The following is a 55,152-nucleotide window of genomic DNA, read 5'->3' as shown; positions in this document are numbered from 1 at the left end:
GCCTCAGGGCCGATGATGATGAGGTCCGGCATGAGTTGCAGGGCCAGTTCCTGGACTGCCTTGAGGTCGGTCGGGTCAAGCTCGAAGCACGGACCGATCTTGTCCATGCCGGGATTACCCGGTGCAGAGTAAACTTCGTCGACCAGCGGGGACTGTGCGATTTTCCAGGCCAGCGCATGCTCACGCCCGCCAGAACCAAAAATGAGAATTTTCATGAGCTGCGTGATGGACTTGGCCGAGAGCTTGATCAAGCCCTCAAATGAACCGCCACCGCCCGGGACAGGCCAAATATGCCCCCAGGCGGCTAGAGAGCAGTGGAAAAGGCTGGCAAATTCACTTGATGATGCCGTGTCAGGCAAGGCAGGGTACGCTTATGGCGAACATACCTCCCAAACGCCGAGCGCCGAAGGACCTGAGCGGTCTGTGGACGGGCTATTATGCCTATGATCTGACAGATGATGCAGTCATGTTCACCGCATGGCTGAAGGAAGAGAATGGCCGTGTCATTGGCTCGATCCTCGAGGAGAACCTGAGTGCCGACGGCCCAGACGCAGAGTATGAGGCCCGTGTGACCGGCTTCCGCCACGGGCTCGACGTCCGCTTCACCAAGATTGCCCTCGATGAAGATACCGGAGAGCCCCTGCTTTTACGCTATCATGGCGATACTGACGCTGAGTGCTGCCTGATAAGCGGTGTGTGGTTCTTCGATGATCCATCAGACTGGACTGGCACATTCATGATGACGCGTATCTCAGGTGAGATGAAAGCAGCTGTCACAGTCCGCGCCGCCCATGATACGGGCGATCGTAGCAGCGACGAGGGATAGTCGCCGTGGCTGAGGATAACGCTTCCAATGTCACTGAATTCACGGTTTCCGAACTTGCCGCAAATCTGAAGCGAACCGTTGAATCCGCCTTTGACCATGTCCGCGTGCGCGGTGAACTTGGCCGCGTTACCATCGCCCGCTCTGGTCACATGTATGCTGACATCAAGGACGAGAAGGCCGTCCTGAATACAGTGATGTGGAAAGGCTCGGTCTCACGCCTGCCTTTCAAACCTGAAGAGGGCCTTGAAGTCGTCGCCGAAGGGCGGATGTCGACCTATCCGGGCCGTTCGAATTACCAGCTCATCGCTGACTTCATGCGCCCGGCAGGCGCTGGCGCGCTGATGGCGCTGCTTGAGGAACGCAAGAAGAAGTTCGCAGCCGAGGGCCTGTTCGATCCGGCCCACAAGAAGCGCCTGCCCTATCTGCCGCGGACTGTCGGCGTCGTGACCAGCCCGACTGGCGCTGTCATCCGTGACATCATTCACCGCATCCGGGAACGTTTCCCGGCCCGCGTCATTCTGTGGCCTGCGCTCGTCCAGGGCGACCGGGCCGCTGCCCAGATCGAAGCAGGCATCCGGGGCTTTAACGCCATGGCCGGTGAGGCGCGGCCTGATGTCCTCATCGTCGGACGCGGTGGCGGCTCTATCGAGGATCTCTGGCCATTCAATGAGGAAAACGTTGTAAGGGCCGCTTTTGAAAGCGAAATTCCGCTCATCTCTGCGGTTGGCCACGAGACCGACACCACACTTATCGACTTCGTGTCCGATGCCCGCGCGCCCACACCTACCGGGGCGGCCGAAATCGCTGTTCCCGTGCGGGCCGATCTCATTCTGGCACTGGAAGAGCGCGGCCAAAGCCTGAAATCCGCACTCGCCCGCAGGGTCCACCATGATAAGGACCGGCTACGGGCGTCAAGGCTACCGCGCCTCGAAACGCTGATTGCTCAGAAGCGCCAGACTGTCGACTATCTGGAAGCCGGGTTACGTTCAGGCCTTTCCAGCGCGATCAAATCAAAGCAGATCGACCTGACCCGTACAGGCGCACGACTAAGACCTGAGCCGCTCAAGATTGAAGCACGCCGCAATCGTCAGAAACTCGGCGAGACCGCCATGCGCGCCCGCCCGGCACTCAAGCGCATCATAGAGGAAGACCGCACCGCTCTCGCCGCACAGGCGAAACTTCTGGAAACCCTCTCCTATCAGGCAACTCTCGACCGTGGCTTCGCTATCGTGAAAGACGGCAAGGGCCGCGTTCTCAAGGACGCTTCCGCTGCCAGCGCGGGCGACATGCTCGAGATTTCGCTCTCCAGAGGCAGGCTTGACGCAGAGGTGGCCGCATCCGGGAAAACCGGCCCCCAACCCGTGAAGCCAGGCGCACAGCCGGCCAAGGCGAAGAAACCGCCAAAACCCGACTCACCGCCACAGGGTGATCTTTTCTAGACCCGGAAGTACACCGCCACCGTACCGCTCTCACACCATCCTCACACCACGGATTCTGCCCGTTTGGAGCGTTTTATCCCGGGGATGTTTCCAGTCTGCTCCAACAAAAAACGGCGCACACCCATCAGGGCATGCGCCGTTGCAAATAGTCCGGTTTGTTTAGTGCCTAGAGCTGGCCAAGCATATAGTCCGCGCTGGAGACCTTGAACTCCCCGCCATCTTCGACATTGAGCTGCTCGACGACACCGTCTTTCACCAGCATGGAATAGCGCTTCGAGCGTTCGCCCATACCAAAGCTGCTGCCATCCATTTCAAGGCCGAGCGCCTTTGCGAAGTCACCGTTGCCATCAGCAAGCATACGCACCTTGTCACCTGTTCCGGCATGATCGCCCCAGGCATTCATGACGAACACATCGTTCACCGAGGTACAGACGATGTCATCTACGCCCTTGCCATGCAGCGCCTCAGACTTCTCGACAAAGCCCGGCAGATGCTTGACCGAACAGGTCGGTGTGAAGGCACCGGGAACAGCGAACAGGGCAACAGTCTTGCCTTTGAAAATGTCATCAGTCTTGCGCGGTTCCGGGCCATTGTCCGTCATTTCCATGAAAACTGCTTCAGGCAGCTTTTCACCAGCTTTGATTGTCATTGATTTCTCCTTTGAGACTGACAGCCATTTAGGGCCGTGCTCCGACAGGATCAATGAAAGCTTGATAATCTCTTGTGCGTGAGTCAGCCTCGCTCGACAGGAAGGGTTTCCATCGATGTTAACGGACCTCACCGGAAAGCTTCTGATCGCAATGCCGGGGATTGGCGACAACCGGTTTTCCCGCTCGCTTGTGCTCGTATGCGCCCATGAAGCTGACTATGCCATGGGCATCGCCCTAAATAAGCCAATGGATGACCTTACCCTGCCACAACTGCTGACCCAGTTGGGAATCGAGCAGGATATCCAGGTTCCGGAGAATGCCATTCTCAGTGGCGGCCCTGTTGGCACAGACCGTGGATTCGTCGTCCACACGGGTGATTTCCACTCCGACGGGGCGACCATGGACATCGGGCACGATTGCTGCCTGACAGCGACCCGCGATATCCTTGTTGCGATTGCCTCCGGCGAACCACCTCGCGAATCGATAATGGCCCTCGGTTATTCCGGCTGGGATGCCGGACAGCTCGAGTATGAGATCGCCGAAAATGCCTGGATCATCGGTGAGGCCATCCCGGATCTGGTCTACGGATCAGAGCATGACAGCAAATGGAGCCGCGCGCTTGAACTGCTTGGTATAGATGCCTCACGCCTTCACGCCGGAGGGGGCTCGGCCTAGTCAGCCGATTGCAGAAGTATGCCGGCCTCTTCCGCAGACACCGGATGCGAAAACGCAAACCCCTGCGCATAGTGAAAGCCGAGTGTGCGCAGCAGGCCTACCTGATCAAGGCTTTCAATTCCTTCGGCAGTAGCTGACATCTTCAACCGGGACGCCAGAAGCGTCACTGCCTCGAGGACGATCCTCACTTTTTCGGAATCGAGCTGCATCGTGAGCTCAGGATCAATCTTCAGCCCATCAGCCGGCAAGGCAGCCAGCCACGAAAACGATGAATGCCCTGTACCGAAATCATCGAGGATAACCCCTGCCCCGGCTTCCTTGATCGCTGTTGTTACATGTAGCGCCTGTTCGGCATCACGCAGGGCGGCTTGCTCTGTGAGCTCAATCCTGAGCTGCCCCCGCGCGAAGCCGTGTTGCGCGACCAGGCCGGCAACGAGCTCCGTTAATCCTTCACGGGCCAGATCACGCCCTGTCAGGTTCACGTTCACAAAGAGATCTTTTCCACGGTCTGTTTTACGCCAGCTTGCGAGCGCCTCGCTTGCTAACACCAGCATATCAGGCGCGAGTGTATCATCAGCCACTCCCATACCGCCTGAGTGTGCTGCTGGAGGGGCACCTCCCCAGCGCGCAAGTGCTTCGAACCCCGCAATGCCTCCGCTTGAAAGCGATATGATTGGCTGGAAAACAGCATTCAGACCGGTATCGGCGCTTTCCGGGCCTGTCACCATTCCATGATCTCCCCTGACAAGTTCACCCGAGGCAACACCATTCACATCAATCTGGCCTAGAAGGCTCAGGGCGATACCATTGCTAAGACCTATCGCGCACTGGATGCTCCCGGACTCGCCGTCCTGCAAGACCAGAGCCCTCTCGAGACGGCTACGGCTAAACCCATCCAGCATGAGCCCGAGCGATTTGAGAGACCAGTTGCCACTAATATCGCCGAGGTGTGCATCGGCGTCCGGCTCTATCCTGAGCCGCTGCGTGTCTGAGTTCCACCACCATTGGCCGACTCTCGGCCCGGATTCGCCATGCATTCGGGCGAGACTAATCGCTAAGACCTTGTCTGACGAGAGCGTTATGTACGCTGGCGGCTCAATATGTAATCCCGCACCGCTGCAACATCGGCGGTAGCATGGTCATAGACTTCCGTACGTGCCGCCACGGCCTTGGCCCGCTCCGGCAGATCCGGTGTCTGGCCAATCGCTTCGTGTACAGTTTCCGGAAACTTGGCAGGATGTGCCGTGGCAAGAACTACCGAAACCTGATCTTCCCTGGCCAGCCGCCGCGCCACGGCGGTACCAACAGCTGTGTGCGGGCAAATCTCCCAGCCCGTTTCGGCATATACCCGCTTCATTTCCTCAAGCGTCGACGTATTCGTTACCGTCTGGGCCGATAGTCCCATACAACCAAGCGGCCCTTTTATCCGTTCTGGTAATTCAACATCGCCGCTCTGGGCAAACTGCTCATACAACTGACGGACCATATCGGGGTCCCGTCCGGATGCTTCGAAGGCCAGCCGTTCAAAGTTGCTGGGAACGGAAATATCCATAGCCGGGCTCGGCGTGGAGACCGCATCTGCGCGACGCATGTATCCGTCCTGAAGCAGCACACGCAGGGCATCATTTTCATTGACCGCACAGACGGCCTCAAACCCGGCTAGCAGGCCACAGCGCGCAGCAACATAGCCCGCAAGCGCGTCGCCCATATTCCCGCTCGGCACGATAAAACGAAGCGCCCTGTCAGCCCCCAGCGCCGTCTGGGCCGTTGCGTAATAGACCGCCTGTGCAGCGATACGGGCCCAGTTGATAGAATTCACACCGGAAAGGCCCGACGTCGTCACGAACTCACGGTCGGCAAAGAGTTGTTTGACGATGGACTGGCAGCTGTCGAAATTCTGATCAATAGCCAGATTATGGACATTGTCAGCGCCCGTTGTTGTCATGAAAAGACGCTGGACTGGCGAAATTCGCTCGAATGGATGGAGAATGAACAAATCAACATTGGTGGACCCGGCAAAAGCGGCAGCCGCCGCGCCACCAGTGTCGCCCGATGTCGCGCATGTCACGCTCATCCGCTCTCCGCGGCTTTCGAGAGCCACGTCAAACAGCTGGGCGATAAGCTGCATCGCGACATCCTTGAACGCCAGTGTCGGCCCGTGATGCAACTCCATCAAATAGGCGTTCGGTCCTGTCTGGACGAGCGGCGCAACAGACTGGTGTGCAAAACCTGCATAAGCCCGCTTGCAAATCTCCTGCAATGTCGCCGGGGGGATCTCGTCACCAGCAAACGCCCCCAGAACGCGCGCAGCCACATCAGCATAAGCCTCATGCACGCCCGCTGGTTCGATCCGTGGCCATGTTTCAGGCACGTACAGCCCCCCATCAGGGGCAAGCCCCGAGAGGCAGGCCTCGATAAAACCGACCGGTGCAGCCTGGCCGCGTGTGGAAATGAAATTCATGACTTATCCCCTGAAACGAAGCCTGCCCCTGGCATGATGGAAAGCGGCGTATATCGCGATAAGCGCGATGGCCAGCCCCCACCAGGTAAGCGCGTAGCCAAAATGGCGTTGGGGCGGCAACGGGTCACGCACCTCAGCTGTTGCATACGGATTCTCGGCCTGTCGTGTGCGTGTGAGATCGGAGGCGAGCCTCAGCGTGATCGTGTCCGGCTCGACCACCTGCGCTGGCTGTGCCTCATAGCCGAGATTAGCCAGCATCGCGGCGCTGTCATAGCGATACCAGATATTTTCCGACGGCTGATTGGTTCCACCAAACCCTTGCTCGCTCGCCGGTCGCATGAAGACATTGGAGCGGCGTTCAAAAGCGCCCGTATCAGCAATCGCGAGCGGAACTGGCTGTGTGCCCGAGATGGCGTCCCAGAGCACGAGCACGATAGGGCCCTGTCCATCTATACGGCCTGGCACATAACGCCGCCAGACCGCCTCACCATCAACAATACCGTAGACCTGCTGGGCCATGCCGGCATTCGATGTGTCAATCTCAACCGCGACGTCTCTGAACTGGGTGGGGACAGTCTTTTCCTGACCAAGCTTTTCTTCATAGCGGCCATACTGCCAGTTACCGAGCCAGATCAGGATACCAAGACTGATGATGGCCAGGACGGTCATCACGGGCAATGGGCGAAAGGTCATTTACCGTCTCCCTCTGAACCGGCCCATGTCGCCTCTTCGGCCCGGTTCTTCCATTGCAGGGCAAACATCAAGGCTTTGAACGGGCGCAGCAGCAACATCGCCAGCACGATGATCACTGGGGTCCAGAGGAATGAATGCACCCAGAACGGCGGTGAGAACAGGGCCTGTACGAGAAGAACCGGTGGCATCATGATAATGCCCAGCAGGAACATAACGAAAAAGGCCGGCCCATCGCCCGAGTCCGCTTTGGAGAAATCAGCACCGCAAGCAGAGCATTGCGGGGCGAGACCTAGCCAGCTCCTGAAAACTGGCCCCTCCCCGCAGGCCGGGCAACGACAGCGTAACCCGACCGAAATGGGAGAGACCTCACGCGCCACCCGTGCCTAGTGTCCCATGACGAGGTATGGGATGACATAGACGAAGGCGAACAGGAACAGCCACACGACGTCAACGAAGTGCCAGTACCAAGCTGCAAACTCGAAACCGAGATGCTTCTTGGCTGACATCCCGCCCTGCATCATCCGCACCAGACAGACAGTCAGGAAAATCGTCCCGATCACGACGTGCGCACCATGGAAGCCTGTCGCCATGAAGAAGGCCGAGCCATAGATCGTGCCGTCATAAGAGAAACCAGCGTGGGCATACTCGAGCACCTGGAGGCCAGTAAAACATACGCCCAGAATGATTGTGATCGCCAGCATGCTGATGGCTGTACGGCGGTTGTCGTGCTGTAGCGCATGGTGTGCGGCTGTCACCGTCGTGCCCGAGAGAAGCAGGATCAGTGTGTTCATCAGCGGCAGGTGGAATGGATCAAAGACTTCAACACCTTGTGGCGGCCACTGGCCACCCACAGCCTGAAGAGCTTCGGCGTAGAGCGGGTTACTGGCATCGAAAGTGTCACCGACACGCGCCCCCTGGAAGATGGTGAACTCGAAGAAGCTCCAGAACCAGGCGACGAAGAACATGACCTCCGAAGCAATGAACAGGATCATGCCGTAACGCAGGCCGATCTGGACAACCGGTGTGTGATCGCCACCTCGGCTTTCCTTGATGACTTCACGCCACCAGCCGACCATCACATAGATGATCCCTGCAAAGCCCAGCGCGAGCAGCCACCAGGTCCCGGCCTCCATGCCGAACATGCCCTTCATGTAGGTCACGCCGCCAAGCGCCATCACGACCATCGCCATCGAACCGATGAGCGGCCATGGTGACGGATTCACAAGGTGGTAGTCGTGTTTCACTTCATCATGAGCCATGGCCCTGAGTCCCTCGAATGTTCCAGTTTCCGGCGCCTTTTAGCCTGCGCCCCGTTAGAGTCGCAACAGCTCAATTGAGCGCAGCCGAATTCGCCGCACCCTCAAAGCTGTCAGTCTGATAGTATGTGTACGACAAGGTGATTGTGCGTACATCATCCATATTGCTTTCATCATCCAGCGTTGGATCGATAAAGAAAACCACAGGAAGTTTCTTTGTCGCCCCTGCCTTGATGACCCTTTCCTCGAAGCAGAAGCATTCGAGTTTGTTGTAGTAAAGCCCGGCCTTGTGTGGCGTCACATTGTAGGACGCCATCAGGCTGATGTCCTGCTCAGATGTGTTCGTAACCTCAAAGAAAGCCAGACCATGCTCGCCGAGCTTCACGTCCATCGACGTCTGTAGCGGGCGGAACATGATAGGCGCGTCCATGACATTCGAATCAAAGCGTACCGTCATCTTGCGGTCGGTGATGTTTTCCGGGGCCTGTTTTGCGATCTGTGTAGTTCCGCCAAAGCCGGTCACACGGCAAAAGGTGTCGTAGAGCGGCTTGGACGCAAAGGCGAGCCCGAGCATTCCAAGAGCAGCAACAATGGAAATCAACAGCAGTCTGGTATTGCTCATTACATCCGCTCCGGAACGGCTCCGCCGCTCAGTTTGATAATCGTCGTCAGTATGACGAGTACGACGAAAGCCACGAGCGCAAGGGCCAGCCAGACATTCCGGCGTTTCTGCGCCTTGCGGGCAGCTGTCGTGTCCTCTTCGGACAAGGGTGTTGGACGTTCTTCGCTCATACCAGCCCCGGCACAGGCAGGTAGGCACCAAAGCCGTGCTCCACGATCAGGACGGCAAATAGCAGGAAGAGATAGAGGATTGAGAACGCAAAAAGCCCTTTGGCCCGTTTGAGACTCGCACCCGACGCGCCGGCGTCGCCTGCGTCACTTCTCCAGACCCGGTAAGCCAGCATCAGGAATGCAGCACCAAGTCCTGTGGCGGCCACACCGTAAACAAGACCTGCAAGCCCGGTGAAGACCGGCAGCACACCAAGCGGTGCCAGCAACACCGTGTAAGCGAGGATCTGGTTGCGTGTCGCTTTTGCACCATGCGTGACCGGCAACATCGGAACATTCGCCTTCTCGTATTCCTTGTGGGCGAGAAGCGACAGCGCCCAGAAATGCGGCGGCGTCCAGAAGAAAATAATTGCAAAGAGAAGCCAAGCGTCCAGCGGCACATTGCCGGTAACAGCGGCCCAACCGATGACAGGCGGGAACGCCCCTGCTGCACCACCGATTACAATATTCTGTGGCGTGCGGCGCTTGAGAAGCATGGTGTAGAACCAGCCATAATAGGCAATCGAGAGCGCAAGCAGACCCGCTGCAAGGACATTCGATGCCAGCCACATGAGAAGCACAGAAACGCCAGACATGATCAGTCCCATCGCCAGGGCTTCTTCCCGCGGAACAGCGCCTGAAGGGATGGGCCGTGTCGAGGTACGCTTCATGAGCGCATCAATGTCAGCATCATACCACATGTTTATTGCGCCAGCCGCACCCGAGCCGAGGGCCACAGAAAGGGTCGCGATCGCTGCCATGACAGGATTGATCGCAACACCGGCAACACTCTGTGCAGAGACGAGACCAGCAAAAGCCGTGAATACGACCAGCATCATGATGCGCGGCTTCATCAGCTGCACATAGTCACCTGCTGTGGCGGGCTGCGGTCTGGTCTGCATCATGTCTACTGTGTCAGTCGACGACATTTTCGTCTCCGGCTTGTGGAGCGGAAACGGCCCTCCGCGTTCCTCACGCAAAGGGCCGCCCCGAAATTATCTCCCGTCCAGCGCCCCTAGTGATGGGTCTCCGGCTTGACTTCCGGCAGCTCGTTGAACTGGTGGAACGGCGGCGGTGAAGGCAGGGTCCACTCGAGCGTGGTGGCCCCTTCGCCCCACGGGTTGGCAACAGCCTTGCGGCGGCGGACAGCGGCTTCAATCAGGCCAACGAAGAAGATCAGCGTTGCAACAAGAGTAACCGCGTAACCCATCGAGGACCAGAAGTGCCATGTGGAGAAGCCGTCCGCATAGTCGATATAACGACGCGGCATGCCATTCAGCCCGAGGAAGTGCTGCGGGAAGAAGAGCAGGTTGGAGCCGACGAACATCGTCCAGAAGTGCGCATAACCGATCGTCTTGTTGTACTTCACGCCGAACATCTTCTCGAACCAGTAATACCAGCCGGCAAACAGGCCGAAGACGGCACCAAGCGAGAGCACGTAGTGGAAGTGCGCAACGACGTAGTAAGTGTCATGCAGGACGTGGTCGATACCGGCATTGGCGAGCACAACGCCCGTCACACCGCCAACGGTGAACAGGAAGATGAAGCCAATGGCCCAGACCATGGGAACTTCGAAGTCGATCGAGCCACCCCACATGGTCGCGATCCAGGAGAAGATCTTGATACCAGTCGGGACCGCAATGACCATGGTCGCAGCGACGAAGTAAGCCTTCATGTCAGAAGGCATGCCGACGGTGTACATGTGGTGCGCCCACACGATGAAGCCGATCGCACCAATCGAAACCATCGCATAAGCCATACCGAGATAGCCGAATACGGGCTTCTTCGAGAAGGTCGACACGATGTGCGAGATGATACCGAAGGCCGGCAGGATCATGATGTAGACTTCGGGATGACCGAAGAACCAGAACAGGTGCTGGAACATGATCGGGTCGCCACCGCCGGACGGGTCAAAGAACTGCGACCCGAAATTCCGGTCGGTCAGCAGCATCGTCAGCGCACCAGCGAGAACCGGCAGCGCGAGAAGAAGCAGGACGGCCGTCACGAGCATCGACCAGGCAAAGAGCGGCATCTTGTGCAGCGTCATGCCAGGTGCACGCATGTTCAGGATGGTCACGATGAAGTTGATTGCCCCGAGGATGGACGCAATACCAGCTGTATGCAGCGACAGGATCAGGAGATCCATGGAGGGACCAGGGTGCCCCGTTGCGCTGGACAATGGCGGATAGAGCACCCAGCCACCACCAAAGCCGAGGAACTCACCCGTGCCCGGAATGAGCATCGAGGTGCAGGCCATGATAAAGGCAGCCACCGTGAGCCAGAACGAAATGTTGTTCATGCGCGGGAAGGCCATGTCCGGCGCGCCAATCATTAGCGGCACGAACCAGTTGCCAAAACCACCAATCAACGCGGGCATGACCATGAAGAAGATCATGATCAGGCCATGATACGTGATCACGACATTGTAGAAGTGCTTGGCGTGCTCAATGGCCTGGTCACCTGAGTAACCAAAAAATTCCATCAGTCCGGTCAGAGGACCGATACCCGGCTGGGCAAGTTCGAGACGAATAATGCCCGAAAGGGTATAACCGATGATACCCGCGACAAGCGCAAATACGAGGTAGAGCGTCCCGATATCCTTGTGGTTCGTCGACAGGAACCAGCGGACAAAGAAACCCGGCTTGTGATCATGAGCATGATCGTCGTGGGCGGTTGAGACTTGATCCATAGCCATTACAGAAAATCCTCTGACTAACTATTGGGCCTGGGCGAGGCGCGTTTCCGCGTCCGTCGGCACATCGGTTGAAGCGGTCTGGGCTTGAGCGGAAGGCAGCCCATCGAAAGCGGCCTCGAATTCACCAGCTTTCATGGATTCAATCCAGCTATTGTACTGGTCCGGGCTAACGACACGCACTTCGATCGGCATGAAAGCATGATCCTTGCCGCAAAGCTCGGAACACTGCCCGTAATACGTCCCCTCTTCCTCGACGAGGAACCAGCCTTCATTGAGGCGCCCGGGCACAGCGTCGGTCTTCACACCGAAAGCCGGGACGGTCCATGAATGGATAACGTCTGAAGCAGCCGTCTGATAGCGAACATAGCGATTGGCTGGAATCACAAGCGGAAAGTCTGCAGCAAGGTTCTTGGGCAGGCTAGCGAAATCATCGCGTCCGGTCGCATCAACGTAGCTTTGCTCATCGCCGGAGAGCTGGCGATGGATCGGGTTGGATACAAACTCGACCGGATACCCGCCATCATCAAGCTCATCGGGATAAGAATAGGTCCAGTTCCACTGGTTGCCCTGCGCCTTGATGGTGATCCAGCCTTCAGCTGCAGCCTCAGGATATGTATTCGGATTGTCATCACTCGACTCGGCAATGACCTCCAGATCGGGCTGGTTCTCCTGATAGAACAGGTTCGAGAAGGACGGCCCGGCAATCGCCACCAGAATGAGAACCGGGACGACAGTCCAGACAATCTCAACCAGTGTATTATGGCTGAACTTGCGCGGCACCGGGTTTGAACGGCGGCTATAGCGCACACAGGCCCAGATGATCAGGGCAAGCACAAACAGCGTGATCAGCGTGATGATGATCATCAGGTATGTATGAAAGCCATGCAGGCGTTCCATGATACGGGTCGCTGCCGGTTGGAAATTCAATGCGCCTGCTTCAGGTTGGGCCGCATATGCGACAGCACTGAATGGCGTAAGTGTAAGTAGAGCGATAAGGAAACGCACGACCCGACTCCCTAGGTAATGTTTCGAGCTTTGCCATAACTACACTCTTACGAGGCGTCCACCCAAGCGATCAGTGATATCAAATTTGTCGCAGTCCATTCGCCAAGCCCCTGAAACAGGTTATACTCTCTCATAACATGCCCCTCAGGAGACCTGTAATGTATCGCTCCATCGCTCTGACTATCGCTGCTTCGCTGGCCGCCGGTGCGGCATCTGCCCAGGTATTCGTTATCGGTGAAGGGCTGGCACGGGACTGTTTCGACCTCGCAAAAAGTGACAATTATTTCTTCCGGACTGCCGAGCAGACATGCAGCCGGGCCCTTCAGGAAGAACCCCTGACACGGCCGAATCGCGCAGCGACTTATGTAAATCGTGGCGTCATCCGCATGCGTGAGGGCAATTATGAAGATGCCCTGCAGGATTATGGCCGGGCCACGGAGATACAGCCCGAACTCGGCGCAGCTTACCTGAATGAAGGCGCAACCTATATCTATCAAAAGGATTTCGACGCCGCTCTCACTCCGCTGAACAAGGCGATCGAATATGATTCAGCCGAGATATTCGCCGCCTATTACAACCGCGCCATCGCTCGTGAAAACACAGGCGATGTTCAGGGCGCATATTTTGATTTCCAGAAAGCGCTTGAGCTCAAGCCTGGCTGGGAACTCGCTGAACGCCAGCTGAAGCGCTTCACGGTCCGCGACGAAACTGAGGGCTGATCGCGCCTTGCGTGTCTGACCGCCAGGCCCCATTGTCAGGGCATGCTTGAAAACGACCTCCCCTTTGACCGCAACGAAGCCACGTCTATCCTGGCTGACGCATGTAACGGTGCTGATGATGGCGACATATATGTCCAGCGAGCCCGTTCGGAACAATTCCTGCTCGATGATGGCCGGCTGAAATCGGCAGCCTTTGACACCAGCCAGGGTTTTGGCCTTCGCGTTGTGGCGGGGGAAGCCAGCGGCAACGCTCACGCCGGTGAGCTCTCCCTGGACGCAATCCGCCGCGCTGCCTCAACAGCCGCCGCAGCGAAGCGGGGTTATAGCGGGAAACTCGATGTCAGCCCGCAACCCACAAACCGTCGGCTATATGCACCGGTTGACCCGACAGAAGCACCCGGTTTCGGCGTCAAGACAGAGCTGCTTGCCGAGATCGATGCCTGGGTCAGGGCAAAGGATCCACGCGTTGTACAGGTCTCTGTGTCCCTGGCTGGCAGCCATGAGGAGATTGATGTTCTGCGGCCTGCTGGTGAGACATTCCATGATGTCCGCCCACTGGTGCGCCTGAACGTTTCTGTCACGCTTGAACAGGACGGACGCCGGGAAAGCGCTTCTGCAGGCGCGGGTGGCCGCGCGGTCTATGATGAATGGATCGCCCCGTCGCGCTGGAAGGGCCTTGCTGAGCGCGCGATTCGCAAGGCGGAAATCAATCTGGAATCGATTCCCGCTCCCGCAGGGGAAATGGAAGTCGTACTTGGGCCGGGCTGGCCTGCCGTACTCTTGCATGAAGCCGTCGGGCATGGGCTGGAAGGCGATTTCAATCGCAAGCAGACCAGTGTCTATGCCGGGCGCATCGGCGAGCAGGTCGCGGCCAAGGGTGTAACCGTAATTGACGACGGAACTATCGACGCGCGGCGTGGCTCGCTTTCCTTCGATGATGAAGGTACGCCAACACAGCGGAACGTCCTGATCGAGGACGGCATCCTGAAAGGTTATATGCAGGACCGCCAGAACGCTCGCCTTATGGGCATGGCGCCGACCGGCAATGGACGCCGCGAATCATATGATTCAGGTATCATGCCGCGCATGACAAACACGGTAATGCTGGGCGGCAAGGACGATCCGGAAGAGATTGTGAAGTCCATGAAGCGTGGTGTCTGGGCCGTCGATTTTGGCGGTGGACAGGTCGATATTACATCGGGGAATTTCGTCTTCCAGTGTACCGAGGCTTATCTGGTCGAGAACGGCGAGATTGTTGCGCCGGTGAAGAATGCCACTCTCATCGGCCACGGCCCGACGGTTCTCAACAAAGTCTCGATGATCGGCAACGACTTCAAGATGGATGATGGTGTCGGCACTTGCGGCAAGGCTGGCCAAACTGTTCCAGTCGGTGTCGGCCAGCCGACACTAAAGGTCGATGCATTGACCGTTGGCGGGGCGGGTTAAGGCTGTCTGCTTTTCCCTGACGGGGCGATGCTCTACAATGCTATGACAGCAACAAAGGGGCCACCCTATGAATTTGTCTGTCACCGCCATGGTCGCGATTGGCCTTGCTTCCACTCCGGTAGTCTCTGCATGTGCGGAGTCCGAGCCGACTGAGCAAAGCGCTATGTCCGCAACGAGTCTGGCGCCCGAGGTTTCGCCCAGCGAAGCGCAAAACTTGCAGGACAAGGGGGCGCTACTCATCGATGTGCGTACGCCCGAAGAGTGGGAACAGACCGGGATACCTGCCGATGCCCATACTATCACGCTTCAGGATGCGGACTTTCTCAAGCAGGTCGAGAGGCTGACAGGTGGTGACAAGGATCAACCTGTCGCCTTCATCTGCCGGTCCGGCAACCGCTCGGCCAAGGCGCGCGACCGTCTGGTTCAAGAAGGCTATACGAATGTAACCAGCGTTGCCGGTGGTGTTGCAGGCGAAGAGGGCTGGATCGCGGAAGATCTGCCGGTCAGGGAATATCCCTGACCGGTAGCCTTTATTCTGCTCAGTCTATATTCCGTTCCAGCGTCGCGCCTGCCGGATCAACTTCACTACGCTTTTCCTTGATACCGTTGCTGCCTTCCGCATGACGCGTGAGCTTACGCAGCCACGGGCTGGCAACAAGCAGGATTAACCCGAGGCCTACCGCGGCGCTGCCAAGCTGGAGGTAAACGGCGTTATAAGCTTCAAGACTTTCTTCCGGCGGCGCACCTTCGGGTACCTGTGTCGCCTGCGCGATCCCGGCCGCAATAACGTTGGCGTATGATGAAGCCAAGAACCAATAGCCCATCATGAAGCCGACGATCTGTTTGGCCGAAAGTTTGGTCACGGCAGACAGGCCAACCGGTGAGAGGAAAATCTCGCCCGTGGTGTGCAGCAGGTACATCAGCATGATGAACAGGACCGATATCCTCAGCGCACCGCTCGCATCCGGCACGGCGGTCTGGATACCAAGGTTCAGTACGAAGAAACCAGCACCGATCTGGATCATGGCAAGACCGAACTTGATAAAGCTGTTCGGTTCAACGCCCTTGTTGCCCAGCCATGTCCACAGCACCGCAATCAACGGCGCGAAGTACATGATGTATAGCGGATTGGCCGATTGCAGGACTGGTGCCGGGAATGGCGAGCCCATGACCTGATTATCAACGTGTGCCGCAGCAAACAGGTTGAGCGATGTCGGCCCCTGGTCGAACAGCGCCCAGAAGAGCACTGAGGAAACCGTCAGAATAAGAAGCCCGATCATCGCATTGCGCGTATCGCTTTCCAGCTTGGTGAGCATGTAAATGATGATGCCAAGCGTGACGATGGCGAAAACGCCATGCATGGCCAGTGTCATGATACTCGCGATCTGGAGCAGGAAGAAAGCCGCCACGGCGAAACCGAGCCCTGCGGCATAGACCAGCCATTCACGGTTCAGCCCAGCGAAGACGGGTGTTTTCAGGTCAACATCCGCAGGCGGCTCAGCACGTCCCTCCAGCCAGCTCTGGCCGAAGACGAAGACGATGAGGCCTGCCAGCATACCAACAGCAGCAAGGCCGAACCCTGCCCACCAGCCAAACTGCGCAGCAGCGAGGGCGCAGAAAATACCCGACAGGAATGAGCCGAGGTTGATACCCATATAATATAGCGTGAAGCCAGAGTCGCGGCGACGGTCCCCTTGGTCATAGAGTGCGCCAACACAGGTCGAGATGTTCGGCTTCAGGAAACCGACCCCTGCAACGATCAGCGCAAGCGCGGCAAAGAGGATTGTTGCGAAGAAGGGATTGCGTTCTTCATCCAGCGTACCGGTCAGCGTGGTTTCCTGACCGTCCTGTGTGAAAGTGACGCGACGTTCGGGCGAGCCTTCTTCCGGCTGCACGAAATTGTCGATGAAGACTTCCTCTCCATCAATGACGATATAACGGTCGCGGGCTTCGCTATATTCTGGCCGTTCAAGTTCATACACAGTACCATCTACAGTCAGCGTTTCCTCGGCAGCCGGCCCGTGAAGCCCCATAAGGCCATGCCCCGCAACCAGCAGGATCGCCCCGAACGTCACGGCTTTCCTGAAACCGATATACCTGTCTGCGAGCCACCCGCCGAGAAGCGGACCGAGATACACTAGTGCGACATAGGCTCCATAGAGCGTTAGCGAGAAACTGCTCTCGAACAGGAAATGCCAGGTCAGATAAAAGATAAGAAGGGCCCGCATCCCGTAATAGGAAAAGCGCTCCCACATCTCGGCGAAGAAAAGAATGTAAAGACCCTTGGGGTGCTTCCTTAACTGCCACATCGTGAAAAGAATTGGCGGCAACGCCGCGATGATGGCGAAAAGTACAATACCCATATGTTTCTTCCCTGAACCTTGTTCGGCGCGAGTCGCGCTTTATCCGCGCACACTATGACCATGCGTGAGGACGGGGCTCAAGCAAAGATGTGCCATTTCTTCAGGGAACGGCGCAAAATACGCCCTAGTAGGCGAGTGTTTCGAAGGCTGGCTCGACCCGCCGGCCCCACTCTCCATGATAAAGCTCCAGAAGGCGGTCCGCAGGGGTCAGACCGCTGGTCGCGATTTCGTCGAGCTCCGAAAGAAAGCCTGACTCGTCATCGCCAGCGGTATTGAACTTGCTGCGCGCTTTTAACCCCTGCCGGCTGATTGCAAGGGCGTCGAGGGCAATGTCCCGGAGCGAGCGTCCGCCAGGCACCGGTGTCTTGAGCCCAAGTGTGCCAACCGACTGGCGCACAGCCTCGCGTTGAGGCGCAGTCCAGTCCTTCACAAGATCCCAGGCAGCATCGAGCGCGGCATCGTCATAAAGGATGCCCGTCCAGAAGGCGGAAAAAGCGCAAAGCCGGCTCCAAGGTCCGGAGTCAGAGCCACGCATCTCGAGGAACCGCTTGAGCCGGACTTCAGGAAAAATTGTTGAGAGATGGTCTACGAAGTCGTCAATCGCAGGCTTTTCGCCCGGCAGGATTTCCAGCTTGCCGTCCAGAAAGTCCCGGAAGCTCAGGCCTGCCGCATTAAGATACTGGTTCTTGCCCCGGCGAACGAAATACATCGGCACATCAAGCGCGTAATCGACATAGCGTTCGAAACCTGCGCCGTCCTCGAACATGAAGGGCAGCATGCCGGAACGGTCCGGGTCAGTATCAGTCCACACATGCGAGCGATAGGACAGGAAGCCATTCGTGCGCCCTTCAGTGAAGGGCGAATTGGCGAACAATGCAGTCCCGACAGGCTGGAGCGCCAGCGACACACGGAACTTCTTCACCATGTCGGCCTCGGACGAGAAATCCATATTCGCCTGAACCGTGCAGGTGCGGAACATCATTTCCCGGCCAAGCCGGCCCACCTCAAGCATGTAATCCCGCATGATCTTGTAGCGGCCCTTTGGCATGATGGGCGTCTCGTCCATGCTCCAGAGGGGCGAGGCGCCCATGCCGAGGAAACCAATCCCAAGCGGGTCTGCAATCTCGCGAACCTCACGCAAATGATCGCCGACCTCGTTGCAGGTCTGATGGATATGTTCCAGCGGCGCGCCGGAAAGCTCGAACTGGCCGCCAGGTTCGAGGCTGACACTCGCTCCGTCTTTCTGGAGCCCGATCAGCTTGCCATCCTCGACAATAGGATCCCATCCAAACCGGTCGCGCAGGCCTTCAAGCATGGCGAGCACAGATACGTTGCCCTCATAGGGAAGCGGGCGCAGGCCATCGCGGATAAAGCCGAACTTCTCGTGTTCTGTCCCGATCCGCCAGTCCGCCTTCGGCGTGTTTCCGCTTTCCATCCACTCGACCATATCGGCCTTGGACTCGATACGCGGAGCGGATTCGTCGATTTCTGAGGTGGGGGTGGTCATGCTGGACCCATCCTTCAGCTACTGGCCTTTTCTGCCAGATAGGGATGTTCGCTCCAGTCGCCAACCGAAGATTGCCAGAGCGTGAGTGCGGAGACGACAGCAGTCTCTGCCCGCAAGATGCGGGGGCCGAGTGTGACAGGCACCACAAAGTCCAGTGATCTCAGCTTCTGGCGTTCAGCTGGAGAGAAGCCGCCTTCAGGCCCGATCAGCAGGCCAGCCGCGATAGAACCGGCACCTGCCAACACGTCGGCCATAGGCGCTGCGTCGCCAGCTTCGTCGCAATAATAGAGCGGAATGGCTGGGTCCCATCTTTCCAGGGACTCGAAGAAGGACACATCATCGGCAACTGTTGGAATGTCCATACGCTCTGTCTGTTCAGCCGCTTCAATCACAACTGCCTGCAACCTGTCACTTCGCACCCGGCTTGCCTGGGTCCGTTCGGTCATGACCGGTTGGATGCGGCGAACGCCGAGTTCACACGCTTTCTCGACGACAAAGTCAGTACGGGTCTTTTTCAGAGGGGCAAACAATAGCGTCAGGTCTGGAGTAGCGACCTGCTTGCGGGTCTGCTCATCCGCAACAATGGAGACCTTTTTCGAGCTCTCCTGGCGAAGGTGTCCGTGCCATTCACCATCGCGTCCATTGAAGACGCGCACAGGGGCCCCACTCTCCAGGCGCATGACGCGGGTGAGGTATTTTCCCTGTTTCTCATCGAGCAGAACAGGCTGTCCTGCTACGAGGTCATGGGTCACGAATAGGCGCGGTACGGAACTCATCGCGCCCATATAGGCTTCACTGATGTAAGAGTTAACCCGCAAGAAGAGACAAGTTCATGAGCGTTCAGTCCGTAAACCCTGCCACCGAAGACGTCATCGAGACCTTTGAGCCTCACAGCGATGTCGATATAGACCACGCGCTGGCCGCAGCTGAAGAGCGGTTTAACATCTGGCGTCTGACCAGCTTCAAGGAGCGCGCAGGGCTGCTTGAGAAGGCTGCTGAGGTTCTTGAAGAGCGCAAGGATGAGCTGGCCCGTCACATGACGCTGGAAATGGGCAAACCACTGACACAGGCCGTTGGTGAGGTGCAAAAATGCGCCTGGGTCTGCCGCCATTATGCAGAGCATGGCGAGAAGTACCTGGCGGATGAACCCATCAAGACCGATTCAAGCCACGCCTATGTGCGCCACCTGCCGCTTGGCCCCGTACTTGCCGTCATGCCCTGGAATTTCCCCTTCTGGCAGGTCTTTCGTTTTGCAGCCCCTGCGCTCATGGCCGGTAATGTGGCATTATTGAAGCATGCCTCGAACGTATGGCGCTGCGCACTCGATATCGAGGATGTCCTGCGCGAAGCGGGCTTCCCCAACGGGTGTTTCCAGACCTTGCTGGTCGGTTCTGAAAAAGTGGAACGCATCCTAAGTGACCGCCGTGTGAAAGCTGCGACCCTCACCGGCTCAGGCCCTGCCGGCAGCGCTGTCGCTGCCACGGCTGGCGAACATATCAAGCCGACCGTACTGGAGCTGGGAGGAACAGACGCCTTTATCGTAATGCCCTCAGCCGATCTCGAGGCGTCGGTTGAAACCGCGATAGACGGACGCACGCAGAATAGCGGTCAGTCCTGCATCGCGGCAAAACGTTTCTTTGTTCATGAAGACATTTACGATGATTTCAGGGAGAAATTCATTGAAGGCATGAAAGCCCTGACAGTCGGAAACCCGCTAGAAGAGGGTACCAATATCGGTCCCCTTGCCATGAAAGCCATACGTGACGACCTCAGGGAGCAGGTAGACAAATCCATCAAGTCTGGCGGGGAAGCCCTGCTCGAAACTCCCACGCTTCCGGAAAAGGGCTGGTGGGCCCATCCGCAAATTGTTGAAGGTGCCCCGGACGAAGCTCCAGCTGCATGCGAGGAAATGTTCGGGCCTGTCGCCTCACTATGGAAAGTGCCGACACTGGCGCATGCCATAGACCGTGCCAATCAAAGCAAATTCGGGCTTGGCTCTGCGATTTTTACGCAGGACAGATCCGATATTGAGGAAGCCATCCGCAATCTCGAAGCCGGTTCAACCTTTGTAAATTCCAAGGTTGCGAGTGATCCGCGCTTGCCCTTTGGCGGCATCAAGCAGTCGGGTTACGGCCGCGAACTGGCCGCCGATGGCATACGCGCCTTCGTCAATCGCAAGACGGTCTCTATCGCCTGAGCGGAAAATTTGTCTATACGGGGCATATGACAGGTTCCAAGGACGATTCCGGGCCCACTTCGGCCCATGACATCAGTTATGAGGAGACGTCTCGATCCGGTGGTTCGGCGCCGGCTGACAGCGCCCTGCCCGGCTGGCTCATATCGCTGCCGGACATGTTCCGCCCGTACGCAGCGTTGGCCCGGCTCGACAGGCCGATTGGTACGTGGCTGGTCCTCCTGCCAACACTGGCCTCGCTCGCCTACACACGCATCTCGACAGGTTTTCTGTGGATCGACCTTTGGTGGCAGCTTCTGTTCGTCATCGGCGCTGTGACCATGCGGGGAGCTGCTTGCACATGGAACGATATAACTGACCGGGATTTCGATGCGGAAGTCGCCCGCACGGCCCTTCGTCCACTACCTTCTGGCGACGTCTCGGTCCGGGCGGCCTATATATTTCTTGGGCTACAGGTGTTCATTGGATTCCTGGCCTGGCTCGCGCTGCCGCTGGACGCCAAGATCGTTGCCCTTCTCGCGATCCCCCTGATCCTGGCTTACCCTTTCATGAAGCGGATCACATGGTGGCCACAAGCCTGGCTCGGCGCGACGATTAACTGGGGTGTGCTGGTCGCGGCCGCGACAGCCACACATGTTTCTTTCGGAACATTGCTGCTCTTCCTCGGCTTTGCTGCTTGGACTATTGCCTATGACACAATCTATGCCACGCAGGATGAGGAAGATGACGCTCTCATCGGCGTGAAATCCACTGCACGCCTCATGGGAGAGCGCGTCATCATTGGCGCTTTCTGCTTCTTTCTGATCGCAGGAGCCTTCTTCGCGGCGGCATCAGCCGCAACGGGGGCAAGCCGGATTGGCGCGCTAACAGTCATCGCCTTCCTCGCCCATGCGATCTGGCAGATAAATATGCTCCACAAGGATCGCGGAAATGCGCTTATGGCATTCAAGTCCAATGCATGGGCGGCATTGATTCTGGTCGCCGGGTTTACGATTGCCGCGCTCGTATAGACTGATGGAAAGCCCTTGGCTGACGTAGCGCTAATCAGCTATCTTGATTATATGCCCGTAGCACAACGCATAAGACCGCTCGATCTCTTCACACGCGAAGAGTGGGCGCATGTCAGCCGCCGTTCCAACTTCCTCGGAACAGGGACAGTCGTCCATGCATGGGCCGTGATCGCAATCGCCATGGGCTTGTCTATCTGGCAACCCTGGCTTGCCGTCATTGCCGTGCCCATCATCGGCGCGAGGCAGCTTGGCCTCGCAATCCTCATGCATGAAGCTGCACATGGCGGACTGCATTCAAACGGCAAGATCAATGATTTTCTGGGCCAATGGATCTGCGCTGCGCCGGTTGGAGCCCACTTGCGCAATTATCGTGGCTATCACCTGACGCATCACAAGTATGCCCAGCAGCCGGAAGACCCTGACCTTGCCCTCTCAGCCCCCTTTCCGGTCACGCGTACATCTCTCAAACGCAAGATTATCCGGGACCTGACCGGCCAGACTTTCTTCAAGCAACGCCGCAACCAATTTGCTAACGCTCTTGGGATTGGCATTCGCAAGACCAGGGGCGCAGAGAACCGGGCGCAAAGCGCACGTGAGGCTGTCCTGCCGTTCGTCCTCATCAATCTCGCCATGCTGGCCGGGCTGACGCTGGCTGGTTACTGGTGGGCGTACTTTGTCCTCTGGCTGTTACCGCTGGCGACCTGGAACCAGATGGTCACCCGCCTTCGTAATATCGCCGAACATGCTGTTGTGCCGGACCATGACGACCCCATGCGGCACGCTCGCACGACGCGGGCAAGCTGGTGGGAGCGCGCCCTGATCGCACCCTACTGGGTGAACTATCACTGCGAACACCACATGTTCATGCACCTGCCCTGCTATCGCCTGCCACGAGCCCATAACTTGCTCGAGAAGAAGGGCATCACGGCCCGCATGGAGGTCAAGCAAGGCTACTGGGGCGTCTTGAAAGAGGCCTCCTCAAAACCGTTAAAGCCTGCCACGGAAACCGCATGAGCGCACGCAACGTCCTCGGCACCGAACTCACCCCCTGCGGATATGATCCGAAAACCGGGTTCTACCGTGATGGCTGTTGCAATACCGGGCCGGAAGACAGGGGCAATCACACGGTGTGCGCAATCGTAACGACGGAGTTCCTCGCGATCAGCAAATCACGTGGAAATGACCTGTCCTCTCCGGTTCCTGCATTCGGCTTTCCCGGCCTAAAACCGGGTGACCGCTGGTGCCTCTGCGCGGCACGGTGGGAAGAGGCCAGGAAAGTCGGCCTGGCCCCGAAGGTCGACCTTGAGGCCACGCACGAGCGCGCGCTTGAAGCGACTAATCTTGTCGACCTCAAGGCCTATTCGTTAAACCCGATCCAGTAACCCTCGTCCAAGCGGGAGATTTGCCAATGACCAAACTCACCATCGAAATGGTGTCTGACATCGTCTGTCCGTGGTGCTGGCTGGGCCTGCGGCGCATTCAGGGCGCTATCGCCCTCGTACCGGATGTTGAGGTTGAGCTGTTGTTCCGCCCCTTCGAACTCGACGCCAGCATTCCGGAAGGCGGGGTGAACTATCGCGACTACATGGCGAAAAAATTCGGCCCCGAAACCGAGGACAATCGCTGGCAAGCCATGCGCGAGGCGCTGGAACAGTATGGCCGCGAGGAAGACATCCCGTACCGTTTCAGCGAAATAAAGCATCGCCCCAATAGTTTTGACGCTCACAGGCTGGTGCGTTGGGCGCAGGGCCAGGAAAAAGGGGCCGAAGCAAAGGAAGCCCTTTTCCGTGCCTATTTCCACGATATCCGCGATATTGGCGATCACGAGGTTCTGGCTGACATAGGCGCGGAAATCGGGCTGGAACGTGACATCGTCGAGAAACTGCTCGCCTCGGATGCGGACGTCGAGGCCACACGCGAAGAAGCCAACAAGTTCCGGGAAATGGGTGTGAATGGCGTGCCGACCTATATCGCCATGCGCCGTATCGCTGTACAGGGGGCTGAGTCTTCAGAGAAACTCGCCAAGTTCATTCAGGCCTCAGCCCAGCAAATGCCGCAGCAGCGTAGCTACGGCTAGGCTCAGCTGAGCTGGAGCTCGACAAGACGCTTGTAGGCCCCACCAGCCTCCATGAGCTCGCTGTGGCTGCCCTTCTCGACGGCCTTACCATCCTCGATCACGACAATCCGGTCTGCATTGCGCACAGTCGAAAGACGATGCGCGATAATCAGTGTGGTGCGGTCTTTCGCGAAATCAGAAAGCGCGGTCTGCACCTTGGCCTCGCTTTCCGCGTCCAATGCCGAGGTTGCTTCGTCCAGCAGCAGGACCGGGGCCGACCTGAGGATGGCTCGAGCAATTGCTATACGCTGGCGCTGTCCGCCGGAGAGGTTTCGCCCCATTTCGCCTGCAGGGGAATCGTAACCATCTGGCAAAGCCATAATGAATTCATGCGCATTCGCTGCTTCAGCCGCAGCTTTTATCTCCTCACGCGTTGCCCCCATGCGGCCCAACGCGATGTTGGCGGCAACCGTGTCATCGAAAAGGAGGGCTTCCTGAGCTACAAGTGCCGTGGATCCTCTTAAGCTCGCGCCGGTAAAGGACCGGATGTCCGCACCGTCAATCTCAACAGCTCCAGAAAATGGATCATAAAGGCGCAGCAGTAGGTTGAAAATAGTTGATTTTCCCGCCCCAGACGGACCCACGAGCGCAATCGTCTCACCAGGCGTGGCGGAGAAATTCAGCCCCTTCAGTGCAGGCGACCCATCCGGATAGACAAAATGAACATCCCGAAAGTCGATCGCGCCGCGTGCATCTTTCAAAACCTTAGCGTCCTGTCGGTCAGTTATCGTCGGCTCTGAATCGAGAATTTCGAATACGCGGTCGCCGGCTGCTCCGCCTTCCTGGGCAACGGCATTCAGGGTACCGAGCGCGCGCAGCTCTGGCGCGGCGACAGCAACTGCCCCGATCACACCAACGAAATTACCAAGGGAAGTGTCACCTTCGGCAATACGCCAAGCGGTGAGACCGAGAATACCGACAAGCGCAAGCCCACCTGTAATCTCCAGAATCGGATCGACGGCGGCTTTGTCTGTCAGCACTTTCAGGAACAGACGCGAGCGCTCCACAAAGCCCCTTTTGGCGCGAGCCTTCTGGTAATCCTCCAGCCCATATGCCTTGACGACACGTGCGGACTGGAAGCTTTCGGACAGGAGCGAGGTCACTTCACCGATCTGTTTCTGCGCCGCCTTAGAGCGTTTCCGCACGCGGTTGCCCAGTCCGATGACCGGGCCGAAGGCTATGGGGTAGAGCACGACGAGAACCAGCGTCAGCTTCCAGTCCATGATCAGCATGGTGAAGAGCACGCCAATCACGGTGAGGACGCCCTTTGTAAGGTTGTTCGCAAGCCGCAAACCTGCATCACGCAGTGCATTCACGTCGTTGATGAAACGCGAGACGAAGCCCCCAGACCGGTCTGCCGCGAGCCGGGCAAAATCACCATCGGTCAGGGAATCGAACTGATCTTTCTGGATATCGACGATGGCCCTCTGGACACCCGTATTGTTGGCCAGTGTCATACCATACAGCGAAAGGGCCCTGATGGCCGACGCCGCGCCAATAATTCCAATCAACCACCACAGATAGCCTGGCACAGCCGTCTCAGCCGGTGACGCGAGCGTTTCAAGCCCTTCAACGATCAGCTTGAGCAGATAACCGTAGGAAGCAGCTGCCACAGAGGTCACAGCGGCACAGCCAGTTCCAATAGCAAACCATCTCCAGTGCGGGACAAACCGCTCCCGGATCAGCCGCCAGAGGCTGTGGGCGCCTTCCGGCGCTTGCCCGTGATCAGACGTGATGATGAGACCCCGTTTCAGGATCCAGAAGCCTGTGAGCATGAAGGATGAAATACCGCATCTCAGCGTTATCGACGGTCCGCTGGGCAGCATCCTTCCAGGCGTCATAGGCTGCCCGGTAATTCGGGAAGGCCCCTACAAAGTCGATTTTCGAGAGGTCCTCGAATTCCACGCCACGGACATCCTTGAGTTCACCCCCAATAACGAGGTGCAGCAATTGTTTCGCGTCCGGCATATCCGCCATGGGCTTTTGCTCCGTAATCTCTGTCTTGTCGTAAGGCCTGACTGTCCAGTTCGGATCAGGCAGCCGGACCCCTTTGACGCGCTCAATTAACAGAGGATGCAGGGCCTTTCCAGCCGCAACAAGGCTCCTCTGTGCAGGTTCGCTGCGATTGAAAGTAAAGGGTTCACCGAGATGCGTCGAGGCTATACCGCCAGCCTCACTTACAATCACCTCGCCTGCTGCAAGATCCCAGTCTGATTTACGCCACAGGGCCAGCGTCGCATCCCACTGCCCGCTTGCCACCCAGCACATCCTGAGAAGCGTGGCATTCGGCTTGGGCCGGGCGAGCTCCATGTCAGGCCAACGCACCTGCCATGCCGGATGATTCAGCATAGATTTCGATGCAATCATCCGGCAACCCTCTTCCTTGTTGCAGGTGCTGACCGTAATCCTTTCTCCATTCAGCCAAGCCCCTTGCCCGCGTTCGGCAACATAGGTTTCACCTAGTGCCGGCGCATGGACGACGCCGGCCACAGCCTGTCCATATTCAATGACCGCAAGAGCTATGCACCAGTAGGGCTGCCCAGCCATGAAGGCACGCGTTCCATCAATCGGATCGACGCACCAGATCAGCTTCTGGAGGTGGGTTCGCCGCGACAGGGCTGTTTCCTCGGACAGCCAGCCATAATCCGGATACGCCTCCGATAGCCGGTCCCAGACGAGACGGTTCACCTCCAGGTCTGCTTCCGTGACGGGATGGCCGGGCGCTTTCTCCCACGAAGAAACGCTACCCTTTTCGAAATAGCTCAGAGCAAGGCTGCCCGCTTCAACAGCAACTTTCCGGAGAAGGAGTGTCCGGTCGGAAAAGCCGTGTTCAATTGCCGGCAATCGACATGTCCTCGATCAGCAAACTCGGCGCGTTCCGGGCGCCGCGAAATTCAAGATCAGATGCCGGAACGAGCCTTGCGAACATCGCTTGCAGATCTCCGGCGATCGTGACCTCTGAAACAGGATACTGTACTTCACCATTCTCGAACCAGAAACCTGCGACACCTACAGAATAGTCACCCGTGTTTGGGTTGATCGACGGGCCGAACATATCTGTGACGAGTAGTCCCTTGCCTGCCTGTTTCATGAGTTCTTCAGGCGTCGCACGACCAGCTTCAACATGGACGTTAGATGTGCCGACTCCCGGTGGATTGCCGAAGCCGCCGCTCGCGAACCCATTCGGCTCCAGTCCGAGCTGCTTTGCAGATGCGGTATTGAGCAACCATCCGCCAAGAACCCCATCCTTGATCAGGTGCTTGCGCGCAACCGGCAAGCCCTCGCCATCATGGTTGCGGCAACCAAGCGCTTTCTCCAGGAACGGGTCATCAATGATATTGATACCGTTTGCGAAAACCTTCTCGTTCATACGGTCTTTCAGGAAACTCACACCGCGCGCCACAGACGGGCCAGAGATCGCGCCCAGGAAGGCACCTAACAAACTGGAGGAGACGCGCTTGTCGTAAATGACAGCGGCTTTCTGGGTCCTGACCTTTTGCGGCCCTAGCCGGGCTACAGCCCTTTCACCGGCTGTTCGCCCGATTTCATCCGGTGACGGCCTGTGCGCCATCTTGCGTACATTCCAGCTGTCATAGTCACGCTCCATGGCACCATCGCGTTCAGCAACGGCTGCTATACCAAGTCCCGTCGAGCCACCGGATAGGTAGGAAGAAAAACCATTGCTTGCAGCAACCCAGCGCTCAGTCCGGCTCCACCCGTTTCCACATCCCGCAATAGTCTTTACTTCGCTCACACCGAGCGCGGCAGACTCTGCAGCAATGGCATCAGCTTCAAGACGCTCCAGTGGAATCTCGCCATCGCCCTCAAGATCAAGGACCGGCGGGTCTTTCGCAAGTAAGCTGGAGGAGGCTAGACCAGCATATTTATCCTCGGGAACGGCCTTTGCCATGGCCAGGCATCTCTCTGCCATGGTGCTGAGCGCTTCGTCTGACAGATCAGAGCCGGAAACATGCGCCTGACGGTTCCCGAAAAGCACACGCAGCGACACCCCCTGCGATTCCGACCGCTCGACATTCTCGAGCTTTCCATCTCGCACTTCGACACTGACGCCTTCTGAGACACCAAGACTACAATCTACATCACTCGCCCCCTCCTTGAGGCAGCGGTCTATGAGCTTGTCGAGAATGTCCGAAGGCGGTGTCTTGAAATCACTTGTCATGACCGTGCACGTAGCCTCTGGCTGGCATCGCAGCAACGGCAAAGATGTACTCTCCGGAAAGCTACCCGCCCAGAAGTGTATCTACTCATCGCTTCATCCAGTTGATGCAAGCTCTTCGCCAAGACGCGAGATCTCCTTTATCAGCAGATCGATATCGGACACGCGCGTGCGGTGATTTGTAATGTTCACACGAATAGCAAGATGGCCACTTATCCGGGTCGTCGACGGTGCCGCCAGGCCACTTTCCTGCAGACGTATGACAATTTCAGCATTCAGCTGGTCCAGATCGGTATCAGCCAGATCAGCAGCTGGCCTGTACCGGAAACAGCAGATGCACGTCTCGACGGGTGCAAGTCGTTCAAGGTTTTCTGTCTGATCAACCAGCTTCGCCAGGTAAGCGGCATGCCGGCAGTTTTCTGTCACTGCCGCTCCCAGCCTGTCCGGGCCGTGCTCCAGCAGTTGTGCCCAGACCTTGAGCGCCCGGAAGCCACGCGAAAGCTCAGGCCCGTAGTCGACCGGCCAGGGCTGTCCTGCCGCAAGCCCCCTTTCCGTGCGCTGAAGGTAATCAGGCCGATCAGAGAATGCCTGACGATGCAGGTCCCCGTCCCGGATCAGCACGAAACCGGCATCATAATTGACGTGCATCCATTTATGGAAATCGAAGGCAATCGAACTGGCCAGTTCGAGGCCTGCCAGACGCGGACGCAAGTGCTCACTCAGGATGCCGCTTGCACCAAATGCAGCATCAACGTGCATCCAGAGGTCATGCTGCTGCGCCACTTCGTGAATCTCGGCCAGCGGCTCTATGGCACCCGTATTTACGGTGCCTGCGGTGGCGACAACAGCGAAAGGCGTGAAGCCTTTGGCAAGGTCCTTCCCTATCGCCACCTCAAGCGCATCAGCGCGCATCCGCAAAGTGTCGTCGACTGGGACTTTGCGCAAGGCTTCGGTCCCAAGCCCCAGCATGTCGAATGCGCGGCCAACACAGGCATGGGCCTGCTCGGACGTATAAGCGACGAGGCCCTGCCCCACCCCTGCCTGGCGGGACTTGAACGACAGAGCAGCATCGCGCGCAGTCTTGAGAGCAATGATGGTGGCCATGGACGTGCCCGAAACGACAAGGCCGCTCGCGCTTTCAGGAAAGCCGAACAGCCTGCGCACCCAGTCTACGAGCTGGCGCTCTACTTGAATGGCGGCATGGTCGCGCCCGCCACAATTGGCGTTCACCGCTGCGGCCACCATGTCTGCAATGATACCGGAGGGTGTGCCAGACCCGTGTACCCAGCCGAAAAAGCGCGGATGCGTGTTGCCAACGCCATATGGCATGAGTGCCGCCATAGCTTCATCAGCCGCCTTGGGACCGACGCCACCTGGTTCGAGAGGAGCTTTCAGCTTTTTCACCAAAGCATCAGGCACCGGAGTCCAGACACGACCTTCATTCGCCTGTTCCATCTTATCTATAGCCCTGTCGAGCATGGCGTGTGCCCGCTCGCGGAATGCAGTCCAGTCCGTAGGATCCAGGGTCGTGGGAGAAACGCTCTCTTGTTTGTTTTGGTTTGTCATAATGCCTGTCTGCCGGGCTTTGAGGGAAAGGAAAAGCGCCGCCGCCGCGTAAAACCCTCAACAGGGCCTGAAACCTTATACTTGACCCATCAGCATGCGGGGCGCACATCGCCTGCCATGAGCATTAAACCGATCCATATCATTGGCGGCGGCATGGCCGGATCCGAAGCCGCCTGGCAGGCGGCCGAAATGGGCGTGCCCGTCATCCTTCACGAGATGCGCGGAACACGCGGCACAGAGGCGCACCAGACTGACAAGCTTGCCGAGCTGGTCTGTTCAAACTCTTTCCGCTCGGATGATCACACCTCGAATGCCGTCGGCGTCCTGCATGAAGAGATGCGCCGGGCAAACGGCCTCATCATCACCAAGGGTGGCAAGCACCAGGTCCCGGCTGGTAGCGCGCTCGCCGTTGATCGGGAGGGTTTTGCCGAGGATGTCACGGCAACGCTCGAGGCTCACCCGAATGTCACCATCGTGCGCGAAGAGATTGAAGGCATTCCGCCCGAAGAGTGGGACAGCGTCATTATCGCCACCGGCCCGCTGACCTCGATGAATCTTGCCGATGCGATCCGCGCGCATACTGGCGAAGAAGACCTTGCTTTCTTCGATGCAATCGCGCCGATTGTGTATTTCGACAGTATCGACATGGAGAAAGCCTGGCGCCAGAGCCGCTATGACAAACCCGGACCGGGTGGCGATACAGCGGCCTACATAAATTGCGGCATGAATGAAGCCGAATACAACGCCTTTATTGATGCCCTGACGGGCGGCGACACGACCGAGTTCAAGGATTGGGAAAAGGACACCCCCTATTTTGAGGGCTGCCTGCCGATTGAAGTCATGGCAGAACGCGGACGTGAGACGTTGCGCTTTGGACCGATGAAGCCAGTTGGCCTCACCAATCCACACAAGCCAGATGAGAAACCGCATGCCGTGGTGCAGCTGCGTCAGGACAATGCGCTTGGAACGCTGTGGAACATCGTCGGTTTCCAGACGAAGCTGAAATACGGCGCACAGGCCGACATCTTCCGGATGATCCCGGGGCTGGAGAACGCTCAGTTCGCGCGGCTTGGCGGCATCCACCGCAACACCTTCCTGAACTCGCCGAAACTGCTGGATGCGCAGCTGCGGATGAAGTCGATGCCGCGCCTGCGCTTTGCCGGTCAGGTGACCGGGGTCGAGGGCTACATCGAGAGCGCAGCCATGGGCCTGCTCGCCGGACGTTTCGCGGCCGCCGAACGTCTTGGGCTTGAAATCAGCCGTCCGCCGGAGACCACCGCGCTCGGCTCACTTATCGGTCACATCACAGGCGGCCATCTTGATGGCAAGCAGACCTTTCAGCCGATGAACGTCAATTTCGGCCTCTTCCCGGATCCAGATCCGGCAGATGTCGCGAAGACCGATCCAGAAACCGGTAAACGTCTCAAGGGCAAGGCCAAGGGCCGCGCGAAAAAACAGGCCATGGCAGCCCGCGCGCTGCGCGATATCGATGTGTGGCTAAAGACGCAGGTGGGGGCTGTCGCCGCAGAATAATCGTGTAATGCGATTGCTGCGCTTTCCTGCTAGGCTTCAAGCCAGACAGGAGATCTGAAATGGTGCGGCATACTCCTCCCGATACCGGATCGGATAGCGAAAAAACCCGTGTAAACGTCATGTCTGCCCTGGCGGCCTGTGAATCGGGTTGTGAGAATACTGAGGAGGTTATTGCGGAACTTGACCCGCCGCCTCCAGCTGGCCGTATTGTTCGCGAACAAATGGAAAAGGCTGAAATGCACCGGAGTATTCCGGATGCAGCCGAGTTCCTGACAAGAGCAGAAGACGGGTTCATCGACGCGCTTGCTATCATTGTGGTGCCACGAGACCTGAGAGAGAATAGGCGCATCGCGGTCATTTCCAGGCCCTTTGCCTACGTTCGCTGGTTCAAGAGCATCCGGACATCAGTCGTCGCGCCACAGCGCTATGTCACGGATTTTGCCTCCATTCCCGGTTGGGCACGTTGGCTGATCGCCCCATTCGGGAAGCACGCAGAGGCAGCCGTCATACATGACTGGCTCTACGCGATAGGTGCCCCGGGCGATGAAAATGCCCGAAAGCGGGCCGATGACCTTTTTCGACTAGCTCTGAAAGATCTCGGCGTGAACCTTCTCAGCCGCAACGCCATGCATCGCGCCGTGCGAGCTGGCGGGAAAAACAGTTTCGGAGATCCTTCAGAGTTTCGCTTCCGTCATCTCGACACGCTGCAACCGGTGCAACCCTCCCCATCCAGAGCACCCTATATGAAGACTGTCGCCTTCAAATCTCGCAGCGCGTGATACGCAAGCGCCTAACCAGCGAGCTTCTCTCCAGCCCGCGCATACCATGCGCCCAGATTGTCCAGTTCCTTGTGCGGCTGCCACTTCATGACGCCGGCAAAACCGCAGGCGATAAAGAGTGAAATATCGGCAATGGAAAAGCGATTGGCCGCCACAAAATCATTGCCAACGAGATGCTGGTCAAGCTTCTTCACAAAGCCCTTGGCATTCTTCTCGCCCTTCGCGGCAGCTTCGGCTGACTGTGGGACTTCCAACGGCGCCATGGCTTCATGTGCGTTTCGGAACCAGGTCGCGAACTGCATGAACAGCATCAGTTCGATCCGCCTGTCCCACATCTCGATCAGGGCCTTCTCTTTCGGGTCCTTACCCATAAGATTTGGCTCGGGGAAAATACCCTCGAAATAGGTACAGATTGCACGGCTCTCGGTCAGTTTCGTGCCGTCATCAAGAACAAGCGCAGGCACCTGCGCGAATGGAGAAACATTCCGGTACTCGTCGGTCTTGTGCTCCTGCTTCATGATCGAAATTTCCTCGATCTCGACCGCATCGAGCTTGCCCTTCACCTTCAGGAAATTGGTGACACGTTCCGGGTTCGGGGCCTTCGGGCTGTGATAGAGTTTCATCTTGGATTTCCTCCTGAATGCCGTTTTGTGAACTCTCCTAGAAGCAGAGGCTCACCTTGTCGAACCCTTACCTTGCGCTAGTCGAAGCGCTTACGGATACCAAACGTCGCGTTCAGTGGTTCGCCTGGAAAATAACGTGTTGAGCCAAAAGCCAGATCGGCCCTGTCGGCATAATTGAGATCGAACAGGTTACGCACGATCACGAAAGCCTCGAGATTTTCGTGGAAGGCATATTCCAGCCGGGCATTGGTGACGGTATGGCCCGGATAGGTCTGCGTGTTGCCGGGGTCGGTAAAGTACTCTCCTGTATACTCAGCCGACACGCTCGCCTCGAAGGCCTCAGTCGGACGCCAGGTCAGCCGCAAATCACCCAGCCAGTTCGGCGCGGTATCAACCTCGGCACCGGAACGGATGATTTCGGAGCCGGAAGCGACAACCCGGTCGAAGGTGTATGTATGCTCAGCATAGCTCGCCGTGCCGGCGACGGTGAACACACCATCGCCAAGCACATCCCATGATGCATTCGCCTCAATACCCTGATGCTTCGTGGAGCCGTCTGTAACGTTGAGACCATCGGAATCGCGGAAGAAGAAGTTTTCCTTCTCAGCGTAGTAGGCAGCAACGTCGAATACCAGACGGCCCTGAATGGCGCTTCCTCGCGCACCAGCTTCAATGCTGTCCAGCCGCTCGATGTCTGCTTCAGCAATGCCCTGCTGGGATTGCAGGCGGTAGAGGTCCGAAGCCTGCGGTGCGCGCTCGCCACGGGCATAGTTGACGAAATAGCTGATGGTGCTGCCCTGGGGGGTCCAGATTGCGCCGAGTTTAGGCGTCAACAGGTCATAGCTGTCTTCCCGGTCGGCTGGCACCTTGAAGCGGCCATTCACACCGGCCGGAACAGCGGTTGTGTAATCATACTCATGCGTTTCACCGCGCAGCCCCGCGAGCACCCTGACCGTGTCGGATACGGCCCACTCCGCCTCACCCCACAGGCCAAGCACAGTCGTGTCCACCTCATAGTCATAGTGCACCCCCACCGGAAAACGGTCATCCCCAGGGAAGAAGCCGAAGGGTTCAAGCTGGGTTTCCTTCAGCCAGCCCGACGCGAGATCCACATCTGCGCCTACGCGCCATGTCAGTCGCTCGGATGTCTTGATCTCGTATTTTGACTGGAGCCCGAAAGCATCATGACCGTTCTCTTCCACCCCTCCATTCGGCAGGAAGTGCTGGGCAAACTCCATATCCTGCCAACGATAGAACGGTGTCAGCGTAAGCTCGCCCGGCCCGAGCGGGCGCGTTAGCCGTACCGCGCCCATGGCCCATTGAGCATCCCGGTAGGCTTCCGGATTCGGGTTGGTCTTCGCCGTCTCGTCATCGCGGTAAGCCTTGAAGCCCTGCAGGAAGCCTGCCGTCTCCTGATTGAGATTGGACGCTGAAATCCAGGCGAGACCATCCCAGCCGCCAGCCTCGAAGGCATAGCTGCCAGAAAGCTTTTGCTGCTCAACCCCGGTATTGGCGCGCCAACCGGCATCGTCCTGCAGGGAAAGGGACAGGCGCGCTTTATTGGACAGGTTGCCAGTCAGGTCGCTCTTGTAGCGGTTGAGCGTTGAGCCTGACAGGCGGGTGTCGAGATAATCCCCGCTATCTGGCTCACCGAGGATCACGTTAATGAGCCCGTGGACCGCGTTTGAGCCATATTTCGCCGAACCCGGCCCGCGTACGACCTCGATCGCTTCGGCCACGTCATGGTGAATTTCGAACAGGCTATTTACATTACCAAAGGCGGGTGAGCGTGTCGGCACGCCATTTTGCAGGACAAGGAAACTGCCCTGCCCGGCTCCGCCTGTCAGAACCGGCGAACGGATGGCAAGGAGGTGCTCCTGCCCGGAGTTCAGGTGAATGTTGACGCCCGGCAGCTCATTGAGGATTTCAGCCGGGTGGTCTGCATTGATGTCATCTATGGCTTCAGCACCTACCGCAGCCACACTTCCTGGCTGTTCGGACGACCGGTCTCCATATACACGAATAGGCATGAGCCTTTCGTCACCACTTACGGTGACAGTCTGACCCTCCTCGTCAGATACCTGCGCTGAAGCGACACCGGCACAAGCCGCACTCAGAAAGGCAAGACTGACTGTTGTCGCAAGCAGGCGTCGAAGCGGCATGATATGAACCTGACAGTAGGAGGAAAAGTACTCTCAGAAGTTCTAGTGCGATGTACACTGGCTGACGAGTCCCTTCGCTGCGTCAGCCTGTCCCGCCTGTAAACAGCTGAACAGGAAGCGCGCCGACAACAGCGCCGGACAAGCATGTTGCGAGCGTGCCGGCGATGAGTGTCTTCCAGGCCAGTTCAAGGAATGTATCGCGCCGTTCCGGCGAGATGATGTTCAGCCCGCCAATCAGGATGCCGATCGAGCCGAAATTGGCGAAACCGCAAATGGCGTGGGCCGTAATGATGCGCGTACGCGGTTCCATCGCATCTTCAGGTACCGCACCAAGTTCGATAAAGGCGACGAATTCCGTCAACACCGTCTTGATGCCCATCAGCGAACCTGAGAGCGAGGCTTCCTGCCAAGGCACGCCAATCATGTACATCAGCGGCGCGAATATCCAGCCCAGGATACGCTGAATTGAGAGCGGTTCGCCGTTCACCTGAGGGAATGCACCCAATCCGGCATTCGCAAGCCAGAGCAGCGCCAGCGCAGCGATCAGCATGGTCGCGATGTTGAGCACGATCTTCAGACCGTCTGAAGCCCCTGTCGCGAACGCGTCCATCGTCGATTCATATTCGAAATCCGGCTCATGCGCGCGCTCTGTTTCATCAGTGGTTTCCGGAACCATGGTCATCGCCATGGCAACAGCAGCCGGTGCGGCAATGATAGAGGCCGTCAGAAGCTGGGCTAGCGGATTGGCCATCACACCTTCAAGAAAGGTCGTATAGATGACGAGCACGCTGCCGGCGATCGTTGCAAAACCTGCCGTCATGAGGATGAAGATTTCAGACCGCGTCATGCCCTTGATATACGGCTTGATGAGCACGGGCGCTTCCGTCATGCCCATGAAAACATTGGCCGATACGGCAAGCGAAGTCGCCCCACCGAGCCCCATCGCCTTACGGAAGACGAATGCGAAGCCTTTTGTTATCCAGCGCAGGATATGCCAGTGCCAGAGGATCGCCGACAGGGCTGCAACTACGATGACGACGGGAAGTATCTGGAAGAAAAACAGCGGTGGCGCATCACCTGTCATGATCTCGCTGGCGGCCTGATTGTCCCCGACATAACCGAAGACGAAACTCGTTCCGTTTCGAGTGGCTTCCTGAAGGCCATCAACGATAACATTCGCTCTGAATAGTATGTCACGGACCGGGGGAATGCCAAAAAGAAGTAATGCAAAAGCGAACTGTATCCCGACAGCGCCAAGCACAATGCGCCAGGGAAAGTTCTGGCGCCGTTCTGACAAAAGCCACCCAATCGCGAAGATCAGCGCAATGCCAATCAGCGCGCGTGCATTGTCCCAGCCCCATTCCATGCCCGTCTCCTCATTTCACGGATGAATCAGCCTTAGCCTGCGACGCGACGACGCTCTACCCCTGATCTTCAGAGCCATGTGCAGGCCGGAACAACAAGCCCGGCTGCCCGTTGGTTTATTGAATATTTGTCCAGAAGGAGAAAATCATGAAACAGAAAAATTTTGTCCCATTGAGAGAACAGAATGTTTCCATGGAGCCGCGTCCGGTTTCAACCGACCAGGTCGACGCCGTAAGCAATTCTTCGGAGCCTCTGGATGTGCGCATGGCTAAACTGCGCGACCTGCGTGAAAGCCACACCGACTGGGCTAGCCGCCAGAAAGAAACTGATGGGAGCCCGCTGACACGCTATATTGATGATGCGGTTCTGCGCCTGCTGAGGGAAGGCGACCTGGAAGAAGTTTCGGCCGCATAGTCAGCTTCAAGGTGCTTGATAACAGAGAACCGCCAGTCTTTGACGACTGGCGGTTCTTTTTTGCAGGACCTTGCTAGCCGAGTTTGCAGACACAGATCTTGTGACCATCGGGGTCACGGAAGTAGGCGCCGTAGAATGTCGGCATGCGGTTTCCCGGCTCACCTTCATCCTTGGCGCCAAGCTCCATGGCTTTCTTGTAAACACGATCGACTGTTTCATTATCCGGACAGGCGAGCGCCGGCATCACGCCATTACCGCATGTGGCTTGCTCACCGTCATACGTCCCACCAATCGCCAGCATGGGTTGGCCGGGGCCAGTGCCATAAAAATAAAGCCGCTCATTGTCGAAGAACCGCTTGGCGCCGAGTTCAGGCATAAGCGCATCGTAAAAAGCCAGGGCCTTTTCAGTGTCGTTACTGCCGAGAGTTACATAGGCCAGCATGGTGAATCCTCCTCTTGCTGTTTACGGGGAAAATGCAGCACGCCACATCCATTCCAGCAAGGTGTGACGTAGCGCAACCGCTTGACGATCCTGCGAACCGGTGCTGCAAGGCTCGTGATTGAATTTTCAAGCATTCGAGGAGTCTTAATCCATGTCAGAAATCCGTTTTGATGATCGCGTTGCCATTGTAACCGGTGCAGGCGGCGGCGTCGGCCGTTGCCACGCCCTGGATCTTGCTCGGCGTGGTGCAAAGGTCGTGGTCAATGATCTCGGCGCTTCCATGGACGGCTCAGGTGGCAGCTCGGAAGCCGCGGACAAAGTGGTCAAGGAAATCGAGGCCATGGGCGGGGAAGCCATCGCGAACGGCTCTTCCGTGACCGATGATGCCGGCGTCAAGAAAATGGTCGACGACGCCATGGCGAAGTGGGGCCGTATCGATATTCTAATCGCCAATGCCGGCATCTTGCGCGACAAATCATTTGGCAAGATGACGATGGAAGACATTGAGCTTGTCGTCGATGTTCACCTGATGGGGTCTTTCAAGCCGATCAAGGCTGTCTGGGATATCATGAAAGAGCAAAATCACGGCCGCATCGTCGTGACCACCTCCTCGACCGGTCTTTACGGCAATTTCGGGCAGGCAAATTATGGCGCCGCGAAGCTCGGTCTTGTCGGCCTCATGAATACACTCAAGATCGAGGGGGCCAAAAACAACATCAAGATCAACGCTGTCTGCCCGGTCGCAGCCACCCGCATGACGGAAGGCCTCATGCCGCCGGAAACGCTGGAGCAACTGAAACCGGAATACATCACCCCCGGCGTGATGAATCTCGTCAAGGATGACGCGCCCACGGGCATGGTCCTGTCTGCTGGTGCCGGTGCTTTTTCCATGGCAGAAATTGTTGAGACCAAGGGTGCCTATGTCGGACAGGGCGATGAACTGACAGCCGAAGCCGTCGCGGAGAAATGGGACGAGATTACCGACAAGTCCACACAGACCCATTTCAACATGGGTGGTGAGCACGGTCAGAACATCTTCGCCCGCCTTGCCGAAGGCAAAAAGGGCTGAGATCCGGATAATCAATAAAAACATGCCCAGGCTGCTTGTCTTATGCTTGCCAAAGCGGCCTGGGCATGTCTTTTGTCAGAACGAACCTGCACTGGGGGCCAGGTATGCGCTTTTTGACGATTCCACTTTTTATTATGGCACTGGCAGCCTGCCAGCCAACCAACACGCAAGATCCAGCGCCTGCCTCTACACCGCAGGAAGATGTGCCCGTGTCTCAAGACGGGCCTGCGACTGAGAAGCCTGCCCCAGCACCAGACGCCGAGGGTGCCCAGTGCGGTGGCCTTGGCGGTGTGACATGCCCCTCCGGCCTCTATTGCAAGCAACCTGACGGGCAATGTCTCGAAATCATGGATGGCAGCGGCACATGCACCCCTATTCCGGAAGTTTGCACACAGGAATATGCACCGGTCTGCGGGTGTGATGGCCACACTTACAGCAATGCCTGTGCAGCAGCCTCTGCTGGCGCAAGTGTTGCCGCCGAGGGCGAATGCGCGGGCGTCGATAACGAATAGCGACTAGAGCTGGGCTGATCGCCCCTTTCGAAGCTCCGGCAACGGTTCAAGGATAGCATAATCCTTCTCTTGCCCGTCCGCGCCCAAGCGCCGGATGACCTGCCTGCCATCGTCATTGTTGACAGGTGCGACAAGCGCCCCATCCTTGGCAAGCTGGGCTGTGAGCGCTTCTGGTATCGCGGAGACGGCGCCTGTCAGCAGAATGCGGTCGAACGGCTTGTGAGCGCTCCAGCCCTGCAAGCCATCAGCATGGGTCAAGCTGACATTCTCGACTTTTAGTTCATGCAGCTTCGCACGGGTCTCCGTTACAAGTCTTTGATAACGGTCAATGGCCCAGACATGCCGGCCAATCTGTGCCAGCAGGGCCGTCATGTAGCCGCTGCCTGCCCCGACAAGGAGGATACGGTCTTCCTTACCGGGTGAGGCCTTCAGGGCTCCGAGAAGCTGCGCAACGACTACCGGTTTGGGAATGATCTGCCCACACGGGATCGGAAGAACGGTGTCCTCATAGGCAAGATCTCCCAGCGACGGTGCCGCGAAGACCCCACGATCAACAGTTTCCATGGCCGCCAGTACTGCATCGTCGCGTATTCCCTGACGGCGTAAGAGCAGGATAAGCCTGGCTGCCCGGAATGGGTCGGCGATCAGGTCTGCCATGAGGCCTTCAGCTCCTCGAGATAGCGATTATGCGTGAGGTCCACATGAAGCGGCGTCACGGAGATGCATCCATCGTAGATCGCCCGCAGGTCCGTGCCATCATCGGGCCGTGAAAGCCGACCGCGGAAACCGATCCAGAAATAGTCATTGCCACGCAGATCCTCACGCCGCTCAGTATGAATGATCGATTCATCGCGGAAGCCCTGACGCGTAATCTGGATACCGGCCACATCATCGGGCTCACGGTCAGGAAAGTTCACGTTCATGACAACATCATCCGGCCAGCCCTTCTCGATCAGAGGACGAATAACCTTTGCGCCCCATTGCTTTGAGGTTTCCCATGGCAACGACCCACGTTCCCGGAAGCTCTGTGCCTGGCTGAGCGCGATGGAAGGAACACCCAGGTGCATACCGAACATGGCCCCGGCAATCGTACCAGAAAGACTTGTGTCATCGGCAATGTTCTGCCCGCGATTGACGCCCGACAGGATCAGGTCGGGCTTCTTTTCCATCAGGTCATGAACGGCCAGCAGCACACAGTCCGACGGCGTACCCATAACGGCCCAGCACTGCTCACGTACCTTCCGCGTCCGCACAGGCTGGGTCAGCGTGATGGAGCGCGACTGGCCGGACTGTTCAACTTCTGGCGCGGCAATCCAGACATCATCGGAAAGCTCGCGCGCTATGGATTCCAGAATGGAAAGGCCCGGTGCGTTGATGCCATCATCATTTGTCAGGAGTATTCTCAAAGCGCTCTCCTCGCTCACACTTTATCTGGCTGACTCCGATACGCGCGAAACACGGATTCACCCTATGACTTCAAGTCCACCCATATAAGGCTGGAGTACGTCAGGCACGGCGATTGCCCCGTCCTCCTGCTGGTAGTTTTCCAGAATCGCTACGAGTGTGCGTCCGACCGCGAGGCCGGAGCCGTTGAGCGTGTGGACAAACTCGGGGCGCGGTTTGGGATTGTTCTCACTTGGCGCCGGACGCCAGCGCGCATCCATGCGCCGGGCCTGGAAATCCCCGCAATAGGAACAGGACGATATCTCGCGATATGTCTCCTGGCTCGGCAGCCAGACTTCCAGGTCATAGGTTTTGCGGGCCCCTGCCCCCATGTCGCCCGCACAGAGAAGCATACGCCGGTAAGGAAGCTCGAGGCGTTCCAGAACAGTCTCGGCACATTTCGTCATACGCTCCAGCTCTTCGAGGCCCTCGTCCTCGTCACGCACGATGGAGACAAGCTCGACCTTGTTGAACTGGTGTAGTCGGATCATACCCTTGGTGTCGCGACCGGCACTGCCAGCTTCGGAACGAAAGCAAGGCGTGTGGGCGGTCATGCGGCGCGGAAGGCTTTCAACACCCAAAATGCTTTCACGAACCGTGTTGGTTAGAGATATTTCGGAAGTAGCGATAAGCCACATTCCATCTGTCGTCTTGAACGAATCTTCACCGAATTTCGGAAGCTGGCCAGTGCCATAAAGCGCATCGGAGCGAACCAGCACGGGCGGACTGGTCTCTGTATATCCATGCTCCTGCGTCTGCACATCCAGCATCCAGCCCGCCAGCGCTCGTTCCAGCCGCGATAGCGCGCCTGTAAGCAGAACAAACCGCGAGCCAGAAATCTTTGCCGCTGTCTCAAAATCCATCAGGCCGAGCGCTTCGCCAAGATCGGCATGGTCCTTCGGCTTGAAATCGAAGCTACGGGGCGTGCCCCAGTGTGTTTGGGCGACATTTGCCTCTTCGTCCGCGCCCTCCGGCACCTCGTCCAACGGCAGGTTCGGCAGGCCGAGCAGTATTTCGTCCAACGCCTCGCGGGCAGCATTTTCCTGTTCCCCGGCGGCTTCGATCGTCTTCTTCGCTTCGGCGACGACTCCACGCAGGCGCTCAAACTCGGCCTCATCCCCTTTGGCCTTGGCCTGGCCGATCAGTTTCGAGTTCGAATTGCGGGCGCTTTCAGCTTCCTGCTTGTCTGTGACAGCCTGACGGAGCGCGGCGTCATGCGCGAGAATGTCATCGACCCTGGCGCCCAGTCCGTCTGTACGCTTGTTCCAGGCAGCGCGGAAGGTTTCTGGGTGCTCGCGGATGGCGCGGATATCGAACATGTGTGTCCTGCCTTTTGGAGATTCTTGGGTCCGCGTTTCCTCTAGAACAAATGATGCGCCTGCGGAACAGGTGACATGCCAGCAAATTTAGCTGTCTTCCTCCTGGCGCGCGGCTTCTTCCTCAGCCGCCTTCTTCTCCATCATCGATACACACCAGATCGAGATCTCGTATAAGCAATAGACAGGCACAGCCAGCATCACCTGCGAGATGAGGTCCGGTGGCGTAAAAAATGCGGCGGACACGAGAATGCCGACAATCGCATATTTGCGCCCTTTACGCAGGGTCTCAGTGCCGAGAATACCCGCACGACCGAGTAGGCTCAGGATCACAGGCAGCTGAAAGGACAGGCCAAAAGCCAGCATCAGCGCCATGACGAGAGACAGGTATTCCGACACCTTGATCTGCGGCGTGATCGCAGCAATGCCATCACCGCCCAGCTGCTCGAATGACAGCGCAAATCGCGAAATCAGCGGCAACATGACAAAGTAGACGAAGACTGCACCGATCACGAACAGGACCGGTGCGGCGATTAGGAAGGGCAACACAGCCCCCTTCTCGCGTTTGTAGAGGCCGGGCGCGACGAAGGAGTACATCTGCCAGCCGATGATCGGAAAAGCCACGAATATACCGGCAAACAGTGCCAGTTTCAGTTGCACGAAGAAGACTTCCAGCGGCGCGGTATAGATCAGCTCGAATGTCGTATCCTGACGGTCAAGTTCTTCCGCAACTACGACAAGCGGCCCGAGAAGAACATTGTAGAGCGGGCGCGCAATGAAAAAGCAGCCAATACTCGCAACAGCGAGAGCAACAATTGACCAGATCAACCGCGAGCGCAGCTCTATAAGATGATCAAGCAGGGGCGCCCGCGAAGATTCCATCTCGCTGTCATCATCGGTGATATCCGGACGCTCATCGGCGCGCATATCCTCAGTCATGATGACTTCGCTTTCTTCTCGGGCGCATCGTCTTCACTGGTTTCCGGCCTGGTGCCTGAAGCAGCTGAGGATGAAGGTTGTTCCGCCCTGCCGGTATCCGTCTCGTCTGCAGAGCGCTGAGTTTGCTCCGGCACCTCTGCCGGGCCGCCCTCTTTGCCCGTTTCCGGCATAGGGTTTTCCATCATGACCCGTCGATTTATGTCGGATTCGGTCTTCTTGAGGTCATCGACTGCCTGTGTGAGCGCGTTGTCCCGGCGCAAGTCCTCGATTTCCTTGCGCAGTTCATCAAGCTCGGCCTGACGGGCAATGTCATCAAAAGCCGATTGGAACTCGCGAGCCATCGCCCTGCCTTTGGCCACGAACTGGCCAAGCTTGCGCATCATCATCGGCAAGTCTTTCGGACCGACGACAATCAGCGCAATAACGGCTATGAGCAGGAATTCTGTAAATCCGAACTGAGGAAGCATGGGTCAGCCGCCTTCCTCTGGAGCTAGCGCGAGGACTTCGACTTGTCCTTCTCAGGTGTGACGTTCACCATCTTGTCGTCGCTGAGGTGCTTACCGGATGACTGCTTGTCAGCGTCCTCCTTGCTCTTGGTATCGTCGCCATCATCGTCACCAAGGCCCTGGCGGAAAGATTTAACACCTTTGGCCATGTCGCCCATGATGGAAGAAATGCGGCCACGTCCGCCAAACAGAAGTAGCGCGACAACCAGGACAATGAGTAGCTGCATCCAGCTTGGGGCCATGGAACGATCTCCGAGTTTACAACCGCACAGATAGCGCTGGGCAAGGCCCGGCTCAATAGGCGCCTAGCTTTGCCCTAGTCTTCCTCGGCTGCGCTGTCCATGAAATCTGTCACGAAGGCTGCGTCATCGGCATCCTCTTCGCGCCGCTCAACGGCTTCGCCCTCACCAAGCGGCACATCTATCTCTCCTGGATCGAAATCATCCGGAACGACATCTGAAAGCAGCCCTCCCGCCTCGAGTTCAGCCCGCCCTGGCAGGAGTTCCAGGCTCTCAAGCCCGAAATGCTCAAGAAAATCATCTGTCGTGCCGTACGTAACGGGGCGCCCTGGTGTCTTGCGCCGTCCCTTTATACGCACCCAGCCCGCCTCCATGAGCTGGTCGATCGTGCCCTTCGAGACCGCAACGCCACGCACAGCTTCGATTTCGGCCCGTGTGACAGGCTGGCCGTAAGCAATGATGGCCATCGTTTCGAGCGCGGCCTGCGAAAGCTTCTTCTGCTCATGGCGCTCTTCTACGAACAGATAGGAAAGGTCTTCAGCTGTCTGGAAACGCCATTTACCGGCTACTTCGACAAGGTTCACGCCGCGATGGGCATAAGCCGTCTTCAGTGACATCAACACAGAGGCTGCGTCTGCCCCCTGCGGCAACACCTCAGCAATCTGTTCGGCAGAGAGCGGCTCGCCTGCTGCAAACAGGATCGCTTCTGCCCGGCGCAAGGCTTCAGCGCTCTCATCAATCTCGCGCTCGGAAGTTCTTGATAATGCCTCGGCAGACCGGCGATAGGCAAAGGAGAGCTGGCGAACAGCATCCCGGATTTCATCGGGCTCGTCTTCAATAATCGTCTCGTCGATACGGGGTATGGCATTCATGCGGGTAGCCCTTCCCTCTCTTCCTGATGGCCGCGCAGATAGAGCGGCGAAAAATGCTGGTCCTGCCGGAGCTCGATATCGCCATCACGGGCAAGCTCGAGCGCGGCCGAGAACACGCTGGCCGTGACGGAACGTGGCGGAATATCGCCGGCAATGTCACGCATGCGTGCCCGTAGCTGGTCGAGGCTCGCCCAGTCATCAATCATGGAACTCAAGGATTTCAGCGAGTCGCGCGCGCTCTCAAGCGGTAATACGTATTGATGAGCAATCCTGTGCGGTGCTTCTTCCTCTCGACGCTGGCGGATTGAGCCAAAAGCCTGCATCAAATGCCAGAGCGATGTATCATACTCCGTCTGCTTGATAACGCGCGGCTTTTCCGGCGTCCCGCGAACGAACACATCCTGTCCGAGCTGCGCCAGCTCCATTAGCTGATCACCAGCTTCACGCATTGCTTCAAGACGTTTCAGGCGAAAGGCCAGGCGAACAGCCATATCCTCGCCTGATGCCTCATCATTCGCCACTTTTTCCGGCTTCGGAAGCAGGAGTCGTGACTTCATGAAGGCCAGCCACGCAGCCATGAGCAAATAGTCTGCGGCAAGGTCTATACGCTTTTTGCGCGCATCATCGATAAAGACGAGATACTGGTTTGCCAGATCCACCATCGAGACCTTCAGAAGGTCCACCTTCTGTTTCCGCGCAAGATCGAGCAACAGGTGAAGCGGACCTTCATAACCATCAACATCGACAGAGAACATATCTGCCGTGTCGACATCCTCCCGTTCTATAAGTTCCGGAGAAACAAGCTCGACACTCATGCAGACCCCAAATCTGCCGATGGGATCATGGCTTTGAATTCAGCCCAGCCGGCCTCGGCATCGAAAGGCGTTGCACGTTGTGAAGCGGCTTCTGCTGCATCGGCACGGGCCAGCGCCTTGTTTTCCAGCTCAGGGGCAGCTTCCGCGACTTTACGCATTTCAGCGAGGATCGCCTCAGGATCTTTCAGGAAGCCAGAGCAATGCAGCAGCATATCGCAGCCCGCCTCAATAGATGCATGAGCGCGGTCATCAAGCGAGCCACCAAGGGCTTCCATTCCAAGATCGTCCGTCATCAGAAGTCCATCAAACCCGATTCGCTCCCGGATGACCTCCTGAATTATTCTTTTTGAGACGGTCGCGGCCACTCCGGAATCATAAGCTTCATACGAAATATGTGCCGTCATAGCCATCGGAGCAGCTGAAACAGCTCTGAATGCGGTAAAATCAGAAGCCAGTTCCAATTCGCTTGCGCGAACGCTGGGTAACTCGAGGTGACTGTCTGCCGTAGAGCGCCCATGGCCGGGAATATGCTTGATAACGCCAGCAACACCGCCGTCTTCAAGCCCCTTGAGCGCGACGTTTGCCAGAGCCCCCACCGACTCCGGGTCTGTACCGAACGCGCGGTCTCCAATCACATCATGGGCCCTGGGCTGTGGCAGATCGCAGACAGGGGCACAGTCGGCATGAATTCCCATCCCGGCGAGTTCGTGCGCTATCAGCCGATAGCCGAGCCAGATCGCCTCAAGCGCTTTCTCGGAATCCCTAGCATACAGCTCACCATAAACGTTTCCGGCAGGGAAGACCGGCCACTCTGGAGCCTTCAGGCGGGCCACACGACCGCCTTCCTGATCGATAAAGATCAGAATTTCACGCCCGACAGCATTCCAGATATCTTCAACAAGCTGGCTAACCTGCGTTCGCGTCTGGCAGGAGCGGCCCATCAGGATAACACCCCAGGGCTTCTCAGCAGCAAACAACGCCGCTTCTTCAGATGTAAGCGCCGGTCCTGAAACACTCAGGATGCAGGCCTTGTGCGTCATGCCGCCCCGCGTACTACGATGCAGTCGCCACCTTTGGCCTTGTAAGCGTCGCAGAACTGCGAAGCATCGTCACGCTTACCAAAAGCGCCGGCACGGAGCCGATAGAAGACCCCCTTGGCCCCGAGATCGGCGCGCTCAACAGACTTGCTTGCCCCGCTGAAAAGAGACGGATTTGCAGCACGGACTTTTTCCCAGGCCTGACCCGCAGCCTCTTCACTACGAAGCGCCGAAATCTGGACGAAAAACTCGCCACCGCTTACAAAACCGAAGCCGGGTGAAGCTTTGGCCACATTTTCGGTTGCCTCCGCTTGCCCGCTCATATCCGGGGCAGATTCCTGCGGCGTTGATGCAGGGTCGTCCGCGAGGTCGCTGGCTTCGGATTCAACAGGCTCGTCACCGGCTTGCTGAACGCTTGAGACATCCGCAGTAACTTCCATACCTGTCCCTTCCTCAAAGCTTTCAGGCACAGGTGTTTGATCTGCTGTATCCTCGGATGAGGAAGGACGAAGATCCATTGGCGGGCCGCCTTGCAATGACTGATCGGCGGGACTGGCCACTTTCGTTGGCTCCGGCTTTCTTTTGCTGCCATCCATGACGTCATAAAGACGCCGGTCCAGATCCTCGATTTCAACGCCACCGCGATCATCAGGTACGCGCTTGTAAGGCTGAGTTTCTGCGACAACCATGGGAAGCGCACCATCTTGTGGCCGCACGCCTTGCCGATACGTATTCCAGACGACCGCCGCAAATACGATCAGGACACCTATCGCGAGCGTCAGGATCAGAGGCCCGCGTGATGAGTCATCATCTCGGATATCGAATCCGCGATATTCCTCTTCATAAGGGCTGTGATCTTTGTCACGGTTGCGATAGGTCATTTTTCACCTGTCCCGAATGGAATGGTCTTTGGTTAAGAATACGGGCCGCTTCCTTAACGATGATTGAATCACGGTGTCGTCGCATCCGCGCCGAAATCATATCATGCTCTCCAGGTTGAACACCTTGCGATGCAGGTCGATGGCATAATTATCGGTCATTCCGGCAATATAGTCACAGACGAGACGGGCACGCCGGTCTTGAGGGGCCTGCTCGGCATCCTGACGCAAAGGCGGTGGCAGAATATCGGGCTCTTCAAGGAACAGGTCGAACAGCTCCTTTAGAACACGCTTGGCCTGGCTACGCATCCGGTTGACCTTGTAGTGCTTGTACATACGCTCGAACAGAAAGGCCCTGAGCGCCCGCTGCTGCACGTCGAACTCTTCAGAAAAGGCAACCAGTGGCTCTGGAAGAGCGCGGACTTCGGCAGCAGATTGCGGATTATGACGCGCAACGCGTGATTCTGTCTCTGCAGTCAGGTCATCAATCCAGAGACCGATCAACCGGCGTACGGCTTCATAGACCGTACGCTGTGTATCAAGCACAGGATGCTCGATCCGCACACTTCGGAAGACATCCCCTACCAAAGGAAGATGCAGCATATCATCAATCGTGAAGAGACCGGCAGCGATACCATCATCAATATCATGATTATTGTAGGCAATATCATCTGCGAGCGCGGCAATCTGTGCTTCCGGGCCTGCAAACTGGTCCAGCTCCAGCTGCTCGAGATATGGAAAGTCCCGGAAAGCCGCCGGCAGTGAAGATATGGGCGTATCCCTCGTGACCAGGGGGCCATTATGTTTGACCAGCCCCTCCAGCATCTCCCAGGTCAGATTCAGCCCGTTGAAGGAAGGATAGCGCTGCTCCAGCCGTGTAACGACACGCAGGGTCTGGGCATTGTGATCAAAGCCTTCATAACCTTCCATACTGGCATCAAGCTGGTCTTCGCCTGCATGGCCGAACGGCGGATGTCCCAGATCATGCGCGAGTGCCATGGCTTCGGCGAGATCTTCGTCTACGCCGAGCCTGCGCGCGACCGAGCGAGCGATCTGGGCAACTTCCAGCGAGTGGGTCAGCCGCGTCCTGTAATGATCTCCTTCATGGGCGACAAACACCTGTGTTTTCTGCTTCAGGCGGCGAAAGCCGGAGGAATGTATAATGCGATCCCGGTCACGCTGGAATGGCGTTCTCGTGGCCGACTCAGGCTCGTCATGGAAACGTCCGCGTGAATTTTCCCACGGCGTTGCATACACCGCCCTCTTTTCTGGAAGCGCAGGTTTTCCTATCTTGTTGTCCATGACCGACGTGACCCTTTCTTCCTCGGCAGCCAAGCGCATTAATGCGATTCTGGCCAAACAGTCCGGCAAGGACTTCCTTCGCGTCTCCGTCGAAGGCGGCGGCTGCTCGGGCTTTTCATACAAGTTCGACCTCGACGACAAGGCCAATGATGATGACATCATCATTGAGAAGGACGGCGCGCGTGTACTCGTCGACGAGATGAGCGTCGAATTCATGCGTGGCTCCGAGATCGACTTTTCGACAGAGCTGATCGGCGCGGCCTTCACAGTCAAAAATCCGAACGCCACAGCTTCATGCGGCTGCGGAACGAGTTTCTCGCTTTAGTACGCGCTCAATCAGAATTAGCTTGCGAACAATAGCTCTGCCGCTAAAATCAACCTATGGATGAGATGAATGGTATTACGCCCGAGTTTGGGCCGAATGGCGCTGTTATGAACAGCGAGACAATGAGCGGCGAACTACAGGCACGATACGCGACCGAGGACACGAAATGGTCGCGTCGCCAAGCCGCCCTAGGTGTGCTCTCACTTGTCTTCTTTGGAGCGGTCACCTGGCAAAAGTCTCTTGATTTAGGTGCCCCGTTGTGGGCGAGCCTGAGCACACTGATGGTCTGTCTCGCAATTTCTTGCGTTGCGATATACTCTACCCCCAATACCAAGGCGCGGCGGCATCGGTGGGTAGAGTCATACGGACTAGCCGCCCTCCTGACCGGCACAGGCCTGATACCAATCGAGTCAGCCAGCAAATGGCTGTATCTCTGTCTCGCCGCACTCTGGTTACCGCCTTTATTCGTATCGCTGCTCAGGATCACGCGGCGGCCGCTTTAGATCTTTCCTTCCCCAGCGTCGGCGTCCTAAACCCTCCCGTCCAAGGAGGACCAAATTATGGATGTGAGCCAGGCCGTCAAACAGCGCATATCGACGCGCGCGTTTCTCGATAGACAAATCAGTGAAGCTGAAGTTCGCGACTGGCTGGAAACTGCCCAGCGCGCGCCATCCGGCGGTAACGTCCAACCGTGGCGCGTCATCGCCGTGACAGGTGCCGCGCAACAGGCCGTCATCGAGCTGGCCCAGGCCAAGCTCGCCGAGGACCCGAAGGGCGAAGCCACTGACCGACCGATCTATCCGGCTGACCTCTGGGAGCCGCATCGGTCTTACCGCTTCCGCGTCGGCGAGATGATGTATGAAAAGCTCGGCATCCCACGTGAGGACAAGGCGAAGCGCATCCAGTGGTTCTCGCGGAATTTCCGCTTCTTCGACGCGCCACTCGCGGTTTTCTTTGTGATCGACGAGCGCATGGGCCATGGCCAGTGGGCCCATACCGGCATGTTCATGCAGACCCTGGCCCTGTTAGCTGAAGAACGTGGTTGGGGCACATGTATGCAGGAATGCTGGGGCATTCTCCGGCCGAGTCTGAAAGAACATTTCAAACTAGGAGAAACCGAGATGGTCTACTGCGGTATGGCTGTGGGGTATCCAGACACAGACCATCCGGTGAACCAGCTGCGATCAGAACGTGCGCCCGTATACGAATTCGCTGAGCTGAACGGGTTTTAGACCGGCCTGTAACTCGCCTCGTCACTGTCTGCTTGACCCGCGAATAAACTCAGCATATTGTTTATCGATGAACGATAAAGATGATTTCCGTCCAGGAGATGTGGTTTCGGTTCGCTTTGGCGGCGTACTCCGCCATTATGGGATAGTAACCTATGGCGGGCGGGTTATCTCCAATTCCCGCCGCTATGACGGAGTGATTTCACAGACCATTGAAGACTTTTCAAATGGCCGGTCTGTCAAATGGCACGGATGGGAACCGGGCAGCGAGTACCTTGCACTGGAGCGTGCGCGACGTCGCCTGGGACATGACTATCATCTGACAGGCTCCAACTGCGTCCATCTCGTGCGGCATGCGCGGGGACGTAAACCTACTATAACGCAGATCGCCCGCGGTACATTCGAAGCCTTCAGGGATATGGCGGGGCCCAAGCGAAGCTGAAAAAGCAACTCCACTGACACGGATGTATCGTCAGTGCCGCCAGCCTCTTGGCGGTTTACCGTGTGTGCCGGTGCTGGACCATTTTGCCTCTTCCGCACGATTGCGGACCTGCAGATTGAACAATACAGCCTTGAACCTCGGCAGAAGCGCAAGGCAGAAGCCACCCATGGCACTTAAGAGGACAAGCCACGCCAAGAGCTTCAATGGCAGCGCGATATCCAGCATGGGCAGAATGAAATAGAATGGCGCGAACAAAATCATGGCAAGTGACCCGACGAAGAATGCCGGCCCGTCTGCCGTATCAGCCACACTGAAGTCCTGTCCGCATGCAGGGCATTCATCATGGAACTTGAGGTACGCTCGAAAGAGTTTGCCCTCCCCGCAACTCACACAGCGAAGTTTGAGGCCTGCCCTGACTGGATGTTCGTGCATCTTCTTCACACCATCTACCCTTTGTTGTCCTTATCTGCGCCTTGCCATCGCTCATCGGTAGTGCGGCGCAGTCACGCAGGAGAGGAGATAACAGACTTGGATGCCGTAACGGCAGGTGCCTAGATAAACGTGATAGATAGAGACCGGAGGAAAAAACATGGAATATGAAGAGGTTGTGCTCGGCCGCCGCAGCATTCGCGGCTATCAGGACAAACCGGTCCCGAAGGCGCTGATCCGCGAAATTCTTGAGATCGCCATGCGCGCGCCGACATCGTTCAATACCCAGCCGTGGAATTTCTATATCGTGAGCGGTGACACCCTCGATAAAATTCGTGCAGGAAATGTCGAACGCAACCTCGCTGGTGTCCCTGACAGCCGCGAATTCCGGACTGGTCCTGGATATGACGGTGATCATAGAGCCCGTCAGATCGAAGTCGCCAAGCAGCTATTCGGTGCCATGGGTATTGCGCGGGAAGACAAGGAAGGCCGTCAGGATTGGGTATTGCGCGGCTTTCGCCAGTTCGACGCACCTGTCTCGATCGTGATTACGTATGACAAGTCGATCCAGGGCAGCGATGTTGCTCCATTTGACTGCGGCGGTGTCGTCAACTGCCTCGTGAATACGGCCTGGTCGCGTGGTCTCGGCTGTGTAATCAACTCGCAAGGCATCATGCAAAGCCCGGTCGTGCGGGAACATGCCAAGATTCCGGATGATCAGGTTATCCAGACTTGCGTGGCAATGGGCTGGCCCGATGACAGTTTCCCGGCGAATGCAGTCGTCTCGAAACGTAAATCCGTCGAAGAGGCCGCAACGTTCGTGGGTTTTGAAGACTAGCTCACACCTCCCAACACAGCCTTCAGCCGGGACCCCGAAAGCGCAAGACGCCCTTGCCTCTGCGTCATGTCTCGAACAATCGCTCTAGTTCGCTATCATGAAGGTTCAAAGAGTGCCGCTTGAAAGAGCACTTCAGGGAGGAACAGGCATAGTCGGCATGACCGGCATGCCACTGCTATGGACGGACACACTTCATCTGAAGCAATGGACGCTGAAAGGCCGCCAGAAGACAGGCCTGCCGGCTTCCTTAAAGGCAAGCGCTTCAGGCTAGCAGGCATAATCATTATCGCCTTTGTGTTGATTGTCGTCTCGGTCCGCTTCCTCATGGATCGCGCAGCCTATGTCTCGACTGCCGATGCGCGCATCGCATCCGACATGGTCGCTGTTTCCACCGACATATCCGGCCGGATCACCAGCGTTGCAGTTGGCGAGGGCGACAGGGTTTCTGCAGGGGACGTACTTTTCACCATTGAAGACCGGGAAGCCACCTACACACTTGATGAATACAGAGCAGAAGCCGACCGCCTGAGAGCCCAGATTGCCCGTGAAGAGACGCGCGCCTCACTTGCATCCTCCAAGGCTGGCAGCGAAGTCGCCGCGCGCGCGGCTGGCACCCAGTCCGCAGCAGCATCCGTCGAAGCAGCCCAGTCGGACCTGGAAACCGCTGAAAGCGACTATGATCGGGTAAAAGGCCTGTTTGATAAGGGCCAGGTCTCCCGGGCCGCACTCGACAGAGCACAAAATGAACTGGCAAATGCCGAACAGGCATTACGCCGTACTCAGGCGCAACGCAGAATGGCGCTTGCAGAACAGAACACTGCGAATATCGAAGGCCAGGAAGTCCGGCTTATCGACCATGAACTGGCCGTCTTGCGAGCAACTCTCCAAAAAGCAGAAGCGCGTGTCGACGCTCAGGAAGTCGTCGTCGATCAACACACAATCCGCAGTCCGATTGATGGGGTCGTGGACGAAATCTTCTATGATGCCGGGGAGCATTCGCTACGCGGTTTCCGTATGGCGCTCTTGCACAATCCCGATGAGGTCTGGATCTCGGCCAATATCAAGGAAACCAATATTCGGCACATGCATCCTGGCGCACCGGTCGAAGTGCATGTCGATAGCCACCCTGATCTCGACCTCAAGGGCCGGGTCGTCAAAATCAATGACGCAACTTTGGCCGAAGCCGCACTAATGCCGAACCCGAACGCCAATGGAGTTTTCACCAAGATAACCCAGCGTATTGCCGTTCGGATTGATCTTGAAGGTGTAGACACTCAACTGCGCCCCGGCACCATGGTTCGTGTACGAATTCGCAAGCAAACCGAAACCTCGCGGGGAAGCGGAGCAGGACGGTGATATCCCGCGCCCGCCAGCCCCGACCAAGGGCCTTCAGGGCGCCACTTCCGCTGCCGACCGATATCCCGCCACTCGCTAATAGCGCGATCCGGGACAAGTTTGCGCAGTTTGGCGGAATCTATCGCTGGCTACTGCTATTTGCGATGCTGACCGGCGCGATGGCGACCATGCTGGCGGCAACCACGATCAACGTCGCCCTTCCTGCCATTATAGGCGCTTTCGGGCTTGGCCAGGATCAGGCCCAATGGATGTCGACCGCTTTTCTTGCTTCATCAACCATCGCCATGCTTGCAAATGCTTGGGCGATGTCGGCCTATGGCCCGCGAAATACCTACATCTTCGGGATACTGATGTTCATCTCAGGCTCACTTCTCGGAGCCGTAAGTGGAACGCTTGGCCTGCTGATCATATCCCGGGCCATGCAGGGCATTGCTGCCGGCCTATTGCAGCCAATGTCCATGTTCCTGATCTTCCAGACATTTCCTGACCATAAACGTGGCACAGCTATCGGTATATTCTCTGTGGGGGTCGTCTTGGCACCTGCTTTTGGACCAGCTCTGGGGGGAATTGCGGTGGATCTTGCCAGCTGGCGGCTGGTCTTCGTAGCAACCGTACCGCTAGCCCTCGCCGCACTGTGCGCAGCTCCACTTCTGATGCCTGACGCAGATCCCGAACAGAAAGCGGAAAAACGTCCACTCGACTGGCAGGGCCTCGGGCTGCTGACAGTCGCTCTGGTGGCTCTGCTATCGGGCTTTGCGGGTGGCAACCGTGATGGCTGGGACTCCGACCTGACGCTGATACGGTTCACCATTGGAGGGATCGCGCTGGTCTTCTTCTTTGTCTGGGAAAGAAAGCACGCCTTTCCGGCTCTTAACCCTGAAATTTTCACTTACAGGCAGTTCTGGTCGGCCAGCCTGATTATCGCGGCCACTGGTGTCGCCATATACGGCTCAACCTATCTTATTCCGTTGTTCGTGCAGCTCGTACAGCACTATTCGCCGACCGCCGCCGGGATAATGATGATCCCTGCAGGACTCGCCATGGTCCTAGGCTTTCCGATAGCAGGCCGTCTCACCGATCTTGTTGATACGCGGTGGCTACTCGCCTTCGGAATCGTGAGTTTCGGCCTTTCAGCCTATCTAATGGCTCACATATCGGCGCTCACCCCTTATTGGATACTTGTTTCCTGGATCATCCTCAGCCGGATCGGGATCAGTTTCTGCATGCCACCTGCTAACACGACAGCTGTGCGTGCCGTACCGCCACATCTACTGGCTTCAGCAACGGGTGGCGCCTCGTTCATGATGCAGACTGGCGGAGCATTCGGTGTCAACCTTCTGGCCATACTGCTTCAACGGCGTCTGCTTTTTCACGGTGAGCACCTGTCCACTGCCATGAATGAAGCCAATCCTGAAATAGCCTACAATCACGCCCTGTATGCCCAACAGTATGAAACGGCTGGTCTGGCTCCTTTGCCGGCCTTCCAGTCGGCATTCAGCGAGTTCGGCCGGCACGTCTCTGTCGAAGCGAGTGTTTTCGCGTTTCGGGACTGTTTTCTCGTTATCGCCATCTGGTTTGCCTTTGTACTGGCAATCCTTCTCTTGATGCCAAAGCCGAGACTGAATGCACAGGCTTCTCAGCGTCTCTCTAAATGATGAAGCGCAAATGGGAGAGAAAGCCTTCCCAGCCTTTGTCATGATCGCCCAATGCTCCCACTTGATCCTTGCGGTGCTCAAGGCCTTCATGCGTAAGCTTCAGATGTGTTCCTCCCGTAATCGGTGTGAGCTCCCAGGTCACCGTCGTCTCGAGCTCATCAATACCGTGATGAGTAAATGTATGGACCAGCCGTTTCGGTGGATCGGATTCAAGCACCCTGCCCCACATCTGCGTACGGTCTTCGGCAGTGGGGTCGAACTTGTACCAGACAAACTCCGTGCCTGCCGTGCCCAGTGCGCGATCCGTTTCATGAAACCAGTTTGCAAGCTTTTCGGGTACTGTCAGGAAGGTCCAGACCTTCTCGATAGGCGCCTTCAGTATTATGGTTTTCACAATAGCTGTATCACTCATGGAGCTTCTCCTTCATCGGCCTCCACGGCCTGCTTGAGTTGATCGAGTTTCTCATCCCAGAAACGGCTGTAGTGCGCGATCCAGTCGGTGACAGGTTTCAGGCCGCCGGGCCTTAACCGGTGAATACGCTCGCGCCCGCGGGTTTCGACCTCGATCAGCCCCCCTTCTTTCAACACACGAAGATGCTTGGCGATGGCCGGGCGTGACATATCGAAATTTCCCGCAATCTCCCCGAGACGGGCTTCGCCGCCTGCAAGGATGGCGATAATGCCGCGTCGCGTGGGATCAGCGAGAGCATGAAAAGACGGTTGAATGCTTAAACTCATATGAAACCTCTTGGTTTCCATTTAATAGGAAACTTATTGGTTTCATGTCAAGCTCCTCCTCGGCAGTCGACGCATCCCCTTACGTTCGATCCGGCTAGACACGCCCACTCATTATTGCCCGCATGACACACAGGCGCTTGGCGAGATTACCGGGGCGTCCTCTGCGGACATAAAGACGGCGCAACCTGAAATGCGCGAGTGCCGGGCGTAGAGTGGACGGCATCTTGGGCATGCTGGCTATATCGCCAGCAGTCTCGCCCCGGCGCAG

Annotated in this window: 59 protein-coding genes and 1 pseudogene (2 of these 60 cut by a window edge); 22 read left to right on the top strand and 38 right to left on the bottom strand. The window is 57.4% G+C overall.

Going from position 1 to position 55,152, the window contains the following annotated elements; genetic code table 11:
- On the bottom strand, window positions 1-215 hold the 5' end (the start) of the coding sequence (purD, locus tag Q1K31_RS08270; RefSeq protein ID WP_300378662.1) for a phosphoribosylamine--glycine ligase. It extends 1,075 nt beyond the left edge of the window; only the first 215 of its 1,290 coding nucleotides appear in the window; the start codon lies at window positions 213-215; its stop codon lies off the left edge, out of view.
- Window positions 216-373: 158 nt separating this feature from the next.
- Between purD and Q1K31_RS08265 the strand changes: the two genes are divergently transcribed.
- Both Q1K31_RS08265 and xseA read left to right on the top strand, forming a co-directional pair.
- Window positions 374-826 (top strand): hypothetical protein, encoded by a 453-nt coding sequence (locus Q1K31_RS08265; protein ID WP_300378660.1) that lies wholly within the window; start codon window positions 374-376, stop codon window positions 824-826.
- 5 nt (window positions 827-831) lie between these two features.
- Window positions 832-2,265: an exodeoxyribonuclease VII large subunit gene (gene xseA, locus Q1K31_RS08260; protein WP_300378658.1), complete on the top strand. Its 1,434-nt coding sequence runs from the start codon at window positions 832-834 to the stop codon at window positions 2,263-2,265.
- Window positions 2,266-2,431: 166 nt separating this feature from the next.
- Here the strand turns inward: xseA and Q1K31_RS08255 are convergent, their stop codons facing one another.
- Window positions 2,432-2,914 carry a peroxiredoxin gene (locus Q1K31_RS08255; protein ID WP_300378656.1) on the bottom strand — a complete coding sequence of 161 codons (483 nt, stop codon included), beginning with the start codon at window positions 2,912-2,914 and terminating at the stop codon, window positions 2,432-2,434.
- A gap of 115 nt (window positions 2,915-3,029) precedes the next feature.
- On the opposite strand from Q1K31_RS08255, the gene Q1K31_RS08250 reads away from it, so the two are divergent.
- A complete protein-coding gene (locus tag Q1K31_RS08250; protein ID WP_300378654.1) occupies window positions 3,030-3,590 on the top strand; it encodes a YqgE/AlgH family protein in 561 nt (186 codons plus the stop codon).
- On the opposite strand, the gene Q1K31_RS08245 is transcribed toward Q1K31_RS08250, so the two are convergent.
- The 10 genes from Q1K31_RS08245 to coxB all read right to left on the bottom strand — a co-directional run bounded on the left by Q1K31_RS08245 (window position 3,587) and on the right by coxB (window position 12,528).
- Window positions 3,587-4,627, bottom strand: a complete 1,041-nt coding sequence (locus Q1K31_RS08245) for an EAL domain-containing protein (protein ID WP_300378652.1) — start codon at window positions 4,625-4,627, stop codon at window positions 3,587-3,589. The genes Q1K31_RS08250 and Q1K31_RS08245 overlap by 4 nt on opposite strands.
- A gap of 41 nt (window positions 4,628-4,668) precedes the next feature.
- Window positions 4,669-6,051 (bottom strand): threonine synthase, encoded by a 1,383-nt coding sequence (gene thrC, locus Q1K31_RS08240; protein ID WP_300378650.1) that lies wholly within the window; start codon window positions 6,049-6,051, stop codon window positions 4,669-4,671.
- A 3-nt stretch (window positions 6,052-6,054) separates the two neighbouring features.
- Complete coding sequence (locus Q1K31_RS08235; RefSeq protein WP_300378648.1) at window positions 6,055-6,744, bottom strand: SURF1 family cytochrome oxidase biogenesis protein; 690 nt, start codon at window positions 6,742-6,744, stop codon at window positions 6,055-6,057.
- Window positions 6,741-7,121, bottom strand: coding sequence for a DUF983 domain-containing protein (locus Q1K31_RS08230; protein WP_300378646.1), 381 nt, complete (start codon window positions 7,119-7,121; stop codon window positions 6,741-6,743). Before Q1K31_RS08230 ends, Q1K31_RS08235 begins: the two co-directional genes overlap by 4 nt.
- 6 nt (window positions 7,122-7,127) lie before the next feature.
- Window positions 7,128-8,003, bottom strand: a complete 876-nt coding sequence (locus tag Q1K31_RS08225) for a cytochrome c oxidase subunit 3 (RefSeq protein ID WP_300378644.1) — start codon at window positions 8,001-8,003, stop codon at window positions 7,128-7,130.
- A 70-nt stretch (window positions 8,004-8,073) separates the two neighbouring features.
- Window positions 8,074-8,622, bottom strand: coding sequence for a cytochrome c oxidase assembly protein (locus Q1K31_RS08220; RefSeq protein ID WP_300378642.1), 549 nt, complete (start codon window positions 8,620-8,622; stop codon window positions 8,074-8,076).
- Entirely contained in the window at window positions 8,622-8,792 is a 171-nt protein-coding gene (locus Q1K31_RS08215) for a hypothetical protein (RefSeq protein ID WP_300378640.1), read from the bottom strand. Before Q1K31_RS08215 ends, Q1K31_RS08220 begins: the two co-directional genes overlap by 1 nt.
- Window positions 8,789-9,757, bottom strand: a complete 969-nt coding sequence (locus tag Q1K31_RS08210) for a heme o synthase (RefSeq protein WP_300378638.1) — start codon at window positions 9,755-9,757, stop codon at window positions 8,789-8,791. Before Q1K31_RS08210 ends, Q1K31_RS08215 begins: the two co-directional genes overlap by 4 nt.
- 86 nt (window positions 9,758-9,843) lie before the next feature.
- On the bottom strand, window positions 9,844-11,517 hold the full coding sequence (gene ctaD / locus Q1K31_RS08205; protein WP_367187559.1) for a cytochrome c oxidase subunit I: 1,674 nt from the start codon (window positions 11,515-11,517) through the stop codon (window positions 9,844-9,846).
- Window positions 11,518-11,544: 27 nt separating this feature from the next.
- Window positions 11,545-12,528, bottom strand: coding sequence for a cytochrome c oxidase subunit II (gene coxB, locus Q1K31_RS08200; RefSeq protein WP_300378634.1), 984 nt, complete (start codon window positions 12,526-12,528; stop codon window positions 11,545-11,547).
- 158 nt (window positions 12,529-12,686) lie between these two features.
- On the opposite strand from coxB, the gene Q1K31_RS08195 reads away from it, so the two are divergent.
- From Q1K31_RS08195 to Q1K31_RS08185, 3 genes are all read left to right on the top strand, one after another.
- Entirely contained in the window at window positions 12,687-13,247 is a 561-nt protein-coding gene (locus Q1K31_RS08195) for a tetratricopeptide repeat protein (RefSeq protein WP_300378632.1), read from the top strand.
- A gap of 42 nt (window positions 13,248-13,289) precedes the next feature.
- On the top strand, window positions 13,290-14,693 hold the full coding sequence (gene tldD / locus Q1K31_RS08190) for a metalloprotease TldD (protein ID WP_300378630.1): 1,404 nt from the start codon (window positions 13,290-13,292) through the stop codon (window positions 14,691-14,693).
- A 67-nt stretch (window positions 14,694-14,760) separates the two neighbouring features.
- The gene (locus Q1K31_RS08185) at window positions 14,761-15,213 is read left to right on the top strand and encodes a rhodanese-like domain-containing protein (protein ID WP_300378628.1); all 453 of its coding nucleotides are present in this window, start codon (window positions 14,761-14,763) and stop codon (window positions 15,211-15,213) included.
- Window positions 15,214-15,232: 19 nt separating this feature from the next.
- On the opposite strand, the gene Q1K31_RS08180 is transcribed toward Q1K31_RS08185, so the two are convergent.
- The 3 genes from Q1K31_RS08180 to Q1K31_RS08170 all read right to left on the bottom strand — a co-directional run bounded on the left by Q1K31_RS08180 (window position 15,233) and on the right by Q1K31_RS08170 (window position 19,339).
- On the bottom strand, window positions 15,233-17,056 hold the full coding sequence (locus Q1K31_RS08180; RefSeq protein WP_300378626.1) for a peptide MFS transporter: 1,824 nt from the start codon (window positions 17,054-17,056) through the stop codon (window positions 15,233-15,235).
- Window positions 17,057-17,180: 124 nt separating this feature from the next.
- A complete protein-coding gene (locus Q1K31_RS08175; protein ID WP_300378624.1) occupies window positions 17,181-18,563 on the bottom strand; it encodes a glutamate--cysteine ligase in 1,383 nt (460 codons plus the stop codon).
- Window positions 18,564-18,577: 14 nt separating this feature from the next.
- On the bottom strand, window positions 18,578-19,339 hold the full coding sequence (locus Q1K31_RS08170; protein ID WP_300378622.1) for a 16S rRNA (uracil(1498)-N(3))-methyltransferase: 762 nt from the start codon (window positions 19,337-19,339) through the stop codon (window positions 18,578-18,580).
- Window positions 19,340-19,395: 56 nt separating this feature from the next.
- Between Q1K31_RS08170 and Q1K31_RS08165 the strand changes: the two genes are divergently transcribed.
- The 5 genes from Q1K31_RS08165 to Q1K31_RS08145 are packed head-to-tail and all read left to right on the top strand — an operon-like array spanning window position 19,396 to window position 23,844.
- Window positions 19,396-20,760 (top strand): NAD-dependent succinate-semialdehyde dehydrogenase, encoded by a 1,365-nt coding sequence (locus Q1K31_RS08165; RefSeq protein WP_300378620.1) that lies wholly within the window; start codon window positions 19,396-19,398, stop codon window positions 20,758-20,760.
- 26 nt (window positions 20,761-20,786) lie between these two features.
- On the top strand, window positions 20,787-21,767 hold the full coding sequence (locus Q1K31_RS08160) for a 4-hydroxybenzoate octaprenyltransferase (RefSeq protein WP_300378619.1): 981 nt from the start codon (window positions 20,787-20,789) through the stop codon (window positions 21,765-21,767).
- A 51-nt stretch (window positions 21,768-21,818) separates the two neighbouring features.
- Window positions 21,819-22,781 (top strand): fatty acid desaturase family protein, encoded by a 963-nt coding sequence (locus tag Q1K31_RS08155; protein ID WP_367187558.1) that lies wholly within the window; start codon window positions 21,819-21,821, stop codon window positions 22,779-22,781.
- Complete coding sequence (locus Q1K31_RS08150) at window positions 22,778-23,149, top strand: DUF2237 domain-containing protein (RefSeq protein ID WP_300378615.1); 372 nt, start codon at window positions 22,778-22,780, stop codon at window positions 23,147-23,149. Before Q1K31_RS08155 ends, Q1K31_RS08150 begins: the two co-directional genes overlap by 4 nt.
- 26 nt (window positions 23,150-23,175) lie before the next feature.
- Window positions 23,176-23,844: a DsbA family oxidoreductase gene (locus Q1K31_RS08145; RefSeq protein WP_300378613.1), complete on the top strand. Its 669-nt coding sequence runs from the start codon at window positions 23,176-23,178 to the stop codon at window positions 23,842-23,844.
- A 2-nt stretch (window positions 23,845-23,846) separates the two neighbouring features.
- Here the strand turns inward: Q1K31_RS08145 and Q1K31_RS08140 are convergent, their stop codons facing one another.
- The 4 genes from Q1K31_RS08140 to Q1K31_RS08125 form a co-directional block, all read right to left on the bottom strand.
- Window positions 23,847-25,658, bottom strand: coding sequence for an ABC transporter ATP-binding protein (locus Q1K31_RS08140; RefSeq protein ID WP_300378611.1), 1,812 nt, complete (start codon window positions 25,656-25,658; stop codon window positions 23,847-23,849).
- Entirely contained in the window at window positions 25,609-26,727 is a 1,119-nt protein-coding gene (locus Q1K31_RS08135; protein WP_300378609.1) for an inositol monophosphatase family protein, read from the bottom strand. Before Q1K31_RS08135 ends, Q1K31_RS08140 begins: the two co-directional genes overlap by 50 nt.
- A complete protein-coding gene (locus Q1K31_RS08130; RefSeq protein WP_300378607.1) occupies window positions 26,714-28,063 on the bottom strand; it encodes a TldD/PmbA family protein in 1,350 nt (449 codons plus the stop codon). The genes Q1K31_RS08135 and Q1K31_RS08130 overlap by 14 nt, the downstream gene beginning before the upstream one ends.
- A 93-nt stretch (window positions 28,064-28,156) precedes the next feature.
- Entirely contained in the window at window positions 28,157-29,626 is a 1,470-nt protein-coding gene (locus Q1K31_RS08125; protein WP_300378605.1) for a pyridoxal-dependent decarboxylase, read from the bottom strand.
- Window positions 29,627-29,743: 117 nt separating this feature from the next.
- Between Q1K31_RS08125 and trmFO the strand changes: the two genes are divergently transcribed.
- Together trmFO and Q1K31_RS08115 are read left to right on the top strand one after the other, a co-directional pair.
- Complete coding sequence (trmFO, locus tag Q1K31_RS08120; protein ID WP_300378603.1) at window positions 29,744-31,159, top strand: methylenetetrahydrofolate--tRNA-(uracil(54)-C(5))-methyltransferase (FADH(2)-oxidizing) TrmFO; 1,416 nt, start codon at window positions 29,744-29,746, stop codon at window positions 31,157-31,159.
- A gap of 59 nt (window positions 31,160-31,218) precedes the next feature.
- Window positions 31,219-31,938: a DUF1353 domain-containing protein gene (locus tag Q1K31_RS08115; RefSeq protein ID WP_300378601.1), complete on the top strand. Its 720-nt coding sequence runs from the start codon at window positions 31,219-31,221 to the stop codon at window positions 31,936-31,938.
- 11 nt (window positions 31,939-31,949) lie between these two features.
- Here the strand turns inward: Q1K31_RS08115 and Q1K31_RS08110 are convergent, their stop codons facing one another.
- The 3 genes from Q1K31_RS08110 to Q1K31_RS08100 form a co-directional block, all read right to left on the bottom strand.
- Window positions 31,950-32,561: a glutathione S-transferase family protein gene (locus Q1K31_RS08110; protein WP_300378599.1), complete on the bottom strand. Its 612-nt coding sequence runs from the start codon at window positions 32,559-32,561 to the stop codon at window positions 31,950-31,952.
- Window positions 32,562-32,638: 77 nt separating this feature from the next.
- Complete coding sequence (locus tag Q1K31_RS08105; protein WP_300378597.1) at window positions 32,639-34,723, bottom strand: TonB-dependent receptor; 2,085 nt, start codon at window positions 34,721-34,723, stop codon at window positions 32,639-32,641.
- Window positions 34,724-34,805: 82 nt separating this feature from the next.
- Complete coding sequence (locus Q1K31_RS08100) at window positions 34,806-36,089, bottom strand: nucleoside transporter C-terminal domain-containing protein (RefSeq protein WP_300378595.1); 1,284 nt, start codon at window positions 36,087-36,089, stop codon at window positions 34,806-34,808.
- Window positions 36,090-36,235: 146 nt separating this feature from the next.
- Between Q1K31_RS08100 and Q1K31_RS08095 the strand changes: the two genes are divergently transcribed.
- Window positions 36,236-36,502 carry a hypothetical protein gene (locus tag Q1K31_RS08095; protein WP_300378593.1) on the top strand — a complete coding sequence of 89 codons (267 nt, stop codon included), beginning with the start codon at window positions 36,236-36,238 and terminating at the stop codon, window positions 36,500-36,502.
- 73 nt (window positions 36,503-36,575) lie between these two features.
- Here the strand turns inward: Q1K31_RS08095 and Q1K31_RS08090 are convergent, their stop codons facing one another.
- Window positions 36,576-36,944: a VOC family protein gene (locus tag Q1K31_RS08090; protein WP_300378591.1), complete on the bottom strand. Its 369-nt coding sequence runs from the start codon at window positions 36,942-36,944 to the stop codon at window positions 36,576-36,578.
- A gap of 151 nt (window positions 36,945-37,095) precedes the next feature.
- Here Q1K31_RS08090 and Q1K31_RS08085 point away from each other — a divergent pair, with 151 nt between their 5' ends.
- Window positions 37,096-38,013: an SDR family NAD(P)-dependent oxidoreductase gene (locus Q1K31_RS08085; protein ID WP_300378589.1), complete on the top strand. Its 918-nt coding sequence runs from the start codon at window positions 37,096-37,098 to the stop codon at window positions 38,011-38,013.
- Between the two features lie 209 nt (window positions 38,014-38,222).
- On the top strand, window positions 38,223-38,525 hold the full coding sequence (locus tag Q1K31_RS08080) for a Kazal-type serine protease inhibitor domain-containing protein (RefSeq protein WP_300378587.1): 303 nt from the start codon (window positions 38,223-38,225) through the stop codon (window positions 38,523-38,525).
- A gap of 3 nt (window positions 38,526-38,528) precedes the next feature.
- Here Q1K31_RS08080 and Q1K31_RS08075 read toward each other — a convergent pair whose 3' ends face one another.
- The 11 genes and pseudogenes from Q1K31_RS08075 to Q1K31_RS08025 form a co-directional block, all read right to left on the bottom strand.
- Window positions 38,529-39,182, bottom strand: a complete 654-nt coding sequence (locus tag Q1K31_RS08075) for a protein-L-isoaspartate(D-aspartate) O-methyltransferase (protein ID WP_300378585.1) — start codon at window positions 39,180-39,182, stop codon at window positions 38,529-38,531.
- Window positions 39,170-39,931, bottom strand: a complete 762-nt coding sequence (surE, locus tag Q1K31_RS08070) for a 5'/3'-nucleotidase SurE (RefSeq protein ID WP_300378583.1) — start codon at window positions 39,929-39,931, stop codon at window positions 39,170-39,172. The genes Q1K31_RS08075 and surE overlap by 13 nt, the downstream gene beginning before the upstream one ends.
- A 57-nt stretch (window positions 39,932-39,988) precedes the next feature.
- Window positions 39,989-41,287: a serine--tRNA ligase gene (gene serS, locus Q1K31_RS08065; RefSeq protein WP_300378581.1), complete on the bottom strand. Its 1,299-nt coding sequence runs from the start codon at window positions 41,285-41,287 to the stop codon at window positions 39,989-39,991.
- An 87-nt stretch (window positions 41,288-41,374) separates the two neighbouring features.
- A complete protein-coding gene (tatC, locus tag Q1K31_RS08060) occupies window positions 41,375-42,223 on the bottom strand; it encodes a twin-arginine translocase subunit TatC (protein WP_300378579.1) in 849 nt (282 codons plus the stop codon).
- A 254-nt stretch (window positions 42,224-42,477) separates the two neighbouring features.
- A pseudogene (tatB, locus tag Q1K31_RS16630) lies at window positions 42,478-42,690 on the bottom strand (Sec-independent protein translocase protein TatB); the annotation flags it as partial.
- A 23-nt stretch (window positions 42,691-42,713) separates the two neighbouring features.
- The gene (gene tatA, locus Q1K31_RS08050; protein ID WP_300378575.1) at window positions 42,714-42,971 is read right to left on the bottom strand and encodes a twin-arginine translocase TatA/TatE family subunit; all 258 of its coding nucleotides are present in this window, start codon (window positions 42,969-42,971) and stop codon (window positions 42,714-42,716) included.
- Window positions 42,972-43,045: 74 nt separating this feature from the next.
- Window positions 43,046-43,840, bottom strand: a complete 795-nt coding sequence (scpB, locus tag Q1K31_RS08045; RefSeq protein ID WP_300378573.1) for an SMC-Scp complex subunit ScpB — start codon at window positions 43,838-43,840, stop codon at window positions 43,046-43,048.
- On the bottom strand, window positions 43,837-44,655 hold the full coding sequence (locus tag Q1K31_RS08040; protein ID WP_300378571.1) for a ScpA family protein: 819 nt from the start codon (window positions 44,653-44,655) through the stop codon (window positions 43,837-43,839). Before Q1K31_RS08040 ends, scpB begins: the two co-directional genes overlap by 4 nt.
- The gene (gene nagZ, locus Q1K31_RS08035; RefSeq protein WP_300378569.1) at window positions 44,652-45,695 is read right to left on the bottom strand and encodes a beta-N-acetylhexosaminidase; all 1,044 of its coding nucleotides are present in this window, start codon (window positions 45,693-45,695) and stop codon (window positions 44,652-44,654) included. Before nagZ ends, Q1K31_RS08040 begins: the two co-directional genes overlap by 4 nt.
- Window positions 45,692-46,573: an SPOR domain-containing protein gene (locus Q1K31_RS08030; protein WP_300378567.1), complete on the bottom strand. Its 882-nt coding sequence runs from the start codon at window positions 46,571-46,573 to the stop codon at window positions 45,692-45,694. Before Q1K31_RS08030 ends, nagZ begins: the two co-directional genes overlap by 4 nt.
- Window positions 46,574-46,669: 96 nt before the next feature.
- Entirely contained in the window at window positions 46,670-47,872 is a 1,203-nt protein-coding gene (locus Q1K31_RS08025) for a deoxyguanosinetriphosphate triphosphohydrolase (RefSeq protein ID WP_300378565.1), read from the bottom strand.
- On the opposite strand from Q1K31_RS08025, the gene erpA reads away from it, so the two are divergent.
- The 3 genes from erpA (at window position 47,871) to Q1K31_RS08010 (ending at window position 49,868) form a co-directional block, all read left to right on the top strand.
- Window positions 47,871-48,197, top strand: a complete 327-nt coding sequence (erpA, locus tag Q1K31_RS08020; RefSeq protein WP_300378563.1) for an iron-sulfur cluster insertion protein ErpA — start codon at window positions 47,871-47,873, stop codon at window positions 48,195-48,197. The genes Q1K31_RS08025 and erpA overlap by 2 nt on opposite strands.
- A gap of 560 nt (window positions 48,198-48,757) precedes the next feature.
- Complete coding sequence (locus Q1K31_RS08015) at window positions 48,758-49,429, top strand: nitroreductase (RefSeq protein ID WP_300378561.1); 672 nt, start codon at window positions 48,758-48,760, stop codon at window positions 49,427-49,429.
- A gap of 67 nt (window positions 49,430-49,496) precedes the next feature.
- Window positions 49,497-49,868 carry a hypothetical protein gene (locus Q1K31_RS08010; RefSeq protein WP_300378559.1) on the top strand — a complete coding sequence of 124 codons (372 nt, stop codon included), beginning with the start codon at window positions 49,497-49,499 and terminating at the stop codon, window positions 49,866-49,868.
- A 30-nt stretch (window positions 49,869-49,898) separates the two neighbouring features.
- Here Q1K31_RS08010 and Q1K31_RS08005 read toward each other — a convergent pair whose 3' ends face one another.
- Complete coding sequence (locus tag Q1K31_RS08005; protein ID WP_300378557.1) at window positions 49,899-50,300, bottom strand: DUF983 domain-containing protein; 402 nt, start codon at window positions 50,298-50,300, stop codon at window positions 49,899-49,901.
- Window positions 50,301-50,457: 157 nt separating this feature from the next.
- Here Q1K31_RS08005 and Q1K31_RS08000 point away from each other — a divergent pair, with 157 nt between their 5' ends.
- The 3 genes from Q1K31_RS08000 (at window position 50,458) to Q1K31_RS07990 (ending at window position 54,146) form a co-directional block, all read left to right on the top strand.
- Window positions 50,458-51,135 (top strand): nitroreductase, encoded by a 678-nt coding sequence (locus Q1K31_RS08000; RefSeq protein ID WP_300378555.1) that lies wholly within the window; start codon window positions 50,458-50,460, stop codon window positions 51,133-51,135.
- A gap of 177 nt (window positions 51,136-51,312) precedes the next feature.
- On the top strand, window positions 51,313-52,491 hold the full coding sequence (locus Q1K31_RS07995; protein ID WP_300378554.1) for an HlyD family secretion protein: 1,179 nt from the start codon (window positions 51,313-51,315) through the stop codon (window positions 52,489-52,491).
- Entirely contained in the window at window positions 52,488-54,146 is a 1,659-nt protein-coding gene (locus Q1K31_RS07990; RefSeq protein ID WP_300378552.1) for a DHA2 family efflux MFS transporter permease subunit, read from the top strand. Before Q1K31_RS07995 ends, Q1K31_RS07990 begins: the two co-directional genes overlap by 4 nt.
- Here Q1K31_RS07990 and Q1K31_RS07985 read toward each other — a convergent pair.
- From Q1K31_RS07985 to Q1K31_RS07975, 3 genes are all read right to left on the bottom strand, one after another.
- Complete coding sequence (locus Q1K31_RS07985) at window positions 54,139-54,558, bottom strand: SRPBCC domain-containing protein (protein ID WP_300378550.1); 420 nt, start codon at window positions 54,556-54,558, stop codon at window positions 54,139-54,141. The genes Q1K31_RS07990 and Q1K31_RS07985 overlap by 8 nt on opposite strands.
- Entirely contained in the window at window positions 54,555-54,884 is a 330-nt protein-coding gene (locus Q1K31_RS07980; RefSeq protein WP_300378548.1) for a helix-turn-helix transcriptional regulator, read from the bottom strand. Before Q1K31_RS07980 ends, Q1K31_RS07985 begins: the two co-directional genes overlap by 4 nt.
- Window positions 54,885-54,978: 94 nt before the next feature.
- A protein-coding gene (locus tag Q1K31_RS07975; RefSeq protein ID WP_300378546.1) for a squalene/phytoene synthase family protein crosses the window boundary here: on the bottom strand, window positions 54,979-55,152 show its 3' portion. Its footprint extends 477 nt past the window's final position; the window shows 174 of its 651 coding nt (coding positions 478-651); its start codon lies beyond the right edge, outside the window; its stop codon occupies window positions 54,979-54,981.

This window comes from Henriciella sp. (assembly GCF_029936995.1).
In the GTDB taxonomy this organism is placed as follows: Bacteria; Pseudomonadota; Alphaproteobacteria; order Caulobacterales; family Hyphomonadaceae; genus Henriciella.
The sequence above is the reverse complement of the archived record's forward strand: the minus strand, read 5'-3'. Positions and strand labels throughout refer to the sequence as shown.

Excerpts from the sequence above, each read along its gene's own strand:
- Q1K31_RS08265 (WP_300378660.1), top strand. The coding sequence starts at position 374 with ATGGCGAACATACCTCCCAAACGCCGAGCGCCGAAGGACCTGAGCGGT.
- Q1K31_RS08255 (WP_300378656.1), bottom strand. The coding sequence starts at position 2,914 with ATGACAATCAAAGCTGGTGAAAAGCTGCCTGAAGCAGTTTTCATGGAA.
- Q1K31_RS08250 (WP_300378654.1), top strand. The coding sequence starts at position 3,030 with ATGTTAACGGACCTCACCGGAAAGCTTCTGATCGCAATGCCGGGGATT.
- Q1K31_RS08245 (WP_300378652.1), bottom strand. The coding sequence starts at position 4,627 with ATGCATGGCGAATCCGGGCCGAGAGTCGGCCAATGGTGGTGGAACTCA.
- thrC (WP_300378650.1), bottom strand. The coding sequence starts at position 6,051 with ATGAATTTCATTTCCACACGCGGCCAGGCTGCACCGGTCGGTTTTATC.
- Q1K31_RS08235 (WP_300378648.1), bottom strand. The coding sequence starts at position 6,744 with ATGACCTTTCGCCCATTGCCCGTGATGACCGTCCTGGCCATCATCAGT.
- Q1K31_RS08225 (WP_300378644.1), bottom strand. The coding sequence starts at position 8,003 with ATGGCTCATGATGAAGTGAAACACGACTACCACCTTGTGAATCCGTCA.
- Q1K31_RS08220 (WP_300378642.1), bottom strand. The coding sequence starts at position 8,622 with ATGAGCAATACCAGACTGCTGTTGATTTCCATTGTTGCTGCTCTTGGA.
- Q1K31_RS08215 (WP_300378640.1), bottom strand. The coding sequence starts at position 8,792 with ATGAGCGAAGAACGTCCAACACCCTTGTCCGAAGAGGACACGACAGCT.
- Q1K31_RS08210 (WP_300378638.1), bottom strand. The coding sequence starts at position 9,757 with ATGTCGTCGACTGACACAGTAGACATGATGCAGACCAGACCGCAGCCC.
- ctaD (WP_367187559.1), bottom strand. The coding sequence starts at position 11,517 with ATGGATCAAGTCTCAACCGCCCACGACGATCATGCTCATGATCACAAG.
- Q1K31_RS08195 (WP_300378632.1), top strand. The coding sequence starts at position 12,687 with ATGTATCGCTCCATCGCTCTGACTATCGCTGCTTCGCTGGCCGCCGGT.
- tldD (WP_300378630.1), top strand. The coding sequence starts at position 13,290 with ATGCTTGAAAACGACCTCCCCTTTGACCGCAACGAAGCCACGTCTATC.
- Q1K31_RS08185 (WP_300378628.1), top strand. The coding sequence starts at position 14,761 with ATGAATTTGTCTGTCACCGCCATGGTCGCGATTGGCCTTGCTTCCACT.
- Q1K31_RS08180 (WP_300378626.1), bottom strand. The coding sequence starts at position 17,056 with ATGGGTATTGTACTTTTCGCCATCATCGCGGCGTTGCCGCCAATTCTT.
- Q1K31_RS08175 (WP_300378624.1), bottom strand. The coding sequence starts at position 18,563 with ATGACCACCCCCACCTCAGAAATCGACGAATCCGCTCCGCGTATCGAG.
- Q1K31_RS08170 (WP_300378622.1), bottom strand. The coding sequence starts at position 19,339 with ATGAGTTCCGTACCGCGCCTATTCGTGACCCATGACCTCGTAGCAGGA.
- Q1K31_RS08165 (WP_300378620.1), top strand. The coding sequence starts at position 19,396 with ATGAGCGTTCAGTCCGTAAACCCTGCCACCGAAGACGTCATCGAGACC.
- Q1K31_RS08160 (WP_300378619.1), top strand. The coding sequence starts at position 20,787 with ATGACAGGTTCCAAGGACGATTCCGGGCCCACTTCGGCCCATGACATC.
- Q1K31_RS08155 (WP_367187558.1), top strand. The coding sequence starts at position 21,819 with ATGCCCGTAGCACAACGCATAAGACCGCTCGATCTCTTCACACGCGAA.
- Q1K31_RS08150 (WP_300378615.1), top strand. The coding sequence starts at position 22,778 with ATGAGCGCACGCAACGTCCTCGGCACCGAACTCACCCCCTGCGGATAT.
- Q1K31_RS08145 (WP_300378613.1), top strand. The coding sequence starts at position 23,176 with ATGACCAAACTCACCATCGAAATGGTGTCTGACATCGTCTGTCCGTGG.
- Q1K31_RS08140 (WP_300378611.1), bottom strand. The coding sequence starts at position 25,658 with ATGCTCACAGGCTTCTGGATCCTGAAACGGGGTCTCATCATCACGTCT.
- Q1K31_RS08130 (WP_300378607.1), bottom strand. The coding sequence starts at position 28,063 with ATGACAAGTGATTTCAAGACACCGCCTTCGGACATTCTCGACAAGCTC.
- Q1K31_RS08125 (WP_300378605.1), bottom strand. The coding sequence starts at position 29,626 with ATGACAAACCAAAACAAACAAGAGAGCGTTTCTCCCACGACCCTGGAT.
- trmFO (WP_300378603.1), top strand. The coding sequence starts at position 29,744 with ATGAGCATTAAACCGATCCATATCATTGGCGGCGGCATGGCCGGATCC.
- Q1K31_RS08115 (WP_300378601.1), top strand. The coding sequence starts at position 31,219 with ATGGTGCGGCATACTCCTCCCGATACCGGATCGGATAGCGAAAAAACC.
- Q1K31_RS08110 (WP_300378599.1), bottom strand. The coding sequence starts at position 32,561 with ATGAAACTCTATCACAGCCCGAAGGCCCCGAACCCGGAACGTGTCACC.
- Q1K31_RS08105 (WP_300378597.1), bottom strand. The coding sequence starts at position 34,723 with ATGCCGCTTCGACGCCTGCTTGCGACAACAGTCAGTCTTGCCTTTCTG.
- Q1K31_RS08100 (WP_300378595.1), bottom strand. The coding sequence starts at position 36,089 with ATGGAATGGGGCTGGGACAATGCACGCGCGCTGATTGGCATTGCGCTG.
- Q1K31_RS08095 (WP_300378593.1), top strand. The coding sequence starts at position 36,236 with ATGAAACAGAAAAATTTTGTCCCATTGAGAGAACAGAATGTTTCCATG.
- Q1K31_RS08090 (WP_300378591.1), bottom strand. The coding sequence starts at position 36,944 with ATGCTGGCCTATGTAACTCTCGGCAGTAACGACACTGAAAAGGCCCTG.
- Q1K31_RS08085 (WP_300378589.1), top strand. The coding sequence starts at position 37,096 with ATGTCAGAAATCCGTTTTGATGATCGCGTTGCCATTGTAACCGGTGCA.
- Q1K31_RS08075 (WP_300378585.1), bottom strand. The coding sequence starts at position 39,182 with ATGGCAGACCTGATCGCCGACCCATTCCGGGCAGCCAGGCTTATCCTG.
- serS (WP_300378581.1), bottom strand. The coding sequence starts at position 41,287 with ATGTTCGATATCCGCGCCATCCGCGAGCACCCAGAAACCTTCCGCGCT.
- tatC (WP_300378579.1), bottom strand. The coding sequence starts at position 42,223 with ATGACTGAGGATATGCGCGCCGATGAGCGTCCGGATATCACCGATGAT.
- tatA (WP_300378575.1), bottom strand. The coding sequence starts at position 42,971 with ATGGCCCCAAGCTGGATGCAGCTACTCATTGTCCTGGTTGTCGCGCTA.
- scpB (WP_300378573.1), bottom strand. The coding sequence starts at position 43,840 with ATGAATGCCATACCCCGTATCGACGAGACGATTATTGAAGACGAGCCC.
- Q1K31_RS08040 (WP_300378571.1), bottom strand. The coding sequence starts at position 44,655 with ATGAGTGTCGAGCTTGTTTCTCCGGAACTTATAGAACGGGAGGATGTC.
- nagZ (WP_300378569.1), bottom strand. The coding sequence starts at position 45,695 with ATGACGCACAAGGCCTGCATCCTGAGTGTTTCAGGACCGGCGCTTACA.
- Q1K31_RS08030 (WP_300378567.1), bottom strand. The coding sequence starts at position 46,573 with ATGACCTATCGCAACCGTGACAAAGATCACAGCCCTTATGAAGAGGAA.
- erpA (WP_300378563.1), top strand. The coding sequence starts at position 47,871 with ATGACCGACGTGACCCTTTCTTCCTCGGCAGCCAAGCGCATTAATGCG.
- Q1K31_RS08025 (WP_300378565.1), bottom strand. The coding sequence starts at position 47,872 with ATGGACAACAAGATAGGAAAACCTGCGCTTCCAGAAAAGAGGGCGGTG.
- Q1K31_RS08015 (WP_300378561.1), top strand. The coding sequence starts at position 48,758 with ATGGATGTGAGCCAGGCCGTCAAACAGCGCATATCGACGCGCGCGTTT.
- Q1K31_RS08010 (WP_300378559.1), top strand. The coding sequence starts at position 49,497 with ATGAACGATAAAGATGATTTCCGTCCAGGAGATGTGGTTTCGGTTCGC.
- Q1K31_RS08005 (WP_300378557.1), bottom strand. The coding sequence starts at position 50,300 with ATGCACGAACATCCAGTCAGGGCAGGCCTCAAACTTCGCTGTGTGAGT.
- Q1K31_RS08000 (WP_300378555.1), top strand. The coding sequence starts at position 50,458 with ATGGAATATGAAGAGGTTGTGCTCGGCCGCCGCAGCATTCGCGGCTAT.
- Q1K31_RS07995 (WP_300378554.1), top strand. The coding sequence starts at position 51,313 with ATGGACGGACACACTTCATCTGAAGCAATGGACGCTGAAAGGCCGCCA.
- Q1K31_RS07985 (WP_300378550.1), bottom strand. The coding sequence starts at position 54,558 with ATGAGTGATACAGCTATTGTGAAAACCATAATACTGAAGGCGCCTATC.
- Q1K31_RS07980 (WP_300378548.1), bottom strand. The coding sequence starts at position 54,884 with ATGAGTTTAAGCATTCAACCGTCTTTTCATGCTCTCGCTGATCCCACG.